Annotated in this window: 50 protein-coding genes, 5 tRNA genes and 1 riboswitch; of the genes, 43 read left to right on the forward strand and 12 right to left on the reverse strand. The window is 45.6% G+C overall.

What is annotated here, in order from left to right:
- The first annotated feature begins 124 nt into the window (after nucleotides 1–124).
- Complete coding sequence (locus D469_RS0117890) at nucleotides 125–1,846, forward strand: IS1182 family transposase (RefSeq protein ID WP_018924759.1); 1,722 nt, start codon at nucleotides 125–127, stop codon at nucleotides 1,844–1,846.
- Nucleotides 1,847–2,461: 615 nt separating this feature from the next.
- Nucleotides 2,462–2,562, forward strand: a riboswitch (purine riboswitch).
- 53 nt (nucleotides 2,563–2,615) lie between these two features.
- Nucleotides 2,616–3,887 (forward strand): NCS2 family permease, encoded by a 1,272-nt coding sequence (locus D469_RS0117895; protein ID WP_018924761.1) that lies wholly within the window; start codon nucleotides 2,616–2,618, stop codon nucleotides 3,885–3,887.
- Between the two features lie 77 nt (nucleotides 3,888–3,964).
- Here D469_RS0117895 and D469_RS0117900 read toward each other — a convergent pair whose 3' ends face one another.
- Nucleotides 3,965–5,104, reverse strand: a complete 1,140-nt coding sequence (locus tag D469_RS0117900) for an ABC transporter ATP-binding protein (protein WP_018924762.1) — start codon at nucleotides 5,102–5,104, stop codon at nucleotides 3,965–3,967.
- 122 nt (nucleotides 5,105–5,226) lie between these two features.
- Nucleotides 5,227–6,111, reverse strand: a complete 885-nt coding sequence (locus D469_RS0117905; protein WP_018924763.1) for a PucR family transcriptional regulator — start codon at nucleotides 6,109–6,111, stop codon at nucleotides 5,227–5,229.
- A gap of 299 nt (nucleotides 6,112–6,410) precedes the next feature.
- Between D469_RS0117905 and D469_RS0117910 the strand changes: the two genes are divergently transcribed.
- The gene (locus tag D469_RS0117910; RefSeq protein WP_018924764.1) at nucleotides 6,411–6,593 is read left to right on the forward strand and encodes a hypothetical protein; all 183 of its coding nucleotides are present in this window, start codon (nucleotides 6,411–6,413) and stop codon (nucleotides 6,591–6,593) included.
- Nucleotides 6,594–6,673: 80 nt separating this feature from the next.
- On the opposite strand, the gene D469_RS0117915 is transcribed toward D469_RS0117910, so the two are convergent.
- Entirely contained in the window at nucleotides 6,674–7,561 is an 888-nt protein-coding gene (locus tag D469_RS0117915) for a Cof-type HAD-IIB family hydrolase (protein WP_018924765.1), read from the reverse strand.
- 224 nt (nucleotides 7,562–7,785) lie between these two features.
- On the opposite strand from D469_RS0117915, the gene D469_RS0117920 reads away from it, so the two are divergent.
- Nucleotides 7,786–8,448 carry a TVP38/TMEM64 family protein gene (locus D469_RS0117920; RefSeq protein WP_018924766.1) on the forward strand — a complete coding sequence of 221 codons (663 nt, stop codon included), beginning with the start codon at nucleotides 7,786–7,788 and terminating at the stop codon, nucleotides 8,446–8,448.
- 300 nt (nucleotides 8,449–8,748) lie between these two features.
- Here D469_RS0117920 and D469_RS0117930 read toward each other — a convergent pair whose 3' ends face one another.
- The gene (locus D469_RS0117930; RefSeq protein ID WP_018924768.1) at nucleotides 8,749–9,627 is read right to left on the reverse strand and encodes an STAS domain-containing protein; all 879 of its coding nucleotides are present in this window, start codon (nucleotides 9,625–9,627) and stop codon (nucleotides 8,749–8,751) included.
- 182 nt (nucleotides 9,628–9,809) lie between these two features.
- On the opposite strand from D469_RS0117930, the gene D469_RS0117935 reads away from it, so the two are divergent.
- The 4 genes from D469_RS0117935 (at nucleotide 9,810) to D469_RS0117950 (ending at nucleotide 13,181) form a co-directional block, all read left to right on the forward strand.
- Complete coding sequence (locus D469_RS0117935) at nucleotides 9,810–10,883, forward strand: hypothetical protein (protein WP_018924769.1); 1,074 nt, start codon at nucleotides 9,810–9,812, stop codon at nucleotides 10,881–10,883.
- A 68-nt stretch (nucleotides 10,884–10,951) separates the two neighbouring features.
- On the forward strand, nucleotides 10,952–11,098 hold the full coding sequence (locus D469_RS22390) for a hypothetical protein (protein ID WP_018924770.1): 147 nt from the start codon (nucleotides 10,952–10,954) through the stop codon (nucleotides 11,096–11,098).
- A gap of 404 nt (nucleotides 11,099–11,502) precedes the next feature.
- Nucleotides 11,503–12,366 carry a CAP domain-containing protein gene (locus D469_RS0117945; protein ID WP_018924771.1) on the forward strand — a complete coding sequence of 288 codons (864 nt, stop codon included), beginning with the start codon at nucleotides 11,503–11,505 and terminating at the stop codon, nucleotides 12,364–12,366.
- Between the two features lie 203 nt (nucleotides 12,367–12,569).
- On the forward strand, nucleotides 12,570–13,181 hold the full coding sequence (locus D469_RS0117950; RefSeq protein ID WP_018924772.1) for a nitroreductase family protein: 612 nt from the start codon (nucleotides 12,570–12,572) through the stop codon (nucleotides 13,179–13,181).
- Between the two features lie 213 nt (nucleotides 13,182–13,394).
- Here D469_RS0117950 and trhA read toward each other — a convergent pair whose 3' ends face one another.
- Nucleotides 13,395–14,039, reverse strand: coding sequence for a PAQR family membrane homeostasis protein TrhA (gene trhA, locus D469_RS0117955; RefSeq protein ID WP_018924773.1), 645 nt, complete (start codon nucleotides 14,037–14,039; stop codon nucleotides 13,395–13,397).
- A gap of 169 nt (nucleotides 14,040–14,208) precedes the next feature.
- Here trhA and wrbA point away from each other — a divergent pair, with 169 nt between their 5' ends.
- Complete coding sequence (gene wrbA, locus D469_RS0117960; protein ID WP_018924774.1) at nucleotides 14,209–14,829, forward strand: NAD(P)H:quinone oxidoreductase; 621 nt, start codon at nucleotides 14,209–14,211, stop codon at nucleotides 14,827–14,829.
- 275 nt (nucleotides 14,830–15,104) lie between these two features.
- On the opposite strand, the gene D469_RS0117965 is transcribed toward wrbA, so the two are convergent.
- The 3 genes from D469_RS0117965 to D469_RS0117975 form a co-directional block, all read right to left on the reverse strand.
- Nucleotides 15,105–15,689: a cell wall hydrolase gene (locus D469_RS0117965; RefSeq protein ID WP_018924775.1), complete on the reverse strand. Its 585-nt coding sequence runs from the start codon at nucleotides 15,687–15,689 to the stop codon at nucleotides 15,105–15,107.
- 255 nt (nucleotides 15,690–15,944) lie between these two features.
- Nucleotides 15,945–17,216 (reverse strand): MFS transporter, encoded by a 1,272-nt coding sequence (locus tag D469_RS0117970; protein WP_018924776.1) that lies wholly within the window; start codon nucleotides 17,214–17,216, stop codon nucleotides 15,945–15,947.
- A complete protein-coding gene (locus tag D469_RS0117975) occupies nucleotides 17,216–18,127 on the reverse strand; it encodes an ArsR/SmtB family transcription factor (protein WP_018924777.1) in 912 nt (303 codons plus the stop codon). Before D469_RS0117975 ends, D469_RS0117970 begins: the two co-directional genes overlap by 1 nt.
- Before the next feature lie 228 nt (nucleotides 18,128–18,355).
- Between D469_RS0117975 and modA the strand changes: the two genes are divergently transcribed.
- From modA to D469_RS22205, 3 genes are all read left to right on the forward strand, one after another.
- Nucleotides 18,356–19,129 carry a molybdate ABC transporter substrate-binding protein gene (modA, locus tag D469_RS0117980; RefSeq protein WP_018924778.1) on the forward strand — a complete coding sequence of 258 codons (774 nt, stop codon included), beginning with the start codon at nucleotides 18,356–18,358 and terminating at the stop codon, nucleotides 19,127–19,129.
- Nucleotides 19,130–19,144: 15 nt separating this feature from the next.
- Nucleotides 19,145–19,804 carry a molybdate ABC transporter permease subunit gene (gene modB / locus D469_RS0117985; RefSeq protein ID WP_018924779.1) on the forward strand — a complete coding sequence of 220 codons (660 nt, stop codon included), beginning with the start codon at nucleotides 19,145–19,147 and terminating at the stop codon, nucleotides 19,802–19,804.
- 73 nt (nucleotides 19,805–19,877) lie between these two features.
- Nucleotides 19,878–20,024 (forward strand): hypothetical protein, encoded by a 147-nt coding sequence (locus D469_RS22205; RefSeq protein ID WP_018924780.1) that lies wholly within the window; start codon nucleotides 19,878–19,880, stop codon nucleotides 20,022–20,024.
- Between the two features lie 421 nt (nucleotides 20,025–20,445).
- On the opposite strand, the gene D469_RS20745 is transcribed toward D469_RS22205, so the two are convergent.
- Nucleotides 20,446–21,201 carry a GerMN domain-containing protein gene (locus D469_RS20745; RefSeq protein WP_018924782.1) on the reverse strand — a complete coding sequence of 252 codons (756 nt, stop codon included), beginning with the start codon at nucleotides 21,199–21,201 and terminating at the stop codon, nucleotides 20,446–20,448.
- 224 nt (nucleotides 21,202–21,425) lie between these two features.
- Between D469_RS20745 and D469_RS20750 the strand changes: the two genes are divergently transcribed.
- The 11 genes from D469_RS20750 to D469_RS0118070 all read left to right on the forward strand — a co-directional run bounded on the left by D469_RS20750 (nucleotide 21,426) and on the right by D469_RS0118070 (nucleotide 32,812).
- Entirely contained in the window at nucleotides 21,426–21,572 is a 147-nt protein-coding gene (locus D469_RS20750; RefSeq protein ID WP_018924783.1) for a BH0509 family protein, read from the forward strand.
- A gap of 220 nt (nucleotides 21,573–21,792) precedes the next feature.
- Complete coding sequence (locus tag D469_RS21830) at nucleotides 21,793–21,969, forward strand: transposase (protein ID WP_018924784.1); 177 nt, start codon at nucleotides 21,793–21,795, stop codon at nucleotides 21,967–21,969.
- Nucleotides 21,970–22,890: 921 nt separating this feature from the next.
- Nucleotides 22,891–23,439 (forward strand): RNA polymerase sigma factor SigX, encoded by a 549-nt coding sequence (locus tag D469_RS0118030; RefSeq protein ID WP_018924787.1) that lies wholly within the window; start codon nucleotides 22,891–22,893, stop codon nucleotides 23,437–23,439.
- On the forward strand, nucleotides 23,429–24,751 hold the full coding sequence (locus D469_RS21345) for a GerMN domain-containing protein (protein ID WP_020610683.1): 1,323 nt from the start codon (nucleotides 23,429–23,431) through the stop codon (nucleotides 24,749–24,751). The genes D469_RS0118030 and D469_RS21345 overlap by 11 nt, the downstream gene beginning before the upstream one ends.
- Nucleotides 24,752–24,860: 109 nt before the next feature.
- Nucleotides 24,861–25,757 (forward strand): metal-dependent hydrolase, encoded by an 897-nt coding sequence (locus D469_RS0118040; RefSeq protein WP_018924790.1) that lies wholly within the window; start codon nucleotides 24,861–24,863, stop codon nucleotides 25,755–25,757.
- A gap of 113 nt (nucleotides 25,758–25,870) precedes the next feature.
- Nucleotides 25,871–26,131 carry a metal-sensitive transcriptional regulator gene (locus tag D469_RS0118045; protein WP_018924791.1) on the forward strand — a complete coding sequence of 87 codons (261 nt, stop codon included), beginning with the start codon at nucleotides 25,871–25,873 and terminating at the stop codon, nucleotides 26,129–26,131.
- Between the two features lie 23 nt (nucleotides 26,132–26,154).
- The gene (locus D469_RS0118050; protein ID WP_018924792.1) at nucleotides 26,155–26,538 is read left to right on the forward strand and encodes a DUF302 domain-containing protein; all 384 of its coding nucleotides are present in this window, start codon (nucleotides 26,155–26,157) and stop codon (nucleotides 26,536–26,538) included.
- A gap of 577 nt (nucleotides 26,539–27,115) precedes the next feature.
- A complete protein-coding gene (locus D469_RS0118055; protein ID WP_018924793.1) occupies nucleotides 27,116–28,171 on the forward strand; it encodes an ABC transporter ATP-binding protein in 1,056 nt (351 codons plus the stop codon).
- A 387-nt stretch (nucleotides 28,172–28,558) separates the two neighbouring features.
- Nucleotides 28,559–29,650 carry an extracellular solute-binding protein gene (locus tag D469_RS0118060; RefSeq protein ID WP_018924794.1) on the forward strand — a complete coding sequence of 364 codons (1,092 nt, stop codon included), beginning with the start codon at nucleotides 28,559–28,561 and terminating at the stop codon, nucleotides 29,648–29,650.
- Nucleotides 29,651–29,763: 113 nt separating this feature from the next.
- Complete coding sequence (locus D469_RS0118065) at nucleotides 29,764–31,506, forward strand: ABC transporter permease (RefSeq protein ID WP_018924795.1); 1,743 nt, start codon at nucleotides 29,764–29,766, stop codon at nucleotides 31,504–31,506.
- Between the two features lie 379 nt (nucleotides 31,507–31,885).
- Complete coding sequence (locus tag D469_RS0118070) at nucleotides 31,886–32,812, forward strand: metal ABC transporter solute-binding protein, Zn/Mn family (protein ID WP_018924796.1); 927 nt, start codon at nucleotides 31,886–31,888, stop codon at nucleotides 32,810–32,812.
- Nucleotides 32,813–32,967: 155 nt separating this feature from the next.
- Here D469_RS0118070 and D469_RS0118075 read toward each other — a convergent pair whose 3' ends face one another.
- Entirely contained in the window at nucleotides 32,968–33,756 is a 789-nt protein-coding gene (locus D469_RS0118075) for a rhomboid family intramembrane serine protease (RefSeq protein ID WP_018924797.1), read from the reverse strand.
- Between the two features lie 661 nt (nucleotides 33,757–34,417).
- On the opposite strand from D469_RS0118075, the gene acpS reads away from it, so the two are divergent.
- From acpS to D469_RS0118090, 3 genes are all read left to right on the forward strand, one after another.
- Nucleotides 34,418–34,777: a holo-ACP synthase gene (gene acpS / locus D469_RS0118080; protein ID WP_018924798.1), complete on the forward strand. Its 360-nt coding sequence runs from the start codon at nucleotides 34,418–34,420 to the stop codon at nucleotides 34,775–34,777.
- Between the two features lie 63 nt (nucleotides 34,778–34,840).
- Nucleotides 34,841–36,373 carry a bifunctional ADP-dependent NAD(P)H-hydrate dehydratase/NAD(P)H-hydrate epimerase gene (locus D469_RS20765; protein WP_018924799.1) on the forward strand — a complete coding sequence of 511 codons (1,533 nt, stop codon included), beginning with the start codon at nucleotides 34,841–34,843 and terminating at the stop codon, nucleotides 36,371–36,373.
- A 54-nt stretch (nucleotides 36,374–36,427) separates the two neighbouring features.
- Entirely contained in the window at nucleotides 36,428–37,456 is a 1,029-nt protein-coding gene (locus D469_RS0118090; protein ID WP_018924800.1) for a LolA family protein, read from the forward strand.
- A gap of 815 nt (nucleotides 37,457–38,271) precedes the next feature.
- Here D469_RS0118090 and D469_RS22210 read toward each other — a convergent pair.
- Nucleotides 38,272–38,442 carry a hypothetical protein gene (locus D469_RS22210; protein ID WP_018924802.1) on the reverse strand — a complete coding sequence of 57 codons (171 nt, stop codon included), beginning with the start codon at nucleotides 38,440–38,442 and terminating at the stop codon, nucleotides 38,272–38,274.
- Between the two features lie 58 nt (nucleotides 38,443–38,500).
- Between D469_RS22210 and alr the strand changes: the two genes are divergently transcribed.
- The 11 genes from alr to D469_RS0118160 all read left to right on the forward strand — a co-directional run bounded on the left by alr (nucleotide 38,501) and on the right by D469_RS0118160 (nucleotide 48,787).
- Nucleotides 38,501–39,634 (forward strand): alanine racemase, encoded by a 1,134-nt coding sequence (gene alr / locus D469_RS0118105; protein ID WP_018924803.1) that lies wholly within the window; start codon nucleotides 38,501–38,503, stop codon nucleotides 39,632–39,634.
- Nucleotides 39,635–40,158: 524 nt separating this feature from the next.
- Nucleotides 40,159–40,440: a CopG family ribbon-helix-helix protein gene (locus tag D469_RS0118110; protein WP_018924804.1), complete on the forward strand. Its 282-nt coding sequence runs from the start codon at nucleotides 40,159–40,161 to the stop codon at nucleotides 40,438–40,440.
- Nucleotides 40,441–40,954: 514 nt separating this feature from the next.
- Entirely contained in the window at nucleotides 40,955–41,773 is an 819-nt protein-coding gene (locus D469_RS0118115) for an RsbT co-antagonist protein RsbRA (RefSeq protein ID WP_018924805.1), read from the forward strand.
- A gap of 24 nt (nucleotides 41,774–41,797) precedes the next feature.
- Entirely contained in the window at nucleotides 41,798–42,154 is a 357-nt protein-coding gene (locus D469_RS0118120) for an STAS domain-containing protein (RefSeq protein ID WP_018924806.1), read from the forward strand.
- Between the two features lies 1 nt (nucleotide 42,155).
- The gene (locus D469_RS0118125; RefSeq protein ID WP_018924807.1) at nucleotides 42,156–42,569 is read left to right on the forward strand and encodes an anti-sigma regulatory factor; all 414 of its coding nucleotides are present in this window, start codon (nucleotides 42,156–42,158) and stop codon (nucleotides 42,567–42,569) included.
- A gap of 13 nt (nucleotides 42,570–42,582) precedes the next feature.
- On the forward strand, nucleotides 42,583–43,596 hold the full coding sequence (locus tag D469_RS0118130; RefSeq protein WP_018924808.1) for a PP2C family protein-serine/threonine phosphatase: 1,014 nt from the start codon (nucleotides 42,583–42,585) through the stop codon (nucleotides 43,594–43,596).
- A 635-nt stretch (nucleotides 43,597–44,231) separates the two neighbouring features.
- A complete protein-coding gene (locus tag D469_RS0118140) occupies nucleotides 44,232–44,564 on the forward strand; it encodes an STAS domain-containing protein (RefSeq protein WP_018924810.1) in 333 nt (110 codons plus the stop codon).
- The gene (gene rsbW / locus D469_RS0118145; protein WP_018924811.1) at nucleotides 44,564–45,049 is read left to right on the forward strand and encodes an anti-sigma B factor RsbW; all 486 of its coding nucleotides are present in this window, start codon (nucleotides 44,564–44,566) and stop codon (nucleotides 45,047–45,049) included. The genes D469_RS0118140 and rsbW overlap by 1 nt, the downstream gene beginning before the upstream one ends.
- The gene (sigB, locus tag D469_RS0118150; RefSeq protein WP_018924812.1) at nucleotides 45,015–45,806 is read left to right on the forward strand and encodes an RNA polymerase sigma factor SigB; all 792 of its coding nucleotides are present in this window, start codon (nucleotides 45,015–45,017) and stop codon (nucleotides 45,804–45,806) included. Before rsbW ends, sigB begins: the two co-directional genes overlap by 35 nt.
- Before the next feature lies 1 nt (nucleotide 45,807).
- A complete protein-coding gene (locus D469_RS20770) occupies nucleotides 45,808–46,413 on the forward strand; it encodes a SpoIIE family protein phosphatase (protein WP_018924813.1) in 606 nt (201 codons plus the stop codon).
- A 211-nt stretch (nucleotides 46,414–46,624) separates the two neighbouring features.
- A complete protein-coding gene (locus D469_RS0118160; protein WP_018924814.1) occupies nucleotides 46,625–48,787 on the forward strand; it encodes a Tex family protein in 2,163 nt (720 codons plus the stop codon).
- 501 nt (nucleotides 48,788–49,288) lie between these two features.
- Here the strand turns inward: D469_RS0118160 and cmpA are convergent.
- Nucleotides 49,289–49,399, reverse strand: a complete 111-nt coding sequence (gene cmpA, locus D469_RS21835) for a cortex morphogenetic protein CmpA (RefSeq protein WP_018924817.1) — start codon at nucleotides 49,397–49,399, stop codon at nucleotides 49,289–49,291.
- A gap of 450 nt (nucleotides 49,400–49,849) precedes the next feature.
- On the opposite strand from cmpA, the gene D469_RS0118180 reads away from it, so the two are divergent.
- The 6 genes from D469_RS0118180 to D469_RS0118205 all read left to right on the forward strand — a co-directional run bounded on the left by D469_RS0118180 (nucleotide 49,850) and on the right by D469_RS0118205 (nucleotide 50,910).
- Nucleotides 49,850–50,302: a SprT family protein gene (locus tag D469_RS0118180; RefSeq protein ID WP_040607048.1), complete on the forward strand. Its 453-nt coding sequence runs from the start codon at nucleotides 49,850–49,852 to the stop codon at nucleotides 50,300–50,302.
- Between the two features lie 174 nt (nucleotides 50,303–50,476).
- Nucleotides 50,477–50,551, forward strand: a tRNA-Asn gene (locus D469_RS0118185).
- A gap of 3 nt (nucleotides 50,552–50,554) precedes the next feature.
- Nucleotides 50,555–50,645: transfer RNA gene (locus tag D469_RS0118190), tRNA-Ser, on the forward strand.
- Between the two features lie 13 nt (nucleotides 50,646–50,658).
- Nucleotides 50,659–50,733 (forward strand) — tRNA-Glu (locus D469_RS0118195).
- 8 nt (nucleotides 50,734–50,741) lie between these two features.
- Nucleotides 50,742–50,817 (forward strand) — tRNA-Val (locus tag D469_RS0118200).
- A gap of 17 nt (nucleotides 50,818–50,834) precedes the next feature.
- Nucleotides 50,835–50,910 (forward strand) — tRNA-Asp (locus tag D469_RS0118205).
- Nucleotides 50,911–50,928: the final 18 nt, after the last annotated feature.

The following is a 50,928-nucleotide window of genomic DNA, read 5'->3' on the forward strand; positions in this document are numbered from 1 at the left end:
GAAGGGGCTGTCCCAAAAGGGCAGCCCCTTACCTTTTTATTCCAATTTAAAATACTAAAAAAGAGATCATCCTTTTGCTAAAATGGAAAGTAACCACACCAACCACTAGAAAGGATGATCTCTTATGTTTAAAGATTATACCATGGGACAACTCGTTCTACCAATGGATTTTAGTGATTTGATTCCAGAAAATCATGTGTCACGTGTGGTGCATGACATGATTGAACAGGTGGATGAGCAGTTGTTCTATGCCGCTTATGAGGGCGGAGGCCGCCCTTCTTATCACCCAAAAATGATGACGAAAATTGTTTTGTATGCCTACACGCAAAAATGGTATTCCTGTCGTGACATTCAAAAAGCCCTTGAAGAAAACCTGCCGATGATGTGGTTAGCTGCCCAGCAAGTACCGAATTTTCGAACCATCAACCGCTTTCGTTCCGAACGCATGCAAGACTTGATTGAGCCCCTTTTCACCCAATTAATCCAACTTCTCTTAGACCAAGAGTATATCACTATGGAACATTATTTTCTCGATGGGACGAAAATCGAGGCGAATGCCAACCGGTATTCATTTGTATGGCGAAAGGCTTCTGAGCGTTATGAAGCAAAGCTCCAAGACAAACTAAAAACCCTTTTCGCTCATATTGAAGACACGATCCGTCAAGATGAAGCCACCTGTTCCCCTTCGGAAGAACCTTCGGCTCGCATAACCTCAGAACAACTTCAAGAGGCGGTCCATCAAGTGGAAGAGCAGTTAGGCAAAGCGGAACAGGCTGTTGAATCAGCTGCCGATCCTGAAGAGAAAAAAGTAAAGAAAGAAGAGCTTCGCACCTTACGGCGGATGCATAAATCCATGACATCAGATTATTTGCCGCGGCTCCAAAAGTACGAAGATCATTTTGCCACATTTGGAGACCGTAATAGTTTCTCAAAGACAGACCGTGATGCGACATTTATGCGCATGAAGGAAGATCATATGAAAAATGGGCAGCTCAAGCCGGGTTATAACGTTCAAGCTGGTACGGAAAATCAATTTATTCTGGGGTACTCGATTCACCAACGTCCAACGGACGCTCGCTGCTTTCAACCGCATATGAAAATGCTGAAAAACCGAGCACTGCCCTTCCCTGAGCAAGTTGTTGCGGACGCTGGTTATGGAAATGAGAGTAATTATGTATATGCCGATGATCAGGACATCGATCTCCTCGTTCCCTATAATATGTGGCGAAAAGAGAAGAAACGCAGTTTTAAGAAAAATCCTTATCATGTACAAAACTGGACCTATGATGATAAAGGAGATTACTTTATTTGCCCGAATAATCAAAAGGTAACCTTTCGATACAAAAAACATCGAACGGATACGTATGGCTACCGACGTCAATTTCGGATTTACGAGGCGGAAGATTGCAGTAATTGCCCGGTCAAGTCAGCTTGTACGAAAGCAAAAGGGAATCGGCAGATTCATTATAATCCGCTGTATGAAGCGAAAAAGAAAAAAGCGAGAGAAGCCCTTGGTACGGAAGAAGGCGCTGAGACCTATAAGTTGCGTAAAGTAGAGGTCGAAAGCGTGTTCGGCCATATCAAGGGCAATAGGTCGTTGCGCCGCTTTTCTCTTCGCGGCCTAGACAAGGTCAACGTAGAGTTTGGGTTGGCAGCCATAGCCCATAACCTCCTAAAACAAAAGGAGGTGGACAACCTCTATCATTATCATAAGGATAATACTAAAAAATCCGTTGTGATGAATAACCATCACAACGGATTTTTTAATACTTTTCAAAGGCTTTTGGGACAGCCCCAACATTGTAAAATAAGGGCGATTTGTGGAATTTGGGCGGTAAGCGCTTAAATTTGGACGTTTCGACAAGAAACTTGGACGTTTTTGGCTCAATTTGGACGTTTCGACAAATCTCTGTGACATTTCGACAAGATTCTCGTACGTTTCTCCACGTATGGCAGAATTGCTCCGTCCAAGCCCGCTCCGCTTTTCATGTCTAGCTGCGGCGCCTAGAGGCTCGAGGATTTTTCTGCCTCTGACTCCGCGCGGCAAGCCACGCTGCGCAGGTGCTGAAAAACTTGTCGCCTCTAAGCAAGGCGCCTCCGCTTTTCTGTCTAGCTTCGCGGGCTAACAACTTGAGATCCCTTTCTCCCACCCTGCGGCGGCAACAGCCTCCTCGGTGGGAGAGAAGGGCTCTGCGTCGTTTGGAAAGCCCGCTCCGCTTTTCATGTCTAGCTGCAAGCAGCAGGGGCTCGAGGTCATAAGCCGTTCGCCTTCAAAGTCAAAGAGCGACTTTGGAGCCGCCCGTCTTATGCTTGACGCCCCTGAACGCTGCTTTCCGCTTTTCTATTACCCTTGCGTTATTGCTAGAAATGTAGTATAAAAGAGTTTGTGTGAAAAAATCTTGCCAAGCGCATGCTGATGTTGGCATGTTTGCTTGATATGGTGGGCGTCCTGTTTGGCGTCGCCAGTTTTATATAAATCGCTCGTATAACCCAGGCAATAAGGGTCTGGGGTATCTATCAGGAACCGTAAATCACCTGGCTACGAGCTCTTAAGGTCCTAAAAAGGCAGCTTAAGAGCTTGTGGCCTTTTTTTATGTGCAGAAAGGAGGAGGACCATGTCGTTTTTTCATTTGGAAGAAAATCAAACTTCGGTGAAACAGGAAATCATCGCGGGGTTTACTGCTTTTCTAACGGTTGCTTATATTTTGGTCGTGAATCCTACGATTTTATCGGATGCGGGAATTCCTTACAGTTATGCGTTGCTTGCGACTGTAGCGGTGACTGCGTTTGGCTGTCTGGCGTTGGGAGTTTGGGGGAATACCCCTCTTATTTTGACGCCTGGGATGGGAATTAATGCTTTTTTTGCGTATACGATGGTGGAAGGGTTCGGGCTTACTTGGCAAGAAGGATTGGCTGTAGTGATAGTAGCGGGTATTTTATTTTTTATTATGGCAATTACACCCATGGCAGCTAAACTTGCGCAGGCTGTGCCCGAATCATTAAAAATTGGGATCACAGCGGGTGTTGGTATTTTTCTTACTTTTATCGGCTTGCAAATGGGTGAAGTGGTCGTTCCTCATCCCGATACATTTGTAGCCCTTGGTTCGCTCTCTAATCCTGTCGCTATCACGACACTCGTCGGGCTTGTTATTATGATGATGTTGTTCGTGCGTGCGGTTAAAGGAACATTTCTTATTGGAATGCTTATCACCGCTGGGTTGGCGTTTTTAATCATTCCTGGGGCTGATGAATCAAGGCAGAATATTTCGTTTGAAGGGTACTCGAGTATTTTAACGAGCGCAGAATTTTCAGGAGTATGGCAAGTGCCGTTTTGGACGGCGTTGTTTTCTTTGACGATGTTGATCGTATTTGAAACGCTCGGACTTTTGCACGGTCTGTTACCGGAAAACAAATCGTCCACGCGGGCGTATCAAGCGAGCTCCACCACAGCGTTAATGAGCGGAGTGTTTGGCACGTCACCAACTATTCCAGTCGTAGAAGGGGCGGCGGGGACAGCAGCAGGAGGCCGAACTGGGTTGACCGCTGTAACGGTAGCGGTGTTATTTTTGCTCTCGCTTTTATTCGCACCGTTTCTTGGCATGATTCCAAACGCTGCGATTGCGCCGATTCTGATTATTGTTGGTGGCTTGATGGCCCAGCAAGTTGTTCGTATACCACGTGACGACCCGACCGAATGGTTCCCTGCTTATTTCATCGTCGGTTTAATTCCTCTTACTTCTTCCATTGCAGATGGCATCGCATTTGGCTTTATTATGTATCCGTTATTGAAGATGCTGGTCGGACAATACCGAATGGTGTCGGCGTGGATGTATGTTATTGCGTTGTTATTTGTGATGAATTATGTATTGCTTTATACCACGGTATAACTATGAAAAAGCCTCTGCGCCAAATAGTAGGTACAGAGGCTTTCTTTATTTATAAAATAAATAATGGGGGAGCGGGGTTAACTAAGCTGCTTCTCGGCGTGCGTTTGTTTCTCCTCTTCTTTAATGCGCTGTTCAGTTTCAGGGTCAAAGAAATGTCCTTTATTTAAATCAAAGCCGAGTTCAATCGTGTCACCTTGTTGGATGTTGCTGCGCGGGTTAACAATCCCGACAATTTCCTGGTCTTCGATGGTGGTATAGAGCACCAGCTCGGAGCCAGTCAATTCGGCGAGCTGGATATTGACCTCACTTTTGGCCTCAGGCATCGTTTCAAGGAAGACAGCTTCATCATGAATGTCTTCTGGACGAATTCCTAGAATGAGTTCATCCCCAGTTTTATAACCCTGGCTGGTCAATACTTTCATCTTGCCATCTGGAATTTTTAACGATAACTCGCCCATGGTAAAGGTGTTGTTTTCAAGCTTCCCATTTAAAAAGTTCATGGACGGTGAACCGATGAAACCGCCGACAAACACATTTTCAGGGTATTGATAGACGTGGCGCGGCGCACCGATTTGCTGAATTACTCCGTCTTTCATAATGACAATGCGGGAAGCCATCGTCATCGCTTCAGTTTGGTCGTGCGTCACATAAATTGTTGTCGTTTTTAACTGCTGGTGCAGTTTAATAATCTCTGAGCGCATCTGTACGCGCAGCTTAGCATCGAGATTAGAAAGCGGCTCATCCATGAGAAACACTTTTGGATTTCGAACGATTGCCCGGCCGAGTGCCACCCGCTGCCGTTGTCCGCCGGATAAAGCTTTCGGCTTCCGGTCAAGCAGGTCGCGCAGGCCAAGAATGTCACTTGCTTCTTCTACCCGTTTTTTAATATCTTCTTTTTTAAATTTGCGAAGCTTCAGCCCAAAGGCCATATTATCAAACACGTTCATATGGGGATAAAGGGCGTAATTTTGGAAGACCATCGCAATATTGCGGTCCTTCGGGGAAATATCATTCATGCGCTGGGAATCAATATAAAAATCACCTTTTGAAATTTCTTCAAGGCCGGCAATCATACGTAGAGTGGTAGATTTCCCGCACCCAGACGGTCCGACAAAGACGATAAATTCTTGGTCTTCAATGTCGAGGTTAAAGTCTTCAACTGCTGTGACATCGCCATCAAAGGTCTTATAAATGTGGTCTAGTTTTAATTCTGCCATATGTAGCTCCTCCTCTGTCGTTTGCTAATGTAATTTCATTGTATCCGTTTTCATGAAATGGCACTATTGGCAAGGTGCACAAAAACATTGGAGACATTTTATACAATCTGCCACATAGCTATTTATAACTTTTTTATTAAAAATGCGGTGTGAAGCCCGGCTAAGTGCGAGAAAGAATGAAGGTTCAGGCCTGTTTGTTCTGAGAACTTGTCCAATCTATATTGCAAGGTATTGCGATGGACATGCAGTTCTTTTGCAGCAAGCGTACGGTTCATATGGCAGTTAAGGTACGTTTTTACTGTAAGCTGAAGCTCTCGGTCTGCATCGTTTAAAAACGCTTCGACAAATGCTTCACGTTCTCTGGAAGGAACTTGAGATAAAAGCGCATGCAAATGAGCGTCTTGATAAGTGAAGAGGGAGGTCTTGGGTTGAAGTTGCCTTGCTTTTTCAAAAAGGTGATGTTCCTCTTGAAAGGCCTCCGCTGCAGACTGGTTCGCGTTATGTAAAGGGCCGGCGAGAAGATACACGTCCGTTAAAAAATCAGTTCTAAGCGCATGTGAAAACAGTTCCAATCCATCTTTATCGATTTCTTCAGCTTCTTTATCCTCAGCAATGATGCTTCCAGTCGTCCGATTTTTCCAGACCACCGCGCCACTGTTAGGAAACAGAGAACGAAGCGTTTGGTGCAGCTCCCGTTGTTCCTCCGCAGCGTGCGTTAAGCTGAAATGAAAAAAACGATAATGTGCAACAGAAAGCGGAGCGTTTTCTACAGCGAAACAGCGATTGTACCAACTTTTTTCATAATCGGTCTGAAAGAGATTGCTTGGGGCCACAGCTTGTAAGAAGGTAAGCAGAAGCTTTTTTTCACGAGCATTCAATGTAGTCTTTTCAATGCCAAACAGTTCTTTGCGTTCGTTTTCGAACCATTCATAGCGTTGCCAATCTTCGACTGCGTTTGGGTCAAAAACCATTGAATCGCTGTACAACTCATACAAAGAGTGATCCATAATTTGTGCTCCTTTCCGGATAGAAGTCACCGAATGGGTTTGATACACTTTTAGAAGCATACGTAGTAGTGGTGACTTTAGTGACAGGCGAATTGGTATAAAAGTGAACCTATGGCATCAATAGCGCCGGAGAGGTGATAGGTGTTCGGCAGATAGACGAGGAGAGGACCGGTCAAACCTGCTAAAAAAGCAGGGCTGGATAAACGAAAGGGAAACTTCCATCACCTCCTAACTGAAAACGTGCGCTTGCTTCTATGAAACATGTAAAGTCAACAGCTCAGGAGAAAAGGAGGACCAGAATGAAAAAGAACTATCATTGTTGTGCCACCTGCATCCATTTTGCAGCAGACAAAACAGTGGACGGGATGACTTATCGGTGTGTGCGGCTTGGATACGAAACCAAACCTACGTACACGTTTAACTGTTGGGAGCCCAAGCCCGCTGTTCAGCGCTTAATGGAAAAAGAAAAGAAAGAGAAATAACCGCTCTCTCTGTTGAAAAAGCGGTTATACGTCGAACCATAACAGCCAGCAGGTGTCGTTCAGGCGCAGAATAGAACGAGTTACGGTGTAGGATGATTGCTTTGGTTAGGTGTTAAGATGTTCTCTAGCGCATAGGCGACGCCTGCTTCATCATGGTTCGTTGTTACATATGTTGCTTGCTCTTTTACTGCTTCTTCAGCATTTTCCATGGCTATGCTTGTGCCGGCTGCTTGAAACATCGATACATCATTAAAGTTATCGCCAATTGCGACTGTTTCACGCAGTGAAGAGCCAAGTTCAGTAACCATACGCTCGAGACCAAATCCTTTTTGTGCTTTAGGGTTCATCATTTCTATATTATCACGGCCGGAAGAGGTTAAGACAAATTCTGGCCGCTCTCCCCACGCCTCGTATACGTCTTGAAGTTTTTCTGGGAAAAAAGAGATGACTAGAAATTTATAAATAGGCTCAGCAAAGGTTTTCAGCTCACTGGCTGTGCCCAGCTCTTTTAAGCCGATGTGTTTAACATGGTGGTTTGCTTGCCTTGTGATCGAATCGCGTACGCGCTCAGGTTCTTCCTGGGTTTTGACAAATTCATCAAGCTCTTGCAAAAAGGAGTGGTTCGTTTCAGGAGTGGTCAAGGTAGCGTTCTCTGTTGAAATGTGAAAGTAAAAGGAGCGTTCATTCAGCCATTCGGCTAATTCAAAGGCTGTATCGTTTGAAAGCGTCACTTGCTCTAGAATTCGCTCTGGTGTCGCCACTACACTTCCATTTGCACAGACAAAGCCGTCCGCTTCTAACTCGACATCGCCAAGCAATCGCTTCGCATCGGCAATACCTCGTCCGGTTGCTATAATGAATCGGTTGCCGTTTTCTTGCCATCTCTTAACCGCACGGGCATTTTCTTTGGAAATGGTGCCGTCCCTGCTTAAAAGTGTACCGTCCATATCTACCGCAATATTTTGCATTTGCTTCACCCTCACTTTGTACGTCCGCGGCGTGTATTTGGCAGGTGATTATCGTTGTTTATCACCTGTACTTCTTGATAAACTAAAACTCAGCTCAGTTTTTATCGAAATAAGTCATTAGATGCGAAGTTACTCCCATTATACACAGTGGTGGCGCTTACAAGCCAGCATAATGTAGAAATGATTTACAGTTAAGCTGAAAGAAGGTTTCGTTGGAGGCTTTTATGAGAAAAATAACCGTTGTGCTGTGGCTTCTCTTACTTGTGGGAGCCGGCCTTTTTGTGTGGTTTAACCGCGATACAGTAGAATGGCAGCCAGAACTAATTCGCAATTGGCTGCTTTCCTTTGGCTGGTGGGCGCCGTTTCTATATATTCTTTTTTATACGCTCCGCCCCTTGATCTTTTTTCCTGCCTCGATTTACGCCATGGCTGGTGGACTGGCTTTTGGTCCATTTGGGGTCATTTTTGTGATCACTGGCTCTCTTCTCGGTTCAACCCTGGCCTTTTGGCTGGCACGTTATGGCGGTTACTCGATTGTAAAAAAACAGTGGAGTGGTTGGCGTGGCACTGTACAGAAGCAGCTAGAAGTAAACGGGTTTTATTATGTTTTGTTTTTGCGCATGATTCCGGTTCTTAACTTTGATATCGTCAGCTATATTAGTGGTATCTCAAGAATACGCTACCGGACATTTATTGGGGCAACTTCTATAGGCATTATTCCTGGTTCATTCGGTTATACCTTCTTAGGAGCGAGTGTTGTCGAAACAGACCCTTGGATTTTTAGCATCGGCGCGCTATTAATTCTTCTCTTGGTGTTGCTGCCTAATTTACTGCGTAAACGAATGAAACGAGCGGGGATCGACCTTCCGGAAGAAGAACAGAAATGACGTAAACAATCTCTTCTTAATAGAAAGAGGCTGACTCAGCACTCGTTCACACATCGAACGAATAAAAGAGTCAGCTTTTTTGATAGTGCTCGGTTAAACGTTGAACCCCGCCCGCGCCAGACAACAAGGATTCATAAAGCTCCGATAATGAGTTGGGGATGGCCTTTCCGTGACTTCCCTTTCTGCGGGCGATCCGCGAGATTTCCCGCTGAAGCTGCTGCCTTGCGCTTCTTAAAGGGCGGGCGAACAGTCATGAAAAAGAAGCCACCCGTAGTTCTAGTTGAATGGTTGCCGCATGGTTTACAAAAGGGGAGAGTTGTTCGTTGCTTCGCGTTGATGATAAACGTGATGTTTTTCTAATGCTTGCTCTAGCGTTAAGTGACTTTCAAGGTCTTGTAGCGAAATACCGAGTTGAACGATCGTCTGAGAAAGCTCAGGGCGCATGCCGGAAATGCTCACATGGATGCCCAAAAGGCGGAGGGCTTGGACAAGTCTTAGTAGGTGTTGGGCAAACTCGGTATTAATGCTGTTCATGCCGGATAGGTCAATAATAATATTCGACAATTCCATATCAGCGGCCCGTTCTAATGTTCTTTGCTGCAAATAGTTTGAACGGTCGCTGTCCATGTCCCCGATTAAGGGAAGGACGGCAATCTCGTGCTGGATTGGAACAAGCGGAACAGATAGTTCATGCATCGCTTGTTTTGCATGGTCCAAAGCTTTCACATGATAATTGACAAACGTCCGGCTAATCGTAGCTACCGATTCATCAATTAAATGGTCGATATAACCATGGACGTAAAAGGCCAGTTCAACATCTGCCTCTACAGCTTTTGCTTCTATTAAAACCACTTCCCGTAACACTTGGCGGTACAAAGGGATCGTATATAAGACAACTTCGAGGGAAAGTCCACGGCTCACTAAATACTCGGCTTGTGTTTTTAGCCATTCCTGTAATTGTTGTTGCATCTCTTCCTTTGAACTATGTACAAGCCCCTTGCCGATAATCGAAAAGTAATCCACAGCCGTGGCCTCTACAGCGGAAGAAGTAGATGTGTTCAGGGGTAGGTTTTTTGATTGGATTGTTTCCTGTCGTAACTCGTCCAAGCGGTTTTTTAGCTTCTCGTCATTGTTCAGGAGGTGGTTTCCAATTGCAGTGTATAATGTATGATCGTTCATCTGAGTACTCCTTTTATAGTATGAAATAACGCTTTAATGGTTGTTCTCAGCAATAATCTTTTTCTCAATACCCTTTTTAAACCTTTAGCAAACCACTTTTCTTTATCTTTTGAAAAAAAGTGTTGATTGAGGAAGATTGATGTAGGGAAAAGAAGGGTGATATCAGGGGAAGGAGGGTCGTTATGCCGTTTTTACGATTTTTACTTGTAGTATCTGCTAAAACGTTAAGCAAAATATTTAGCCTGGCCACTGCCACATTCTTTGGGAGGGTTCCTTCTAAAGATGATTCTAAAATTAGTTTAACCGCATTGCTTTCTGTATACTGGATTTTTGTTGGATTTGCTGTCATATTTCCTTCGTTTGCAGAAATGGTCATACCGTTTCTTCCTGATCATGAACCCTTGATCTTTATTATAGCGTTAACAATGTTTTTAATCATTCCATTAGTGGTCGGATTTTTGACGACATGTGTGGAAAATCAGCGTCATCTATCACCGTGGCGCCATATGTGGATGGGCTATCCTTACGCATTCATTCTTGGTGTCGTCGTGATTTTTCTTATTATCATTGTGCCGATCATCAAGTTTCCACAAATCATTAATCTGCGCGTATTAAAACATATGGCTGTAATGATTCGCAAAGGCTATTATGAAGAAGCGTTAAGCACTGTGCAATTGACACTTTATCAATTCGGGTTGGAACCAGAAATAAAAAAACCCCCCTTTTATCTTTGGCATCCATTTCTAATTCTTGTCTGGGTGCAAGAACGTATATTTAACCGAAAAATGGCGAAAAATATGCGCGTTATCCGAGGAGAAGTAGAGAGAGAGCCGTACGAAATAATACTCCATTCAACGGATATATCTGTTATAGGAACAGAGCAGGTGGTTATGAAGGTGTTAGGCATTCTTTCTGAAGGTGTCGACCACAACGTTCTTTATTTTTCCTGGGACGATTCATCACAAAAGATTGAAGATGAGATTTTTTCAATGCAGCGTAAGCTTGAAGATGGGGAAATGGTGACCGAAGAAGCAATCGATGATGTGGCAAAACGTTTGCGGGAAATCCCGCTTTCCATGAGCGAATGGAACAATATCCGCCGCCAGCTATACCGGGTAGAACGCGATCGTTACAAGTGTTTATATCAACGAAGTACTAACGAGACAAATGGAAGAAAAGCGCATAAACATGAGAAAAGTTCAAGGAATTATGATGAGAATTACAAAAAGTGTGAAAATCGGTTTATACAGGATTAAGTTACCAATATGATGTGGTATGTTAGTAATGAGAAAGAAAAGGTTAACTATTTTAAGGAGGCTTTCATATGAGCAAGAAAGTGCTTTATTCACTGCTAACAGGGGTTCTTACAATTGGTGTTCTTGCTGCCTGCGGCGATGCTGAAGACATGGATGATCCAGGTATGGAAGAGGATCCAGGCATGGAAGATGACGGCGGAGACATGGAAGGCTAATAATTAAGAAATCATAATGAATCATTTACAGGACCGGCTCATTTGTGGCCGGTCTTTTTTGAGTTGAAACTAAGTGGACCAAAAGCTGCCGTTAGAAGATGGAAGCGAAGACGTTGTTGGTTTTGAGACAATACGTTGCTGCTGCTTATCTTTACTGTATACATACGAACATCAAGCTTTAAGAAATGCGTTGAACAGAGTGCAAGTGCGATGAGAAGAACCTCAGCTGCTCCATAAACAATGTAGTTCAAGATGATAGCGGAAAAGGTTAATACGTGAAACAAACCAAACTAGCTCTATACATGGCGATAGCAGATTGGAAAATTTTAATGCCTTCCAATTCCTTCCCCTCCCCTTTTCATATACTCATAATCTGTCAAAATGAGTTGCGGAGGTGAAGCTAGATGAAAAAATATTTAGCAACAGGGCTCACATTGGCGCTAGTACTTGGCGTAGCTACTACAGGACAGGCAAAGGATGTGGATGTGCATAACGTACAACCAGGAGAAAACGCCTGGACTATTGTTGAGAAATTTGATCTCGACCTCAACAAACTAGATTCGTTGAATTCACACCTTGAAAATATGAATATCTTGCCTGTAGGCCAAGAGTTAATTGTCGATATTGAAGAGTCTGATAAAGAAGAAGTCCCTTCAGCACCTGAACAGGAAGCTGAAGAGAATCACACACCTGAATCGGACCAAGCTCCAGAGAATGGTGTAGAGGAAGAAGCACCTGCTCCGGCAGAAGAAGCTGAAGAGAACCACACTCCTGAGTGGGAGCAAACTCCAGAAGCTGGTGCCGAACAAGAACCAGCGACTGAAGAAGAAGCTGCTCCAGCAGAAGAGGAAGAAGCAGAAGAAACAGCTGACACTCAAGACTTAATCGAATTTCAAGCAGAAGTGATTGAGTTAACAAACCAAGAGCGTGAAGCTCAAGGCCTAGAGCCGCTTGAAACTCATGTCGAGCTTTCTGATGTAGCAACAGTGAAGTCAGAAGACATGCGCGACAACGATTACTTCTCTCATGACAGCCCAACGTACGGTAGCCCGTTTGATTTAATGGATCACTACGGCGTAAACTACCGTACAGCAGCTGAAAACATTGCCGCTGGCCAAATGTCTCCTGAGCAAGTAGTAGAAGGATGGATGAATTCTGACGGCCACCGTCAAAACATCATGAACGCTGAGTTCACCCACATTGGTGTAGGCTATGCTGAAGGTGGAAGCCAGAACCACTACTGGACTCAATTGTTCTTGGCAGAGTAATATAACTTTTACATGATCGATCCAGCCTTGCTCTAGAGCGGCTGGATCGTTTCTTATTTTACAGGCGTACCTAAAGGAAGAACTTGTACCAGCCGAATGGAATGTGAATAGACAGCTTTTTCCGCCAATAATTCATATCTGTTGAAAGTATGGAGGTCCTGTGGCAATATCATAACGGGAACTAATGAAAGGAGAGACAACGAATGAATACGATTGAAGCGATGCGAGAGCGTCATTCGATACGAAAGTTTGATACAGATCATGTCATGCCAGAAGAAGATTTACAAGAGATACTAGATGCTACCATTGAAGCTCCTTCTTCTTGGAACCTTCAACATTGGAAGTTTCTCGTTATTCAATCCGATGAAAAAAAAGAAGAGCTCCTTCCAATTGCTTATAACCAAAAGCAAGTCGTCGACGGCGATGTCACCATCGCTGTGTTAGGGGATGAACAAGCAAATCAAAACGCTGATACCGTTTTTGGAGAATCCGTTGAACTAGGTCACATGACAGAAGAAATAAAAGACAAAGTTGTAGCTACCATTCATGGCGCTTACGAAAATGAAAAATTTGGTCATGATGAGGCGTTGATTAATGCTTCGCTAGCAGCTATGCAGCTAATGCTCGCGGCCAAAGAAAAAGGCTACGACTCCGTCCCGATGGGCGGTTTTGATGCTTCTAAGCTGCGTGAGAACTTCAACATTCCGGAGCGCTATACCCCCGTAATGTTAGTAGCCATCGGAAAAGGCACAGGCGAAGCCCGCACATCTCCGCGCTTCCCACTCGAAGACGTTGTTATTAAAGATAGTTTTTAAGAATATGAAAAACCGTCTCCTTCTATTAATAAAAGGGACGGTTTTTTACATCGTTCAGGGGGAGTATGAGCTGTTCAGGCGCCTCCGCTTTTCTTTGTCCAGCTCCAAGCGGCAGGGGCTCGAGGTCATAAGTCGCGCCCTTTCAAAACCAAAAAGCGGTTTTGGCAGCGCTCGCCTTTTGCTTGACGCCCCTGACCGCCGCTCTCCGCTTTTCTACATTGGGATGACGTAGTGGAAGATGGTGAAGAAGTGGAGGAGGGAGCCTATTAACACGAATACGTGCCAAACGGCGTGGTGGTAAGGGAAGCTGCGCCATACATAAAAGATAGTGCCGAGGGTGTAAAATAGGCCGCCTGCTACCAATAAGGTTACGCCTCCTGTTGGCAATGCAGCGGTCAAAGGGCCCCAGGCGAAGACGATAATCCATCCCATCAAAATATAAAAGAGCGTGGAAAGGGCAAGGAACCGTTTGACGAAAAAGGCTTTGAAGACAACGCCTACCAGTGCAATGCCCCACACGATGCTAAACAGAGTCCAGCTTAGCGCCCCTTCTAATACGATAAAAAGCAAAGGGGTGTACGTACCGGCTATAAATACATAAATGGAAGCATGGTCCATTATTTCAAAGAAGTCCTTAATTTTCCCCTTGGGGAAGCTGTGTAATAAAGTCGAAGACATATATAGTAGCACCATTGACGCTCCGTAAACTGAAACCGTAACCACATGAAGTGGGGTGGCCAAGATGCTTGCGTAAACAATTAGAAGAACAAGGCCGGTAATGCTCAGTACACATCCAATACCATGGGTGATCGCATTTGCCAGTTCTTCTTTTTTCGAAAAGGTGTGTGTAGTCCCCATTCATTCCCTCCTTAATAAAGCCGGTGCACGGCTTTCGGGCTGTACATGCCCACAGCCTTAACACAATCTTATCATACGTCCTTACGTTTAAAGAAGTGAAAGCAGGGAATAATTCTAGAGGAGCAAAAAGTGTGGCGAAACGAAATTATTAAAGAGTGAGGTGAGCGAGTTGGCAAAAGTACTAGTGGTTTACTATAGCGCTTATGGACACATTTATGAAATGGCTAAGGCTGTATCGAAGGGTGCCGGCAAGCTGCAAAATACGGAAGTGAAAATGGTGAAGATCCCAGAATTCGACTCAGCTAAAGAGGCGATGTCTGGTCAAGAGGCTTATGTGGAGTCCCAAAAAGAACAAGAAGTGGTGCCAGAAGCTACACACGAGGACCTAAAGTGGGCAGACGGTGTGATATGGGGCATTCCAACTCGGTATGGGGCAATGCCAGCTCAGATGAAGCAATTTTTAGATTCAGCGGGTGCGCTTTGGTTAAACGGTGAATTAGAAGGCAAAGCTACCTCGATCTTTACAAGCACAGGCTCTATTCATGGTGGACAAGAAACGACGACGATTACGTCACTTGTACCGTTGTTGCATTTTGGGTTTATTTTTGTCGGTCTGCCATATGGAGAGAATCAGGAAATGCTAAGCACAGAAGCGATTGGCGGCTCGCCATATTCTGCTTCTACAGTAGCTGGTCCAGATGGCTCCCAACAGCCTGACCCGAAAGAATTGCTCATGGCAGAACGACTCGGCGAACGTTTGGCCAATGTGGCAGGGAAATTAGCTCAATAAAATGAATAATAGTATGTCCTTTCCTTTGTGAACATGTAAGTTGTAGTTAGTGAGGGTAAATAATCTTAATTCCTGTAGTGAAAGCGAAGGATCCGTAGAGAAGGAGTGGTCTCTCATCGAGATTGCTCTTTTCTTTTGCCTCAAGTGCTCTCTTCCACCTTTGTTTTCACATAGGTCGATGGGCCTGCTGGTGATAGTTGTTCGGTCGGCGCCGCATTTAAAAAAGCCAGCTCCTGAATGGAACTGGCTTTTCAATGTTTCATTGTTTTCCTTATTTAGCGTGCAAAAACATGGTTCCCGATGCGGATCGTTTCTTCTTGCGTAGCGATCCAGTGGTTGTCTGCTGTTTCTGGGTTATAGAAATAAACAGATCCTTGTCCCTGACCGCGGAATGCAAGTGCTTCATTTACAGCATCTCTTGATTCCTGGTCTGGTTGTTGGTTAATCGCTCCGTCCATTACCGGACTGAACGCGTACGTGCCGCCTTCTACCTCATTGATGACAGAAGTAATGTCATTAGGGAAGTCGTCGCTGTCCACGCGGTTTAATACAACCGTTGCTACTGCGACTTTTCCTGCATACGGTTCACCTTTTGCTTCAGCGTATACAAGGCTGGAGAAAAGATCATGCTCTTCTTGAGAGATGGAAGCAGGTACAGATAGAGTTTCTCCACCTTGGACCTCGCCATACTCTAAGTTGTTCGTTTCTAGTAGCTCGTCGACCGTTACGCCCTGGTCTACTGCCACATCCCATAAGCTTTCGCCTTCTTCAACCGTATAAGTATTTCCAGCTTCTGCATCTACGGAGAAAACAAACGCTAATGCTAACGCGAAACTGGAAACTAATAGTGATTTTTTCATTTAAAAGTCCCTCCTGTTAAGTTGTAAAAAGTCAACGTGTATAGAATAACAGCGGAGGGGAACTTTCGCGTTAGGGAGGTATTTCCATTCGCTGCTGAAGCCATGAAACCCCTGGTATGTTGAAGGGTTGCAATGGATATTACATTTTGTTTACATAGGTTATTTGTCATTATTTTTTGAAAGAAGTAGAATTTAATGGTAAAAGATGTATAGTAACTCCGGCGGCAAAAACCCTTTCTAGGAAAAAATCAGACCTTAAGGTTGGATCGCTTTAGACTCACGATTAGCGGCCACTTCTTTTTCCTCAGGTAAAGGGTCATTCAAATGATAGAAGACAGGAGAGCGCCAGGCAATCGCAAGAGTTGTTAAGGTAAGAAGACCAAGTGCTGTAAATAAGATTGGGATCCCCGTTCCTTCAGCAATTACTCCGCCCAGGCCTGCCCCAATCGGAATTCCTCCCTGGGCCATCATGGTACGCACCGCAAAGACACGGCCGCGAATTTGTTCTGGAACCCGCTCTTGATAAAAGGTCGTGTTGTTAATCGTAAAGACCATGGCGGCTATCCCATTAATCAACGTAATAATAACGGCTACCCAAAAAGCAGGGCTCCAACCAAGAAGTAAAATCATGGCTCCGCTCACAGTCAAAGACCCTAACATCACCCGGCGTAAATTGCGCGGACGTTCTATCGTCCCGGTAATGGTTGAAGCAATCACCATCCCAAAGGAGAAACTAGACATTAACAGGCCGTATTGAAATTCTGAACCTTGTAGCTCTTCAAGTACAAACGGTAGAAGCAACGGCTGTAGCGCGCCGGTGCCAAAGTTGGTAATAAGTAAGAGCATGCCGACCCAAAACAAAACCGGATAAAGTTTAAAAAACCGTAAGCCTTCGCGGAACTCTACCCCCCACGACTCTCGCGGCTTAGCAGCTGCATCAACATTCCCCGTGCGCGGTACTGTTGTAAGGAGCAACGCAGAGAGCCCTAACGCACAGACTAAGACAATTAGAACCGGCACCGGGCCGGAAAATGATAGAACTAGACCGCCTAGAGCCGGCCCGGTAAGCATCATTAACTGCATCGTCCCCTCTAAAAGGGAATTTGCTTTCATTAAAAGTTGTTTTTTTACAATATGTGCGACATAAGCCATGCTGACGGGCCTGAACAGGGGCTGGGCAATCCCGATCACGAGCACGACCGGATAGAGCTGCCAGATTGAAAGCGCTCCGCCCAAATACGTAAGCAGTAAATAAAGAAACACGAGAGAGCGCGCGCTTTCCGAAAAGATCATCAGCAATTTATGAGGCATGCGGTCAATAAAAGGCCCCGCTATTAAATTAGTACAAAAGGAAGCCACCATAAAAACCATCCAAATACTTCCCATCGCTGCCGTGGAACCGGTCATATCATACATCAGCCAAGAAATAAGAAAGAGTGCAAACGTGCTTCCGAGTCCTGAGGCAGCCTGAGCAATCCAGACAACGACATATGCAGGGTTTCGTAAAAGCTGCCGATACACATCCATTACTTTTCGCCTTCTTTCCGCAAATAACTAAGTAATTGCGCAGGATACTGCTGCAATTGATCAGTGCGCAAGCTGTACGTATCTTTTGCTCCAAGAGAAAGATGAACCCGTACCAGCCCGCTTGCCCGCAAAATAATCAAATGATGATGAACCGTAGATTTAGCCAAATGAGCTTCCTTGTACAGGTCAGTAAACGTAGCCTGCTCCTTTTCAGCAAGTACCTGCAATAACCGCAGCCTGCTTTCATCAGCAAGCGCAGCCGGAAGCCGCGTCAACGCCGGCTGAACCCCGCCATCCAAAGACGGAATCATTTCCACCGGCACTTGGTAGATCGTCCGCTGTTCATAGTGAGAGAACAAAATCACCGGCCGGCAGTGGAATTGCGGACTAATAATAAACTCATGCTCCTCCGGATAATTGTGATGACACAGCCCATTCGTCACTCGTTCGAGCTGCTCACCGGAGGGCTCAGCTTCTAACTGCTCTTTCATATGTTGAAAAGAAAAGCGGAGCCCTTCTTCAACAAAGGGAGGAAGATGCCGGACGTAATGCTCCTGCCACTGCAGCAAGAGTTGAGCGGCTTCCCTGATCTCTTCTGCGGAGGCTTCTTGGTGCAGCGAGTACTTATGTCTGATTTCTGTAAACGTTGCCTCCTCCCAATTTTTAATCTCCTCCAGCGGCGACTCTTCTGCTGCGGGAGGCTTAAAGTGAAGGTAACTTTCGAGCCAGGCTAAAGCGGGATTCAAGCTTTCATTTTCAAACAGCGGCCGAAGGCAAGAAGGCGCTTCTTCAAACTGTTTTTTGCGCCATTTGCCGCCAAGGTCCGTTTGTTTATGGAGCTTTTTGCTGTTCGCCAGCTGAGCGCTGACGATCGATTCATATACAGGGTGATAAACGATTTTAATATTCAAATGGTTCGACCTCCATCGAACTTTATTTAGTTCGATAATAATCGAACTAAAATAAATTGTCAATCTATGGATGATCGGGAGTGCGATTTTTATTCGCTGTTTTCGCGTCGCAGCAGAAAGTGGGTGATTGCAACCTTTCCCTGTCTTGAGGTATTCTTTTAACCAAGTTCAAAGAATGGAAGATATGAGAGACTAACGTCGAACCAAGACATACAGAGGAGCAGAACGATGAAGTGGAATAAAAGGAAAACAGCCAGCCTGGCAATCGGCTTAGCCGTTCTTGTGGCAGCTGGATGCGGAAATAATGAAGGAGCCGGGGAAGAAGCTGAACTTCATGTGGCCGCGGCAGCTGATTTGTACGACGCCTTTTCGGCGATGGAAGAGCCTTTCACGGAAGAAACAGGCATAGATGTCACCTTTAATTTTGGCTCAACCGGCCTGATGACGCAGCAGATTGAAGAAGGCGCGCCTGTTGATGTATTCGCGGCCGCGCATGAATCATATATTGACCGCTTGATTGAAGGCGGCCATATGGAAGAAGAGACTAAAGCGCACTACGCGAACGGCTTAATTGTCTATTTATACGATGAAGAAAAATACGGGGAAATGGATGCAGAAACACTGGTGGAAGAGGATGTGCAGACGATTGCGATCGCCAATCCTGAGCATGCCCCGTACGGACAAGCAGCCATGGAAAGCTTCGAAGCCCATGAAGTGGAAGAAGAGGTAGATGAAAAACTGGTGTATGCCGAAAACGTGCGCCAGGCCGTACAATATGTCGAAACGGGAGAGGCTGACGCCGGTGTAGTTGCCCTTGCGCTGGCAGAAGAAACCGGCCTTGGTTATACCTTGATTGAAGACGACAGCCATGAACCGATTGTGCAGGCTGTGGGGATTCCCGCCCAAGCGGAATATGAAGAGGAAGCTGAAAGATTTATCGATTTCGTTTTAAGTGAGGAAGGAAGAGAAATATTAGAAGAGTATGGTTTTGAACTACCATAGAGGAGCCGGCCCGAGATGAGTGATATTAGCTTTCCGCTCTATTTATCGTTAAAAGTATCCATCCTTGCTACCGTCATCGCCTTTGTGATTGGCGTTTTGCTGGCGGCCCTGTTTGCGTTTCGAAAAAATGGCTGGACACGGCTTTTATCTTTAATAACGACCTTGCCGCTCATACTGCCGCCCACCGTGCTGGGATATTACATTTTGGTCACGCTCGGCCGCAATTCCTGGCTTGGGCAGACATATGAGCAAATCGTCGGCCAACCGCTCGTTTTCACCTGGCAGGCAGCAGTCATAGCCGCTTCCATCGCCGCCCTGCCGTTATTGGTCCGACCGATACAGGCTTCCTTTGAAAGCATTGATGAAGAAGTGATTGAAGCCGCGAAGATAGACGGCGCCGCACGCAGAGAACTTTTTGTACACGTCATCCTACCGCTTTCCTATAAAGGTATCATCGGCGGAATTGTCATGGGCTTTGCCCGGGCGATGGGAGAATTCGGGGCGACGCTCATGGTGGCCGGCAACATCCCAGGCCGCACCCAGACCCTTTCCATTGCCATCTATGACGCCGTCCAGGCCAACCGCATGGAAGACGCCCACCTAATGGTCCTCATTCTCTCCATCATCACCATCTCTATTTTGCTGGTGTTTGAATTCGTGCTGAGGAAAAAGTAGGAAGAAAAGCGTAGGGCGCCTGAACATTGGCGAAGGGCCCTTCTTCACCGCCGAGGAGGCTGTCGCCGCCGCAGTGCGGGGAAAAGGGATCACAAGCCAATGGCGCCCGGAGCTGGACAAAGAAAAGCGTAGCGGGCTTGAAAACGACGCAGAGCTCTTCTCTTCCACCGAGGAGGCTGTTGCCGCCGCAGTGTGGGAGAAAGAGATCTCAAGTCGTTAGCCCGCGAAGCTGGACAGAGAAAAGCTGAAAGCGGCGGTCAGGGGCGACAAGCAAAAGGCGAGCGCTGCCCAAAGCCGCTTTTTGGCTTTGAAAGGGCACGACTTTTGACCTCGAGCCCCTGCCGCTTGAAGCTAGACAAGGAAAAGCTGAAAGCGGCGGGCGGTTTGCCGTGTAGAAAACCGCTGCCTTCAACGCAAAAATGGGAATTTACTGGGGCGATTTGGACGATTCGACAAGAAACTTGGACGCTTTGCTGCAAAATTTGGACGTTTCGACAAGATTCTCGTACGTTTTTGCGACACTGATTCGCCCCCTTCCTCCATCCCGCAAAAGAACTCAACCTGAATCTCGTCAGCTCCATAAATAAAAAGCCCCGGACCGGCTGTTCCAGCCAGTTCGGGGCTTTCCTGTTTTCGCTTTTCTATTCTTCTACTTCTTCCGCTTCTTCAACGGCTTCGTAGTCACTTGCATCTGGGGCAGGGAAGGCTTCGGTTCCTTCGAGGTGGCCAAAGAGAGATTCTTGTTCTTCGCCATCAATAAGAATTACTGTTTCGCTGTAACCGAATTGTTCCATGATGAGAGCGACTTGATTTACAATTTCCATTTCACCGCCGGAGCCGACATTTGCTTCTAAGAATGCTTCATCAAAGGAAACACGAGCTGTGTCATCTTCGCCTTCGATAGATTGAACGGTGGCTCCTTCAACTAACGGATAGAGTTCTTCGCTTTCTGGGCCGTCAAGCCATGCTTGCACAGCAGCTTCAGGCAAAGCGTCTTCCTCTTCAGCTGTAACTTCCCGCTCTTCATAGTAGGTATTCATTAATTGTTCATCTGGAAAGTAGAGGTTAACTACTTCTGTATATGTTGATTCTTCGTCTTCTTCTGTACCTTCTTCGACTTCATCTTCATCTGTTTCTTCTTCATCAGAAGAAGTGTCTACGTCAGCGTCTTCTTCTGCGTCGCCTTCGTCTTCTTCCGTGCCCTCTTCCGTGCCCTCTTCCTCTTCATCCAGGTCGTCTTCAGTATCTGTTTCTTCCTCTTCGTCTTCTGTTTCTTCTTCAACGGCAGCATCTTCTGTTTGATCTTCGCCGGCTGTCTCTTCTGGGTCTTCTCCTTCACCGCAGGCAGCTAAGACGAATGCAGTTGTGAATAGCGTTAGAAATAATGGTTTCTTCATTGATTTCTGTCCTTTCTTTCTAAAAATGTTTTCTGCTTACTTTGTCGTTGATTAACAGAAAACGTTACACAAATAGATTGTAGATAAATCATCGATAGCCTGTCAAAGGGCTTTCTACTTATTAAAAAATATTTTTAAAGAAAGGATTGACTTCCAAAAATGAACTGTTATATAATACATTTAAACAAATTAAATTGTACAATAACAGAAAGGGAGGCGGAAAGATGATTGAACGAAGAGAGCGCGAGAATATGGTGAGGTTTATTGCGAATGTACGGGGCATATCGGAAAAGCGTTTGATGATGATGACAGATGCAGAAGTGGAACACATTTATGAAACAGTTTACGCAAAGCATGAGATAACTGAATAAACGAAGCTGCCCCGCTATCTACTCAGATGGCGGTTTTTTTGTGGTTATAGGTTTATCGCTGGAGTTTTCATCCCAAAAACTAGGGTGAAAAGACCCACCCTTTTCCAGTTGCTTTACTAGTTGGACTGCATGTTCAATTGACGAAAAGGTTTAGGTATAAAACTTGACAAAACTGTTCAAGTTTTATAAAATTCAGATAATTTTAAAATGGAGGGGTTGAATGGCTCGTAATCGATATTCCACTGCATTCAAGCGTCAAGTCGTCAAAGAGGTTAAAGAAACAGGAAATACCTCATGGATTGCACGCAAATACGTGATTAGCGTAGGTTTAATTCACCGGTGGAAAGTCGAGCATGAGAAAGGCAAGCTTGACAACCGCTCGAAAACAAACGTATAAATGAAAAGTATTTTGAACGCTTAGGCGTTCTTTTTTTGTGGTTAAGGAGCGGTCCGGATCTGTTAACCTTTACTGGAGACGCTGCCGCCTCCAACTGATCGCAGTGGCATATAAAAGAGGTCAAAGCTCTGCAAACAAGTTGTCTTTAGATTGTTACAGGTTGGGAAAGTTGCGTCCGGCAAAAAGTGATATAATGCGTTGGAGAGTATTAAAGAGGGTGAGTAAATGAAACGTATATCAAATAAAGGCTTATTTATATTTATCTCCGTGCTCGTTGTCTTGTATGGTATTTTATATTGGGTATTTGCCTTTGCCTCCGAAATGTAGAAGGGGGCGTTAAGTGAAAGGCTCTCGAACACGTTGTTATGTTGATTTTTATCACAGGCTGCTCGCTTTCAACATAGGTACAAAGGTAACAGTGACTTCACCTTTATTACGCTTACTGTTGTCGAACATTCTTTGCCGCAGGTGCATTCAGAACCTCCTCGGCGTGAGCCAGCTGTTGGGTCTCTTTTAACCTGTGGCCCGCTTCCATCAACGCAGAGCCAAGTTAAAGGAAAGAAAAGCTCATAAGCGCAAGCTTTTGGGTTTTTTCTTTCCTGGGTGTTTTTGAGGAGTCCATAGTTGTAAGCGCAGGAATCAGTGAAACAACTAGTATGTTTTTCCTGTAAACAGAAAATCGGCCAGTTGTTATGCTGAATAGATCGAATGATAAAAAATAAGACAGAACAGATTACTTCCCATCACATAACGATTGACTTTGTCAGGCTTTTAGATGCTGCGGGAACGCGTTTTGGCAGTGCTGATCGTGTCGTGTTTAAAAAGCCGCCTGTGCTTTTCTTGGGAGATAGAATTTAAAAAAACATAAATAAATGTGTAACTTTTCGTAAAGAAGCACGACTAAAGAAGGGAGGGGGAATGATGAATGATGAATTTGATCGATTATATGAAGAACATCATCAAGCCCTGTTTCAGTTTTTGTTCTATATGGTAAAAGATCGGGGAACTGCGGAAGAACTTGTTCAGGATGTTTATATAAAAGTATTGCAGTCGTACGAGTCTTTTGAAGGAAAAAGTAGTGAAAAGACCTGGCTTTTTTCGATTGCCCGGCACGTGGGCATTGATTATATTCGCAAAGAAAACCGGCAAAAACGAAAATGGTTGGGGGTCTTTAGTTCTGTCCATAAAGAAGAAATAAAAGACCATTCTCCCTTGCCGGAGGAAATTGCCTCCACAAACGAAGAGATCCAGGAAGTATATAAATGCTTGAATCAATGTACACCTGACCAGCAACAAGTTATTATTTTACGCTATGTTGAAGGTCTTTCTGTAAAAGAAGCGGCCGCTGTATTGGGCTTTTCGGAAAGTAAAGTGAAAACGACACAGCACCGCGCTTTAAAAAAACTGCAAGAAGCTCTGGGTGAAGGGGAAGACGTTTTGAAAAAAGGAGGTGTAAAACGTGAGAAATAAGGATGAGCATACAAATGAAGAGTTGGAAACACGCCTGCAGAACCTTCCTCGTATTGAAGACCAACGTTCCAAAGAAGAGGTATATCACCAAATTGAACAACGAATGGCCAAGGAACCCAAGCGGTTTAGCGCGAATAAAAAACAACGACCGACTTGGCTGGTTCCTTTATTTACGACAACAGCTGCGGCCTTGCTTTTGCTAGTAATTGTGCCTGGGCTCCTCTTTGATGGTGGCGAGAATCAGCAAAGTGCTGACTATGATACAGAAAGTATGCCGCCGGGAGAGGAAGAAGGAGATGAAGCTGAAGACATGCCAGTCGAAGAAGACGCTGTGGAAGAAGAAGAATCAGAAGAGGAAGAGGCCCCAGAAGAAGATGAGGCTGTAACTGATGACGCTGAGACATTTGAAGCTGTTGAAGAAGATATGGAGGACAACGAAGCTGAAGAGGCGGTAGAAGAAGACGAAGAAGCTGAAACGTCTGTTATACCGGAAGAACCGGCAGACCATCTAGCTGCTTATAGTGCCGTCGAAGAAGAAGGTGAGCCGATTACACTGATGCTAACGGAACCGAACGCTCAGTTTGTTGTTCCGATTACTTATACACTGGCCAATGAAGAAAGTACGTGGGAAGCACTTGGAGCGTTGAATGCGCAAATGTCAGGTGAAGAATATGGCCTTTCCTCTTCTCCGCTGGCAAACGTTGAATTTATCGAAGAAAACGGCGAGGCAATATTACGGTTTGATGAGCAGCCAGTGGAGATGAGTAGTACTGAAACGACATTGTTTGTGGCGGCCGTGGAAGAGAGCTTGCGTTATGCTCATTACGACCGAGTGCAACTAGAAACGAGCGCTGGAGAACCGGTAGAACTCGGTGCCTTAGGCCTCACGGAAGAATTGGAATCCTCCCCGGAGCAAGCGACCTATACCGCCTATGAGACGCCGGACGGGTTTTGGTATTTATTGAATGAGCAGACATTGGCAGAGGGTAAGAGTGCACCAGAAAGTTTTTCTGACGCCCTCCAGGCGATGAGTGAACCAAAAGAAGAAGAGAGTCTTCAGAACCCGCTCCCCTCAGAGGTCACGTATGAATCAGAAGATATCGAAGAGAATGCCGTACGGGTAACGATAGAGGAAGAATTTGAAGAATTGGGAGAGAATCGTGAACAAGTTATGCGGGACGCCATCCTTTTAACCGCTTCAAGTTTTGGCTATCAAACTGTTGAATTTTCTGGCCAAGAAGAACATGAAGGCATAGAAGGGGAGCACGAGGTGAAAGAGGCACCTAGCTACGTGGGACCATTTGAATTTTAAATATGCTTGTGCTTGGAATTCAGGGTGTGATAAAAGGTAAGTAAGGGAAAGGGTTTTCGAAACTTTTCCTAAAATAGTTGATCCTCGATCTAGTGAAGGTGGCGTTAGCATGGACACGGTCACACACACCTTGTTTGGGCTCGTGCTATATGGAAGTGTAGACAAAACGAATATGGACCGGAGAACCAAGACGGTGTTTTTGACGACGGCCGTTGTAGGAAGCCAAATTCCTGACATCGACGTCGTCTCTTCTTTCTTTGATGATGAAGGACAATATCAATGGTGGCATAGAGGGATTACTCATTCTCTTTTTATGGTGCCTGTTTTTGCTTTTATTCTCTCCTGGCTCGCCCAAAAGATAGGGAAAATTCGTGATAAACGCCTGTTCTGGCTGGCTCTCTTAGCCGTCTTAATACACAATGTAAGCGATGCATTTAATACGTGGGGGACCGGTTTATTTGAGCCTTTTAGTTCACAGCGAATTGCTTTTGGCACTATCCCGATTGTTGACTTAACCATTTGGTCGATCATGTTAATTGGTTTTTTGTATCGTATGTTTAAAAAAGGGAGTACTCACCGTCTTTATCATGTGGTTTGGTTAGTGATTGCGGCTCATTTTTTAATTCAAACCGTGCAAGGATATGTCATTTATCAACAATATGAAGATGACTATGAGCAGCATGTAGTCTCGGCACGTTTTGCTCCTTGGCATTTTTCTATCATTGGCAATGAAGGAGCACATGTGGAAATAATCCATGATACGGTTTGGGGAGAGCCAGAGGTTGCTTATGAATTTGAGTCAGCCGAAGAGGCTGACCTGAGTCAACTCTTTGCAGACAGGCCAGAAGCAGAAGTAGTGATGGAATGGTCGCCATTTGTAGTAATTGTGGATGATGATGAAACGTTAGGGGTATTTGACCCGCGCTTCTATCGAAATGGCCAGTCTACCGTATTTGAATATATTGAGAAGAATGTGGAAGATATGTTCGATGTAGAAGAAGAGTGAAAGCTTACCTCATTTCCTGGGAAATAATTGTCGGATTGTGTTGTGAAAAGGTGACGACCTGTGTGGAAATGTTTATAATGAAAGCAAACGGGAATAGGTATAGGGGTGTATGTATGGAATACGATGACAAAATGAAAAATAGAATGAAGCGTATTGAAGGCCAAGTCCGGGGCGTAATTAATATGATGGAAGAAAATAAAGATTGCCGCGATTTGGTCGGGCAAATGTCTGCGGTTCGTAATGCCCTTGATAAAGCAATAGGCGTGATAGTCAGTGAGAACTTAGAACATTGTGTACGAGAGCAGATTGAAAATGGAGAGAATACGGATGAAACCATTCGGGAAGCTGTAGAGCTCTTAGTAAAAAGCCGCTGAGTTAAAATGAAAGGGGACGTTTCATGTTTGCTGAAATCAAAGAGACAGATCGCCCGCTCGAGGATGTAGCTGCAGATTTAGAACATGCTTTTACCGAAGAGAAATTCGGTGTACTGTGGCAGCTCGATATTCATGATAAGTTAGAGGAAAAAGGGGTCCCGGTGGATGAGGAATACCGGGTGTTGGAAGTGTGTAACCCGCAAGAAGCAAAAAGCCTGCTCGAACAGGATCCGAAAACGGTTTTATTCTTACCGTGCAAAGTTGTATTATATACGGAAAATGGCTCTACAAAAGTTGGGTTGGCAAAACCTACGCACTTGTTCGCGCCGCTGGACAATGAAGGGATACAGCAACAAGCGGAGGACTTAGAAGAGCGGTTGAAAAAATGCGTGCAGCAAGCTGTTTAAGTTTCCTCCTGGATAGATGTATGACAAGGGGCTGTCTCAAAAGGGCAGCCTCTTTGCTAGTCATCAAATGAAAACGGGGTGACTCCGTTTGCGCCACTGCCATATCGCAAATGCAGCACGGGAAAATCTCGACGTCGTACTTATTGAGTGACACGGCACTCAATACTCATGACACCGCACTCGAATAACGTGACTCCGCACTAATATAGAGTCACACGGCACTAATGAGCCGTGACACCGCACTCCATCACCACTACACAAAGGAAGGGGGGCGACTGCGAAATCGAAGCCCGTCACTGCGCAAAGGAAGGGCATGAAGCGCACCCCGCTCCCTTTTTTAATATTCTCAAAGATGTTGAGACAGCCCCTTATCGGTAGGCCGCAGCGCTATAATTCACTAAACGTTCACTATTGTCAGAAAATAAGTAACTATCATTCGGTTCCCGCGTTGACGTTAGGCTGGTGCCGTGCTATAATTCACCTGTATTGAAAATCATTCTCATCTAGATAATAATTATTCTAAATAAATAATGGTACGTTTATATATTGCCAACTTATCATTTGGAGGGTCGGTGTCATGAGTTTTGTTCAGCTAGAACAACTTACGAAGTCGTTTGAACGAGGTCAAGTCCCTGCTGTCAACCAATTGAATTTACAACTAGAAAAAGGCGAGATTATGACCCTGCTTGGACCAAGCGGGTGTGGGAAAACGACGACCCTTCGCATGATAGCCGGTTTTGAACAACCGACAAGCGGAACGATCAAGATCGGAGGGCAAACGGTTTATTCCTCTGATACTTCCGTGCCGCCGGAGAAGCGCGGAATCGGCATGGTCTTTCAAGATTATGCGCTTTTTCCGCATTTGAATATTGAAAAGAACGTGATGTTTGGGCTGAATAAATGGAAAGTGCGCGAACGTAAAAAACGCGCGCGCGAAGTGTTAGAACTAGTGGGGCTTGAAGACTACGCCACTCGTTTTCCAAATGAACTTTCTGGGGGTCAGCAACAGCGCATTGCCTTAGCTCGAGCGCTCGCACCTAGGCCACATGTGGTGTTAATGGACGAGCCATTTAGTAACCTTGACGCAGGACTTAGGGAGAAAATGCGTTATGACGTCACGACTATTCTCCGCAAAGCAGAGACAACCGGCGTGATCGTCACTCACGATCAGAAAGACGCTTTTGCTGTGTCTGACCGTGTTGTCGTCATGAATGAAGGCGTTATTCAGCAAGTAGCGGCGCCAAAGGAAATGTACAAATGCCCGAAGAACTGCTTTGTCGCTCAGTTTGTTGGCAAGACCAATCTATTAAGCGGTACAATGTGTTCGGATTTGAAACATGTGAATACACATATCGGGAAGATTTGCTTACCTGAACGCAAAGATAAAATGATTGAAGATGTTAAAGTTTCCATCCGCCCAGAAGGATGTATGTTGGCCGATGAAGGGCGTTATTCAGGAAATGTCGAGCACGTGACCTACAGCGGTGAATATCAGGAGTTGGCTGTGCGCTTAAAAGGTGCTGAAATGACAAATGAGCCCATGATTATTTATGCACCGATTGAACAGGATGTTGAAGTTGGTGCGGTGGTTTCATTTGATATTAAGCCGGAACTTGTGGCGCTTGTAGATTAAATGTAAGGGTATTTTATGAAACGATCATTTCCCCTCTACTGCCTAGAGGGGATTTTTTCGGGCCTTGAGCAAGATGGGGGCCAATTGGAAGAAAGCGTTTATTTAGCGGTTCTGTTAAAAAATAGTGTTGATATGTTCATGGTCTCCCTTTCAGCGAACGTCCGCGCTCCTTCAGTGGGGCTCGACAGGCTAGCTTTTTCTTGAAGAGTGTCGGCCGTTACTGCCGGGACTAAGAATGAACTTGGTCACCAACACCTTTTGACAGAGTCATTTTTTAAAAGATTAGTTGACAATGATTATCAATCCCATTAAAATAAGACATGTACTAATTGATAATCAATTTCATTGATGTTCATTTAAATACTTACTAAATAGGAGGCATCACCCGTGAAAAAACAACATATATGGCTGTCTGCAGCATTGTTTTCATTTATGGTAATTGGAGCAGGCTGTGGTGACGACAGTGAGAATGGTGAGGCAGAAGGGAACGGCGAAACAGCCGAAAATGGTGAGGAAGCTGAGCAGGAAGAGACCGATGAACTTGTCGTTTATTCCGCTCGAAATGAGACGTTTGTAGATCAATTTCTTGATAAATTTGAGGAAGATACCGGTATTGAAGTTCAGGCGCTGCATGCTGATGACACAGCAGTGAACCGCATTCAAGAAGAAGCGAACAATGTTCAGGCTGACATATTTATTTCCAATGATGTGGGAGCCATGGAACATTTGCGTCTGCAAGACCTTCTCGATGGCTATGAAGCCGAGAATATCGACAGTATTGATGAAGATTTCCGGGCCGAAGATGATTCCTGGGTAGCGTTATCTGCGCGTACACGTGTTTTGATGTACAATGAAGACTTAGTAGATGAAGAAGATGTACCGGATTCTATTGAGGACTTAGCAGATCCAGAATATGCTGATCAATTTGCCGTGACACGAGGCGCGAATGGTAGTATGATTGGACATGTCTCAGCGCTTCGTCAGGAATGGGGCGATGAGCAGACGGTAGAATGGTTAGCCGATGTAAGTGAAAATGCCGGAATTATTACCCAGGGTCACGGTGATATTCGTGAAGCTGTTGGTACAGGGGAAGTTGAATTCGGGCTTGTGAACAACTATTACTACCATCAGCAACTAGAAGAACCAGAAAACAATAATGTCGGTGTCGTGTACCCAGATCAAGGAGAAGACGAAATGGGAGCTGTCCTTAACGCAGCAGGCATTGCTATGATAAATGATGGACCGAACCGTGCAAGCGCTGAAGAATTCATGGACTGGGCGCTTGAAGAGGAAAATCAGCAAGAATTCTCGTATGAGTCCTTAGAGGTACCAATCAATCCAGACATCGAGCCAGTTGACGATGCAGCCTCAATTGATGAATACGAAACACATGATATGCCGCTAAGCGAACTTGGTGAAGTATGGGATGACACCCTTGATGTCATTGAAGAATCAGGTATGGACCTAGAAGTTCGCTAGCCCCGTTTAACTAGCGGTAGCAACTAAAGGAAATAATGTGCTAAGCACGTGGCAGATAAACTGCCAAGATCAGTGCTGTAACAGTTTTTTTAAGCATTCTGGGAGTTGTAATTATGAGTCGCCGAAGCGATAAGACTGAGGAATCCAACCAACAAAAACAACCAGATACTGAAATGAAAAAGGCTGAAGAGCAAGAGAGCTCTTCGGCCTTTGGTCGTGAAAAAGAACCTCAGCGAAGGCTTCCTGTTGGTCTAAAGGGCGTTAGAAAAGCGTGGCTTAAGCAATGGGGAGGGCGCCCGCCTGGACCGATCCTTCTGCTTTTGGGGATGCTCACAGCTCTTGTTATGGGACTTCCAATCCTGTATGTGGTCGTCCGTTCGTTTACGGCCGGGGCAGATCGTTGGATGACGATCTTGGACGACCGAATACCTGGACTTTTGTGGAATACGCTGACGCTAACGTTTATGGTAACATTGTTTGCTCTCATACTCGGGGTCAGCTTGGCTTGGATTGTCAACCGGACGGATATTCCGTTTAAACGTGGATGGCAATGGATGCTGGCACTGCCGCTTGTTATACCGCCTTATATTGGCGGTGCTGTCTATATTATGATTTTAGGACCTGTCGGTTGGCTGTCGCAGTTTTGGGAAGAAGGAAGAGTATTTGCAGGTTGGTTTGGCGGCTATCCGTTGGAGATTTATTCGTTTTGGGGCGTTGTTTTTGTCTTAACGTTATTCACGTTCCCTTATGTATTTTTAATTACAATGGCAAGCCTTCGAAAAATGAATCGTAACTTTGAAGAGGTCGCCCGCTCTCAAGGGTTGTCGACTTCCCACATTTTTTGGCGCGTCAATTTGCCATTTTTACGCCCGGCTATGGGGGCTGGTGCGATTCTCGTTATTTTGTACGTCCTGTCTGATTTTGGGGCAATTGCGATCTTAAGGTATACAACCTTTACTGCGGCTATCTATTATCAAATGGGAAGCTACGATAATTTATCAGCAACCGTATTAAGTGTTGTATTAATTGCAATTACATTGGTTGTTCTTTGGACGGAAGCGAAAACACGCAAGAAAAATGCCTATTATCAAACGTCCAATACGTTTAAAGAGCCGGATACCTTAAGACTTGGCAAATGGAAGATACCAGCGCTGCTTTACGTCTTTATCGTCTTTTCTTTCTCCGTTTTGGTGCCGATTGTCGTTCTTCTTTACTGGACCTATATTGGCATTGGCGAAGGTGTCATTGACAGTGATTTTTGGGAGTATACGTGGAATAGTATCCGCGTATCTGGTTATGCAGCACTCATCTGCATGTTATTGGCGATTCCGATTATTTACCTGAAGTCTCGCTACCCATCCCCAATCACTGCCTTTATTGACAAGCTAAGCTATGCCGGCTACGCCTTGCCAGGGGTGATTGTGGCACTTGGGATTATCTTTGTGTTTAACGAACACATTCCGTGGCTTTATAATACGTACTATTTGATTGCGCTGGCTTTTGTGCTTCGCTTTTTACCGCAAGCCATGCAATCAGGAGAAGCTTCACTCAGTTTGATCTCCCCTCGTATTGATGAAGCGGCTCGAAGCCTTGGTCATCCTCCGTGGAAAGTGATGTTCAAAGTCATTTTGCCGTCGATTATGCCTGGGGTGCTCGCCGGTGGAGCGCTCGTATTTGTGAGTGCGATCAAAGAATTGCCGGCGACGCTGTTACTTAGGCCGCCTGGATTTGATACACTTGCTGTGCGGATTTGGTATGAAACGAATGAATCGTTTTACCATTATGCTGCTCCTGCAGCACTGGTAATTATTTTGATTTCCTTGTTGCCGCTTCGTTATTTGTTGAAAAAATATTAAGACGGTCTGTTTGCATAGGGTTACCCCTTGTAGCAGATCGTTTTTTTATGCTCTTTTGTCGGTAGGGGGCGTACTGCCGGGATCTTTAGCTGCCTGTTTACCGCTGGAACTGTCGCTTTGCCCAGCTATATGGTGTTTCTCAAAAGGGATTAATAAAACGTAGCAGATTTTTTAATCGACCATGCACTAACAGAGCCTATATTAAATAGAAATATTAAGTACACACAATCTTATTTACAACACCATCAGCTTCTTATACAATTTAATTGTTGCATTAGGAAAAATTTTTTAAAGGTGGCAAAACCCTCTTTTTTTTACTAATTGTTTTGCCCTAGAGAAACTTTTTTAAACACATAAAACATTTAAAGGAGAGAGTTACATGAAAAAGGGTTTATTCACTGCTGGAGTTTTAGCACTTATTACGTTGAGCGCTTGTAACGAAAACACTGATGAAACAGAAGGGATCGCAGCTGAAAATGATGCAGACGAACAAACAATCTATGTAACGACTAGCTTTTCTGTATTAGCAGATTACATTGAGCAAGTAGTCGGGGACCGAGGTGAAGTGGATTATATTGTTCCACGTCATGAAGAGCCGCACGAGTACGAACCTGTTCCAAGCGATTTTGAAAAAGTAAGCGACTCTGAAGTCTTTTACATTAATGGTTTGAATCTTGAAGAATGGCTCGAAGGCTTGGTCGAAAACGTTGGAGACATTCCGGTAGTTGAGCTGGCTGCAGAAGCAGAGCCAATTGAGCTTAGAGAAGGGGGCGTGTATGACCCTCATGTATGGTTAAGCCCGGAAGAAGCTCCGCTCTATATCGAAGCTCTCGTTGAAGATCTAAGTGAGCGGGACCCAGACGGAGCGGATGAGTACCGCGAGAATGCCGATGCATATCTTGAAGAACTCGAAGACCTCCATGCCTGGACTGAAGAGCAAATGGAAGAAGTTGCAGAAGAGCATCGTCTGATCGTAACTTCAGAGAACGCCTTTGAATACTTCGGCCGCAGCTACGGCTTAGATACGGAAGGAGTGTGGGAGATCAACTCTCATGAAGAAGGGACTCCGGGACAGGTGGCTCGACTTGTAGATGTCATCAATGATCGAGAAGTGCCGGCGTTGTTTAAGGAGACGACAGTAAGCCCGGATTACATTGAAACAGTCTCTGAAAATACTGGCGTAGAGATCAGTGGAGAAGTATACACCGATTCTGTGGGTGAAGAAGGCAGTGGAGCAGAGGACTATATTAGCATGATTGAACACAACGTAGAAACATTCCGTGCTGGCTTGGCTGAATCGGAATAAAAGATACTAAAGGGGCTGCTCTTATCAAGCAGCCTTTTGAACTAAAGCATTTATGAAAATGGAAGGGGCCGGCTTAGCTCCATCAGGGGCCCGGCCGATAGTAGCAGAGCGTAAAAAAACCAGCTGAAATATTTCAGCTGGTGTCTAACATAGAGTTATAAAAAGTTTGAGATTACTCCAATGATCACAAGAATAATAAAGGCAAGGCCGAGTACATTCATCGCGGTCGAGCGGTTAATCCGAATTCGTGAACGCCGCTTATTCCAACGGTTCGGATCAAACGTCGGCTCCGCGTCTTCATCGGGACGCTGCCGCACTTCCATGTAGACCGGAGTGGCTTTCCGCAAAATAAGCGGTCCAAGCGCAGCACCGGCAATCGCCCCGAACAAGTGGGCAAAGATATTGATATTTGGCGTAATAAAGGTCATTATCATACCGATCGCCAAAATAATAACAATCATCTGTGAGCTCGCTTGATCAATTAAATCACGCCGGTACATGACCATATACAAATAAAGTCCAAGCAAACCGTAAATCGCGCCAGACGCACCGAGGTGAGGAGCATAATCCAGTCCGCCCAAATAGTAGGTAGCGATATTGGCAAGAATGCCTGTTGCTAAATAGAAGAAAATAAACTTAAATTTGCCTAGCATCCGTTCCAGTGCCGGGCCGAATAAAACTAAAGCAAACGAATTAAACAATACATGCCCGGTGTTAATATGCATAAAAATAGGAGTTACCAAGCGCCAGTATTGATTTTCCGCATATATTAAGAAGTTCAAACCAATCCCATATTCGTAAATCAAATCACCAAGCGGAAAGAAGGGAATAAAGCGGCTCAGATTCATTAATAAAAAAATAAGTAGATGAATCGCCACAAGCGTTGTAATAATCGGGTAATCCCGCCTGAACGTATAAAAAGATTCGTTACGTAAAAACATCATCGTGCTCCACCTCGCTTCCTCAAGATCAGGACCGTTGCAACAAAACTTCAAGTGTAACATTTTCTCACGGAGGGAACGCGCATATAAGGACAAGTTCACTTTACGCGCTCCCCTCTAAAGAAAGCAAGCGATAGTCTTGTGAACAAATAAAAAGCCGAACATTCCTTTCCTCTATCCTATCATATTGCCTAAGAAGCAGGGGAATGAGAAGATTGGAAAAAACATCCTATATAATTGAGCATCCCCACTCCCCACGTTTAGTCTAGGAGGAAAATTGCAAAGCAAAGACCCGAAAGAATGCTCTAATGGTGCGCTGCGGCCACAGCGCTTCCGTATTTACTTTTAAAAAATGGGGGTTTCGCGGTTGTGGTGGCGCGTCCTCCCGGTTGAGGCGTCTAGCATCTTGGTTGTTGCATCGCTCCCCTTCATTGTGACATGCTGATCCGATTGTGGCGTGCCGCTCCCCAGTTGAGGCGTCAAGTCTATAGGTTGTTGGGTCCCTGCAAGTTATCGTGGTGCTTTCCCACAGTTGTGGCTTACACCCTGCGCCCCCGCCCGTAGCCCTGTAATTTCATCCGCTTAGCACAATACCTTCCTTGTTAAATTGTGGTACACCTGATATACATAAAGTAGTCGAATTTGTTAGGAAGGCGGATCAATAATGATTCAAGGAATTGGCATGGACATGGTTGAAATCGAACGAATAAAAGAAGCGGTCGAACGCAATCCGCGTTTTATCTCACGGGTGCTTACCGAACGCGAAGTGAAGCGCTTCGAAGCGTTGCACGGCAAACGCAGCTATGAATATTTAGCAGGAAGATATGCTGTTAAAGAAGCGTACGGCAAAGCAAACGGGACCGGCCTAGGAAAAGATATTTCTTTTCAGGACCTGGAAGTGAACCAGGCTCCATCGGGTGCTCCTTTTCTTGAAGTAAATTCACTCGCTTTTAATAAACGTGTACACGTTTCAATTACGCATACTGATCAGTTTGCAGCAGCCTATGTCATTATAGAAGAATAGACTTGTCTGCATATGACTCGTTTTTTGCACATAAGTATTTATTGCGGTTAGGAGGGACCTGACATGCGTGTGGTAACTGGTGAAGAAATGGGAAGGGTTGATGCCTTTGCAATGGAGGAGATCGGCCTTCGCGGCGAGCTCTTGATGGAGACAGCTGGCCAGAAGCTAACCGAAGCTATTAAAGAGACAGGCTTGAAAAAGGAGAGCCAGGTTGTGATTTTAGCAGGCACTGGCAATAATGGCGGGGACGGCATTGTGATCTCCAGGCTGTTGAAAGAGGAAGGTTACAATGTGACGACCTACGTAATTCCTCCTTTTGAAAAAGTGAGAGGGGACGCTCGCAAGCATTTAGAGATCCATCAGCAAGCGGGGCACAGCGTTCATCAATATGACGCTTCGCCCGCCGAGTGTATCGATCAGCTTCAGACGAGTGATTGTGTCATTGATGCCTTGTTAGGGACGGGGATTCAGGGGGAAGTGAGAGAGCCTTACACGCGTCTCATTGAAGAGGTTAACCGATCTGCCGCCTTTATTGTTAGCATCGATGTTCCGAGCGGTCTTTCCGCCGCGGAAGCAGCGAATCCCAACGTAGCCGTACGAGCTGATCTAACGCTTACGGTTCAATGCCCGAAGCTTAGCTTTTATACGTACCCAGCCCGCACCTTTTGCGGAGAACTAAAAACGCTGGATATCGGCATTCCTGCTCGGGCATTGCAAACAGAAGGGGAGGCGCGGTTTACGTGGGACGAGAAAGATTTTCTGACAAGTTTTCCAGAAAGAAAGACTGAAGCTCACAAAGGGCAGCACGGCAAAGGTTGCTTAATTGCGGGAAGTTATTCGATGCCGGGAGCGGCTGTACTTGCGGGGAAAGGAGCGATCAATGGGGGTACAGGCTTATTGACAATGATTGCTCCTCCTTCCATACGCGAGATTGTCGCAACCCCGCTTCCGGTAGCGATGGTGGATGCCCCGTCAGGAAATGAAGCTTATCTTACTGCTGAAAGTCTTGAGCAGACGGGTGTTGATTCATTTGACGCGGTAGCGGTAGGGCCGGGCCTTGGCAGAAAAGGGGAAGAAACCGAAACACTCATGGGCAGGCTGCTTGAGCGGGTGCAAGGCCCTCTCATTGTCGACGCAGATGGACTGTTTGCCATAAGCTCAAAGCTGAATCAATTAAAAAGTCGACAAGCCCCTACGGTGTTAACGCCGCATCCTGGCGAAATGGCTCAATTGCTGAATTGTTCGATTGAAGAGGTAGAGAGCCACCGCTTTTCCAGGTCGCGAGAGTTTGCTGTTGAATATGGCGTTCACCTCGTCTTAAAGGGACCTTTTACGATTGTGACTACCCCTGAAGGCAGGCAATATGTCAATACGTCAGGAAACAGCGGTCTTGCAAAAGGGGGAAGCGGCGATGTCTTAACTGGGCTTCTTTTGGCTTTTTCCATGACCCATGCTCGTCTCCAAGAGGCAGTCTCAAATGCTGTATTTCTCCACGGGAAGACGGCAGAATATCTTGCTGAGTCGGTTCCGCTAATAGGCATCAATCCGGACCAGCTCGCTGAAACCACACCACATGCTTTTCAATCGCTGATATAAACGTCTTGGTTCCCTCCTTTGTCGTGATTTTAAGCGGACAAAGGAGTGTTGCACGTGCGTAGAGCAGGCTGGCTGACACTGCTGCTTGTTACATTGATTCTAGGATTAACAGCCTGTGGTGAAAAAACGCAGGAAGAAGTCGTTGAAGATTTGGACCATGTCTTGCAGGACTTGGAAGGGTACAAAGCAGAAGCGACGATGGTGCTTGAAACAGGCGAAGAGCCTAGAGAGTATGACGTAGGCATTTGGCACATGCAAACGGACAGTAACCAGTACTACCGGGTAGAATTGAACAACGAAGACGAAGAACAAAATCAACTCATTTTACGCAATGACGACGGCGTCTTTGTCTTAACTCCGGCGCTGAACAAACGCTTCCGTTTCCAAAGTGACTGGCCGAACAACAACAGCCAAGTTTACCTGTATGAATCTCTTATCTCGGACATTTTAATGGATGCCGACCGCACCTTTGCGATTGAAGAAGACCAATATGTCTTTGAAACAAAAACGCACTACCAGAACAAAAACTTACACAGTCAGGAAGTTATTCTCGACCGCCGTTCTTTGACACCAGAGACGGTCAAGATCTTTGACCCTGACTATGAACCTCTAGTAGAAGTGACCTTCCATTCCTTTGATACCGACGTCACCTTTGACGAAGATGACTTTGAAATGGACAAAAACATGACAGCCGCTCAACTCGATGTACCGGCCCATACTGATGAGTTTATTGAAGAAGAACACGAACAGGAAGTCTTTATGCCAAACCACGAACTTCAAGGCACCAGCCTCGCCGAACGAGAAACCGTTGAAGGCGAACGGGGCGACAAAACAATCTTAACCTACGAAGGGGAACGCCCATACACGATCATTCAACAACCAGCTGCAGTAATGGAAACAAGCACCTACACCGATGTTGGCGCAGGTGACCCTGTACAAGTAGGGGAAACGTATGGATATCAAACCGCAGACACCTTGCAATGGACGAGTGACGCCACCGAATTCATGATCGCATCAGACGCACTAACAGAAGATGAAATGCTGACCATTGCTGAATCCATGAACACCACAACAGAAAAATAAATGTAACCTTCCCAGTGACATCACCGTATGTTTCTGGGATTTTCTTTGAAAATTTTCGCAGCGCTGGAGCAAAACACGGGTGGGCGAGGAGCTAAGGGAGCGTCACGCGGCACTCGGTGGAGGGGACGCGGCACTGAGCGGATGTCACGCCACAAGACTACGGAGTCACACCACAAGACTACGGAGTCACACAACAACAAAAAGGACGGACGCCACAACCTGAGACCGTGACTCCACAACCCAAGTCCCCCACGCCACAACCTGAGGGCCTCACGCCACAACAAAGCATCGCCACGCCACACTTTCCCCCCTGCAGTGCGGCGTCCCCTCGTGGTTAGCATCACGCGCCCTTTATGAAAAAGACAAAAGGAAGCGCTGCGGCCGCAGCGCAACATTCTAGTGCCTTTGACAGGGGAAGATCGTGGGAAAATAGAGTGGTCACATTTATTTGGACAGTTCGACATGAAACTTGGACGTTTTCTGCTCAATTTGGACGTTTCGACAAATACCTGTGACAGTTCGACAAAATTATCTTACGCTTCGACAGGATTCTCGTACGTTTGGCCCGTGAATGCTCCGTGCAGCCCGCTCCGCTTTTCTCTGTCCAGCTTCAAGCGGCAGGGGCTCGAGGTCAAAAGTCGTGCCCTTTCAAAGCCAAAAAGCGGCTTTGGGCAGCGCTCGCCTTTTGCTTGACGCCCCAGACCGCCGCTTTCAGCTTTTCCTTGTCCAGCTCCGCGGGCTAACGACTTGAGATCTCTTTCTCCCACACTGCGGCGGCAACAGCCTCCTCGGTGGGAGAGAAGAGCTCTGCGTCGTTAAGCAAGCCCGCTACGCTTTTCCTTGTCCAGCTCCGGGGGCCATTGGCTTGTGATCCCTTTTCGCCCTGCTGCGGACGCTTCCTCCACAGCGGCTACGCCCGGGATCGTCGATAAGGAATGAGACGCGCCACTCGCAGCCCAAGCACCCTCCACTTTTCCAGTTGACATCTTGCTAGTTCCCTACAATAATCGAAAGAGATGATTAGTCGAGTGGGGAGGCACGCAAGTGGTACAGTCGAAACAGTTTTTTCGGGATACGTGGGCGGAAGTGGAGTTGGCCCATGTCAAATATAATGTGCAAGAGGTACGAAAGAATTTTCAACAAGACATGCATGTGATGGCAGTGGTTAAGGCGGATGGATACGGCCATGGTGCTGTCCCGGTGGCAGAAGCAGCGTTAGAGGCAGGAGCGAGCTTCCTTAGTGTCAATCTGCTCGATGAAGCCCTGCGGTTGCGAGAAGCGGGGATTGAGGCGCCGATTCTCGTGATGGGCCGAATTCGCCCGGAAGACGTAGGTATTGCTGTGCGTCATAATCTCTCCATCACTGTTTTTCAAATAGAATGGCTGCAAGAAGCCAAACAGTACATGAAGGAACAGGATTCGCTTAAGCTTCATGTTAAAATAGATTCAGGTATGGGACGAATTGGGACAGTCACCGCGGAAGAACTCAGCCAACTGCTTCAAGTCATAGAAACTGACCAGGCTTTTCAGCTAGAAGCTGTCTACACCCATTTTGCGACAGCGGATGAATTAGATAACAGTTATTGGGAAAAACAATATGGACGTTTCCTTTCTCGGTTAAAAGTGGTAGAAGAAATTTGCGGTATGCCGCCGTTTATTCATTGTGGAAATAGCGCGACTGGATTGCGCTTCCCTGAGCATTGTTTTAATATGTTCCGATTCGGCATTTCCATGTATGGGCTGCTTCCTTCCGACGATATTGAAGATGAATTGCCATTTGAGCTAAAGCGGGCTTTTTCTTTGCACAGCCAGCTAGTTCAAGTCAAACAGCTGCCTAAAGGAGAAGGCATTAGTTACGGAGCGACCTATACGACCTCCGGCGATGAATGGATTGGAACTGTGCCGATCGGTTACGCTGATGGGTGGTATCGTTATCACAGCAGCGAAGGCGGAACGGTGCTTGTAGACGGAGAACGAGCTCCAATCATCGGCAGAATTTGTATGGATCAGCTTATGGTACGCCTGCCGTATCAGCTTCCAGTAGGTACTAAGGTTACGTTAATTGGCAAGCAGGGAGAAGATGAAATTACGATTCAGGAAATAGCAAGCCGCCTTAAAACGATAAGTTATGAAATTCCTTGTATGATAAGCAGCCGTGTTCCGCGACTTTACGTGTAATAAGGGGAAGAAAAGTAGCCGGTAACCGGGAAATGCGAAGCCCTGCGAACAAAGCGGCAGAGTAATTCTCCGCAGTGAACATTTTTCATAAAGGGGCTGTCCCCTCGCCTACCTACGGCCAAAAGACAAGGAAACAGCAAATGTCGTCAATGTGCAGTCGATGTCGCACGTTGGGCTGTAGTAAAGCGCGATACTCCAGGGGTTTAGCCGGAAACTGACGTATCGACCAGCCTCTTTCCCTCTAAGTAGTATTTCTTTGCCTCAGCAGTTAGGCGGTTGCTCAACTACTGACTATTTGTTAAAATACGGACGGAAGATTTAGAGAAAAAACGTGATTTTTTTAAGGTTTTTTGCAGGATTTCATAAATTCTTGCCGAAAATGTGAACTGAGGGAATGCTCATCTTTACATTCGATGGATTCAAAGGATTTAATTTCCATTTTGCAAAACTCGAATACGAATGCTAAGATGGCAAAAGAGGATTTATTTGATAACGGTTATAGGTGTTCGTTGGAGGTGTGAATCTTGTCGCAAGGAACTACGAAGCAGATCGTGATTAACCTTCCCACTGATTTGCTATGCGAGGTGGATGGAATGATTCAGGGAGAAAATGTCGACCGAAGCGAATTCATTTATCAGGCTGCTGAAGGATATATTTCAGAGCGCAAGAAATCACGTATTCGTGAAGCAATGGAACAGGGTTACCGGGAGATGGCTAACATTAACCTAAACATTGCAGCCGAATCCTTTTTAGTTGAAGAAGAAGCTGGTTCAAAAGTAGATGGCCGTATTGCAAGCGGCGTATAATGCCCTGAATGGTTTTATAACCTCATTCTAAGAATGAAAGATTGCGGAGGGCATTGAATAACCGTCATTATTCGTAAAGTTCATACGGGTTCATTGCTTAAAAGTTGCTCCAACTATACTGGCAGCAACTTTTTTGTTTCTCTTTAACTAAAGCATTTCCGCAAATGATAATCTTTAAACCTCTCATAATTTAGTTATAAAATATGAAAAAGATAAAAGAATATTGAATTTTACCTTAAGATGTTTGCGCCTTATGACAACTCATGGAATAATAAAGATAGTGAGTTTTTACTATCATAAATTTCATATAGAGTGCCTGGAGTCATTATAGAAAGTCATTTACCAGTATTACTCTTTAATGATTGCGAATGATCGATTGGTCTCGCTGCGGGGTTCGGTCAACTTAGGTTTTAAGGCAGAGTGTCGAGGGTGAAATAAACTTCCCTCCATTCTTCATAACACCATTCGCAGTATCTTAATCATAGTATGATCACTTAGTATGGGGGAATTGATGATGCAACCATCTATAGTAGAGTTTATTCATAACCGAAGACAAAGTCTTACAGAGAAGTGGCTAGAAGAAATCCAGCGTGTCGCTCACGACGAGACAGTTGAGCGCATACCAGATGAAATATACACTCAAACAAACCGTGAATTTATCGATTTAATTGTCGATACACTTGACCTAAAGCAGGAAGACGCAAAGGAACGGATTAAACAATTCGTAGAACGATTGATTCACATTGGCTGGCCCCTCAGTTATTTTACTCGCGGGCTTCAGGCTTTCAGACGTGTCATATTAGATGCAATTCGTGAAGATCCTTCGCACGAAGAGACACCAATAGAGATTTTTTATGACATAGAGAACTGGATTGACGGGATTGTTAATCAGCTTGTCGATGAATATTCAGGTACGTGGGAAAGTACCCTGCACCTGCAAAAAATGGCGCTGAAAGAACTATCCGCTCCTTTAATTCCAGTCTTCGAAAATATTAGTGTCATGCCGCTTATCGGAACGATAGATACGGAGCGGGCCAAGCTCATCATGGAGAATTTGCTCGATGGTATTATTGAACACCGCTCCCAGGTCGTTTTGATTGATATCACCGGAGTCCCCGTTGTAGATACGATGGTGGCTCACCATATTATTCAAGCCTCGGAAGCTGTCCGGCTCGTAGGAGCGGAGTGTATTCTCGTCGGCATCCGTCCTGAGATTGCGCAAACGATTGTTAACTTAGGAATTGATCTAAGCAAATTTCCAACAAAGAGTACGCTTCGAAAAGGCATCGAATCTGGTATGGAATTGACCCAAAGAAAAATTGTAACCACATAAATGCGGACGGAGGGGTGTAAGGCGATGAGAATACCAATTCTAAAGTTACATGATTATTTATTAATATCAGTGCAAGTAGACCTTGATGACCAAACAGCCCTGCAGTTTCAAGAGGATCTACTCAACAAGATTCATCAGGAAGGGTCAAGCGGGGTTGTCATTGATCTAACCTCGGTGGAGATGATAGATTCATTTATCGCCAAAGTACTTGGGGACGTGGTGGAAATGTCAAACTTAATGGGAGCAAAGGTGGTTTTAACAGGTATTCAACCAGCTGTGGCCATTACGCTAATTGATATGGGAATTATGTTGGATGAAGTACCGACGGCTCTCGATCTTGAACAAGGTTTAGAGAAACTTCAACAGGAATTGGAGGGGTAATATGAGTATCCAATCCTGTGTTGAGGTCCATACAGAGTGGGGGATTGTCTCTGCGCGGCAGGCCGGTCGTAATTTAGCAAAAGATGTTGGATTTGGGAATGTAGACCAGGCACGCATCACCACAGCCATTTCAGAGCTTGCTAGAAACATTTACCTTTATGCGGATAAAGGTGAAATTTGTATTGAAGCCATTCAAGAACTGGACAAACACGGAGCAAAAAAGGGAATTAAAGTTACAGCGAGGGATAAAGGCCCGGGTATTAAAAATGTGCGCGAAGTCATGTCAGACGGTTTTACCACCTCAGGGGGGCTAGGGGCAGGACTTCCAGGAGTTAAACGATTAATGGATGAGTTTGATATAGATTCGGTCTCTGGAGAAGGAACGGTTATTACGACAATTAAATGGCTCCGTTGAAGGAGGATATTGAGTGGTCGATTCGTACCAAATATTACAAGAGCAATACGAGAAACTACTAGAAGAATATATTGGCCAAAAAGATGAACAAGGCCTGTACCAAGGTCAGCAATTCAGTAAAAAAGTGTTAGAAAACCAAATCTCACCTGAAGAAATGGTGAGCCTGCACCTCGATATTATCGAAGGGTGGTATCCTGACATTCCGAGTGGCCTGCGGGATTCCTTTGAATTTTTGTTAGAAGTCATGATTGGCTACGGTTTAGCTTATCAAGAACACCAAAGCTTAAAGGACCGCCAAAAGGAACTAGAATCAGAGATTGATGTGGCTGCGAACATGCAGCAAACCTTCCTGCCAGCGGCTAAGCCGGAAGTTCAGGGGCTTGATCTTGGCGTCCTCACGATGCCAGCTTCGAAAATGAGCGGTGATTATTATCATTTCGTTAAAGATGAAAATGATTGTATTGGACTAGCCATCGCAGACATTATTGGAAAAGGCGTGCCGGCAGCGCTTTGTATGTCGATGATCAAGTACGCGATGGAAAGCTTGCCAGAACAGCGGTTGCAGCCAGGCGGCCTGCTTGAGAACTTAAACCGCGTGGTAGAGCAGAACGTCGCTTCCAACATGTTTATTACCATGATGTACGGTTCCTATGATCCACGCTTCCACACCTTTCACTATTCCGGTGCTGGCCATGAACCTGGATTTTACTACAACGCCCAAACCGATGAGTTTGAAGAGTTGTATGCAAAAGGTATGGTGCTGGGAGTAACACGCGAAGCCTCATTTCGCGAATATAAAAAAGACGTGGCTCCTGGAGACATTATCGTCCTCTTATCTGATGGAGTAACGGAGTGCCGTACAGAAGAAGGGTTTATCGAACAAGAAGTGATTACTAGTCTTATTCGTGCCAACATGCATAAATCCGCCCAGGAAATTGTCGAGTGCGTTTTCTATGAATTGGAAAAACTCCAGGGCTTTCAGCTTCGGGATGATTTCACGTTAATGATTTTGCGAAGAGAAGTTTAATACAAAATAATAGTGGGTAATAAACTGATGTTACGGCCAATGGCCGTTTTCTTTTTATCCATAGCTCTGGAATATGAACTGGTTGAAACCGTCATAATGGAAAAACTGAAACAGAGGCAGAAGCAAGGTTCCTTCCGCCTCAAAGAAAGGCATCCGCGTGACCAACTTTTCATTAACAGGGTTAGTACAACCTTGCTGGTGATCGTTACGAAGATACAACACGGGTTAGCATAAAGGTAAATATAGGATTAATCATCTCACTAAGTAGACAAGCTATAAACTAACGATCGCTCAGGTTATCCGCACTCCTCCCCCCCGTTTTTTGAAACAAGGGGAGAGAAACAATTACTTATTACGTTATAGTGTGGAACTTTTCTAAGTGAACGCCGCTGTTAACAGACAGTGTTGAATTTTAAATGAAGGTGGATTGAAGCCGAAGGGCTAGATTCCTGCAGCGCAAGCGGGGCAAGTGCCGGGCTGCGTTTGATAAAGAAGACACGGCGGCAGCAAACGTAGTGGAACTGAAGCCGAACGCGCACCTAGACCTGCGGGGAAAGGGAGCAGCCTGAAGCGAAAATCAACACCAATGTTTAACAGAGCGAAGTGAAAAAATAACGCCAGGGAGGCATATTAGCATGAATTTAACCCTTCAGACGAAAGAAACGGAAGCAGGCACAAGAGTAATGGTAGAAGGTGAAATTGACGCCTACACTGCTCCAGAATTACGGGAGACGTTAATCCCGCTCACCGAAAAGCAAAATACAGAAGTTGTAGTAGATTTAGCGAATGTTGAATACATTGATAGTACAGGATTAGGGATTTTTATTGGCGCCTTGAAATCAGCACACTCGAATGGCTCTGAACTTGCCATTACAGGAGTTAATGAGCGTGTCCATCGTCTCTTTTCAATTACGGGCTTGGATGAAGTGATAGACATCGATGGTGAAAGAAGGGAGGGAGCAAAATAATGGTCAATACAGCAGATGTTGTTGAAATGACAGTACCTTCGAAAGCGGAATACGTCGGGGTGGTTCGGCTTACGGTCTCAGGAATTGCCAATCGGGCAGGATTCTCTTACGATGATATTGAAGATATGAAAATTGCGGTAGCTGAAGCTTGTACGAACGTAGTAGACCACGCTTATAGCAATGGGGGCACAATTAAGTTTTCATGCTCCATTGAAGAGGAAGGCTTAAAACTTGTTGTCTCGGATGATGGCCAAAGTGTAGATGTGGTTCAATTACGTGAAGAAATTGGGCCTGTGGATGGCCAAGATCCTGTTGGCGAGTTGAAAGAAGGGGGGCTCGGCCTCTTCCTCATCGAATCATTGATGGATGAAGTCGAAATCAGCAGTGAAGCTGGCGTCGCGATTGTAATGAAGAAGTTCCTTCAAAGAGATGGGGTGGAAGAGAATGCCGATGGGCCCAGATCAGCCGACAAACAAAAGCAATAAAGAAGAGTCAGAAGTATATGAATGGATAAAGGAATTTCAAGAAGAGCAAAATGAAGAAGTGCAAACCAAGCTTGTGAAAAAGTTTGAGCCACTCGTTCAATCGCTGGCCAGAAAGTTTTCGCGAGGTCAGGACCACGACGATGACTTGTACCAAGTCGGAATGATTGGTCTCCTGGCTGCTCTCAGAAGGTACGACCCTTCCTATAATCGAAGCTTTGAATCCTTCGCTGTACCAACGATTGTGGGAGAGATTAAACGGTTTATCCGTGATAAGACATGGAGCGTACACGTCCCGCGCCGTATAAAAGAACTAGGACCTCGCATTAAAAAAGCGGTGGAAGAATTAACTAGTGAATTGCAGCGATCTCCGGATGTCCACGAGATTGCGGCGTTTTTAGAAGTAAGTGAAGAAGAAGTTTTAGAGACGATGGAGATGGGTAAAAGTTACCAAGCGCTCTCCGTTGATCGTTCTATTGAAGCAGACCAGGAAGGAAGTGCGGTTACACTTCTTGACCTTGTTGGTTCTGCTGAAGAAGGGTACGAAAAGACAGACCAACAGATGCTCTTGGAGAAAGCATTTGCAGTGTTAACAGAAAGAGAAAAAGAAATTCTGCAGTGCACATATTTCGAGCATTTAAGCCAAAAGGAGACAGGGGAACGCCTCGGCATCTCGCAAATGCACGTTTCCCGTCTACAGCGCAGAGCGCTTCAAAAATTACGAGAATCCATACGCGTGGAGCCATCGGAGTGTTTATAACATGAAGCTAGAACATAAGGCGCACACAAATGTAGACGTCACCGCGTATCAACAGAAAAAGAACGGAAACGAACGATGTGGCGATGCTTATATTACGATTGAAACAGATCAGTATTTTCTTTGTGCTTTAGCAGATGGGCTGGGCAGCGGTGCAGAAGCTCACCGCTCTGCTCAGCTCGCTATGAATGTCATTACCGAGGCTCATGATCAATCCGTCTCTCAGCTGCTTGACCAATGCAACCAAGTGCTATTTCAAGAACGAGGCGTTGTGCTTACGATGTTGAAAGTTGATTTTGCCACGCAGGAAATCATGTATGGGAACATTGGAAATGTGGAATGCATATTAATGTTAGACAATGATCAAATAGTTCGACCTGTACCAGCCCCGGGCTATCTCTCCAGCAGAAAGTATAAATACCGCCTGGAGCGTTTCCAGTATGGGGAAAATGTCAGGTTTCTTCTGTATTCAGACGGCACGGTCTTTTCTCCAGAATGTAAAAACATGATGTCGGCTGCAAAATCGCCTGAGTGTGTCGTAAACCGCCTGGCTGAAGCAGCTCAGTCCGCTAATGATGACGTAACCATCGTCGGCGGAGATGTTTCTTGATCAGTCTTTATTCTAATTTTATGGTAAATATATATTACACGATAATCTGTTGTAGCTCGCCGTCGGCGAGTTTTTATTTTTATTGAGGCGGAGTTAGAGGAGCGGGCGGGACGGAGCTGTCATTAGAAGAGACCAGAGCCCCCGCCAGGTATTTTTCCTCAGGCTAGACATGGTATAGTAAAAGGGAGACATATTAAAGAGGTGAAACGAAGTGACAGAAGCTACATATGCGCCAGAGCAATTAGAACAAGTGGCTCACGAAACGAATGTACCGATACACATTGTTAAAAAAATGATAGAGTTACTAGAAGACGGCAACACGGTCCCTTTTATTGCCCGCTACAGAAAGGAAATGACAGGAGGGGCAGATGAAGTTCAACTCCGTCAGGTCTCCGAACGCTGGGAGTACGTGCGCCAGCTAGAAGCCCGTAAACAAGAAGTCATCCGTTTAATTGATGAGCAAGAAAAATTAACTGAAGAGCTGCAAGGCTCCATCAATGCTGCCGCCAAGCTGCAGGAAGTGGAAGATCTATACCGCCCGTATAAGCAGAAGCGGCGCACGCGCGCAACCAAAGCGAAAGAAAAAGGGCTCGAACCATTGGCAGAGTGGATATGGGCCCAGGCAGGTGCCGATATTCAAGCAGAAGCCATGCGCTATATAGATGAAGATAAAGAAGTACCTACGGCCGAAGCAGCCCTTGAAGGCGCACAAGATATAATGGCCGAATGGATGGCTGATGATGCCAGTGTACGCAAGCAGCTGCGCGCTTTTACAATGAAGCAAGGCTCTCTCCGTTCCACTGGCAAAAAGGCGGAAGAAGACGAACAAGACGTCTATGCTATGTATTACGACTATGAAGAGCCTGTCCGCCGTGTTCCTTCACACCGCGTGTTAGCCATGAACCGCGGCGAAAAAGAAGGCATCTTGGCTGTGCAAATTGCATTAGACGAAGAGCGGGCACTCGAAGACATTAACAAAGCCCTTCGTTTTCAAGAAAAACAGCCCGCCTGCGCCGAAGCCATCCGTGCAGCGGTCAAAGATGGTTATAAACGGCTGCTCGGTCCGTCGATTGAACGCGACATTCGCAAGGAATTGACCGAAACCGCAGAAGAACAAGCGATCCATGTCTTTTCTGAGAACTTGCGCAACCTGCTCTTGCAGCCACCATTGAAAGGGAAAATGGTCCTTGGAGTTGATCCAGCCTACCGGACAGGCTGTAAGCTTGCTGTTGTGAACACGACCGGCAAAGTCCAGCATGTCGAAACGATCTATCCAACTCCGCCTAAAAACCAAGTCGAAGAGAGTAAAAAAGTTGTGACGAACCTAGTTGAGAAATACGGCATCGAGTTAATTGCGATTGGTAACGGTACCGCTTCCCGGGAAACAGAAAGCTTCATCGCAGATACCATCAGCTCACTGCAGGATGACGTTTCGTACTTGATTATTAATGAAGCGGGCGCCAGCGTTTACTCCGCTTCTGAATTGGCGCGGCGTGAATTCCCGGATTTGCAGACCGAAGAGCGCAGTGCCGCTTCAATCGCACGCAGACTGCAGGATCCACTGGCCGAACTGGTGAAAATTGATCCACAGTCGATCGGCGTTGGCCAATACCAACACGACGTAAGCGCCAACCGCTTAAAAGATTCCCTTACATTCGTAGTTGAAACCGCCGTTAACCAAGTCGGCGTGAATTTAAATACAGCTTCGTCCAGCCTGTTGCAATATGTAGCTGGCTTGTCACGAACCGTAGCTGATAACATTGTCGTAAAACGCGACGAAGACGGGAAGTTCGAATCTCGTGCTCAACTAAAAAAAATACCGCGCCTCGGCGCTAAAACATATGAACAGGCCGTCGGCTTTTTGCGCATCCCGGAAAGTAAAGAACCACTCGATGAAACAGCAATTCACCCGGAAAGCTACAATATTGCTAAAGCTCTTTTAAAGCAAGTCGAGCTAACACCGGGCGAGATCGGAAGCGAAGAAGCACAAGAAAAATTAAACCAGCTTAACGTCAAAGCAGAAGCCGAACGCCTCGACGTCGGCCAGCCGACATTAGAAGACATTATTTCAGCGTTAAAACAACCAAATCGCGACGTCCGCGATGACTTGCCAAAGCCTATGTTAAAAACCGGTGTCATGAACCTAGAAGACTTATATGAAGGGATGGAACTCCAGGGCACCGTCCGCAATGTCGTCGACTTCGGCGCCTTTATCGACATTGGCGTTAAACAAGATGGTCTCGTCCATATCTCAAAACTCGCCAATAACTATGTGCGTCATCCAATGGAAGTAGTAGCTGTCGGAGATATCGTCACCGTCTGGGTTGAAAGCGTCGATGAAAAGAAAGGCCGTATCGCGCTAACGATGGTTTAATGCGTTTTTAAGCGTGAGTTGAGGGTGCCGAGACAGAACGGTGCTCGCAAACCTTGCTGAAAAGAAAAAGCAGGCTTGCTCTTAAGGGAGAGCGAGCCTGCTTTTCTTTATAAAATCAAGGTAAGGGGCACGGGTGAAACGGAAGAAAAAGGCGTGTTTGCACGCGCCCTACGAGGCGGGAGTGCCGCAAGCCGTGTTGCTTACGGAGATGAATTCCGTTAGTTCACCCGAAATGGAGCATTTTCAAGACCGCATGGACACTGGTTCATTTATTGGGACACATACGAATGAATTAAGGAGATGGAGCTAAAATAGTGGAACAGAGGTCTGCGAACGACACTAAGAAAAACCCCCGAATTCAAGGGAATAACGAAATTGATGACCATTAAAATTCAGAGTAAGGCTATCATTGAGATAGTAAGGGGCGGCCTCATCGGCACGAACGAACAGTCCAGCAAAAGTGACAAATTAACCCTTGAAATAGTAGAAAGACGACCTCCCTCATGAATCCTCTATATAAGAAAACCACAATTGATTAAGCATTCGAATTTCACTAGCCCGCTTCGTATAATAAGCCTTCTGCATTTGTCGCTGAAGCCAGGTAGGCATCATCAATTGACCCCCCTTTGCAAAGTAATAACTAAAAATATAAATGAAGCCAGGGAAATCAAAGCAGTCAGGTCAATCTGCGGAAACAAAATAGCGACTTTCCTAAAAGAGTGCAGTGGCAATATACTGAACAGTTCTGATTCACGAGGGCAGGATTTAACCTCCTATGGCTGTGCCGCGCTGCCCGCCAACCCCCTTTCCATATTCGAGCAATGAGTAGGAAAAAGTTATCTGTTCAAAAGAACTTGTCGCATCTATACTCGGCGGTTTCGCTTTATACTCAGCTACCAGCTCAGGTCATAAGCGTCTTGCACTCACCTTTTGGAACCGGCGCGGCGCATCCCTTATTTTCAGTAGGAGACGTGTTCTACCTTAGCGGTCACACGCATACCGCTGTTCGCTTTTCCACACCCTATTATATGTTAGAATGGATAAGGTGTGAGGTGAGTGGTTGTGAATAATGAAGAATTGCAACGATTAACAGAAGACATATCAACAGAATATTTTGGCCGCATCTTTCACCATGAAGCGTACTTTAATGCAAGATTACGGACAACTGGCGGAAGGTATATGTTGAATACTCACGCCATAGAGATTAATCCGAAGCATTATCAGGAGTTTGGCAAAGAAGAAATATGCGATATTTTAAAACATGAATTATGTCATTATCACTTGCATTTAGAAGGAAGAGGATACCGCCATCGAGATAAAGAATTTAAGGAATGGCTTGCAGCTGTTGGTGGTAAAAGACATTGCCAATCACTATCAACCAGCCAAAGCCGATCCACAAAAAGGCATACATATGAATGCATGAAGTGCCAACTAAAATATGTCAGAAAGCGTCAAATGAACACGGCAAAGTTCGTATGCGGAGCGTGCAGCGGCGCCCTTAAAAAAATTAACTGAATGCATTGACGCTAAAAAATCCGTGTGATACATTATATAAGTCGCCGAGAGAGATTATGAAATTCCGACAAAAAAGATTAATACATTCCATGAAAAATTATTTAAAACAAGCGTTGACAACAAAAAACACATCATGTATTATAATTTTTGTCGCAAACGAACGAACACATACATTCCACAGTAGCTCAGTGGTAGAGCAATCGGCTGTTAACCGATCGGTCGCAGGTTCGAATCCTGCCTGTGGAGCCATTAGGAGAAGTACCCAAGTGGCTGAAGGGGCTCCCCTGCTAAGGGAGTAGGTCGCGCAAGCGGCGCGAGGGTTCGAATCCCTCCTTCTCCGCCATTTGAAAATAATTGGCCCGTTGGTCAAGGGGTTAAGACACCGCCCTTTCACGGCGGTAACGCGGGTTCGAATCCCGCACGGGTCACCATTTTAATTGGAGGATTAGCTCAGCTGGGAGAGCACCTGCCTTACAAGCAGGGGGTCGGCAGTTCGATCCTGTCATCCTCCACCATGAACTCAATTTAAGCTGGGCCTGTGGTGTAGCGGTTAACATGCCTGCCTGTCACGCAGGAGATCGCGGGTTCGATTCCCGTCAGGCCCGCCATTTTATTTTACAGTAATT

The sequence above is a fragment of the Salsuginibacillus kocurii DSM 18087 genome (genome assembly GCF_000377705.1).
Taxonomy (GTDB): domain Bacteria; phylum Bacillota; class Bacilli; order Bacillales; family Marinococcaceae; genus Salsuginibacillus; species Salsuginibacillus kocurii.

Coding starts and splice junctions, on each gene's coding strand:
- D469_RS0117890 (WP_018924759.1), top strand. CDS start 125: ATGTTTAAAGATTATACCATGGGACAACTCGTTCTACCAATGGATTTT.
- D469_RS0117895 (WP_018924761.1), top strand. CDS start 2,616: ATGTCGTTTTTTCATTTGGAAGAAAATCAAACTTCGGTGAAACAGGAA.
- D469_RS0117900 (WP_018924762.1), bottom strand. CDS start 5,104: ATGGCAGAATTAAAACTAGACCACATTTATAAGACCTTTGATGGCGAT.
- D469_RS0117905 (WP_018924763.1), bottom strand. CDS start 6,111: ATGGATCACTCTTTGTATGAGTTGTACAGCGATTCAATGGTTTTTGAC.
- D469_RS0117910 (WP_018924764.1), top strand. CDS start 6,411: ATGAAAAAGAACTATCATTGTTGTGCCACCTGCATCCATTTTGCAGCA.
- D469_RS0117915 (WP_018924765.1), bottom strand. CDS start 7,561: ATGCAAAATATTGCGGTAGATATGGACGGTACACTTTTAAGCAGGGAC.
- D469_RS0117920 (WP_018924766.1), top strand. CDS start 7,786: ATGAGAAAAATAACCGTTGTGCTGTGGCTTCTCTTACTTGTGGGAGCC.
- D469_RS0117930 (WP_018924768.1), bottom strand. CDS start 9,627: ATGAACGATCATACATTATACACTGCAATTGGAAACCACCTCCTGAAC.
- D469_RS0117935 (WP_018924769.1), top strand. CDS start 9,810: ATGCCGTTTTTACGATTTTTACTTGTAGTATCTGCTAAAACGTTAAGC.
- D469_RS22390 (WP_018924770.1), top strand. CDS start 10,952: ATGAGCAAGAAAGTGCTTTATTCACTGCTAACAGGGGTTCTTACAATT.
- D469_RS0117945 (WP_018924771.1), top strand. CDS start 11,503: ATGAAAAAATATTTAGCAACAGGGCTCACATTGGCGCTAGTACTTGGC.
- D469_RS0117950 (WP_018924772.1), top strand. CDS start 12,570: ATGAATACGATTGAAGCGATGCGAGAGCGTCATTCGATACGAAAGTTT.
- trhA (WP_018924773.1), bottom strand. CDS start 14,039: ATGGGGACTACACACACCTTTTCGAAAAAAGAAGAACTGGCAAATGCG.
- D469_RS0117965 (WP_018924775.1), bottom strand. CDS start 15,689: ATGAAAAAATCACTATTAGTTTCCAGTTTCGCGTTAGCATTAGCGTTT.
- D469_RS0117970 (WP_018924776.1), bottom strand. CDS start 17,216: ATGGATGTGTATCGGCAGCTTTTACGAAACCCTGCATATGTCGTTGTC.
- modA (WP_018924778.1), top strand. CDS start 18,356: ATGAAGTGGAATAAAAGGAAAACAGCCAGCCTGGCAATCGGCTTAGCC.
- modB (WP_018924779.1), top strand. CDS start 19,145: ATGAGTGATATTAGCTTTCCGCTCTATTTATCGTTAAAAGTATCCATC.
- D469_RS20745 (WP_018924782.1), bottom strand. CDS start 21,201: ATGAAGAAACCATTATTTCTAACGCTATTCACAACTGCATTCGTCTTA.
- D469_RS20750 (WP_018924783.1), top strand. CDS start 21,426: ATGATTGAACGAAGAGAGCGCGAGAATATGGTGAGGTTTATTGCGAAT.
- D469_RS21830 (WP_018924784.1), top strand. CDS start 21,793: ATGGCTCGTAATCGATATTCCACTGCATTCAAGCGTCAAGTCGTCAAA.
- D469_RS0118030 (WP_018924787.1), top strand. CDS start 22,891: ATGAATGATGAATTTGATCGATTATATGAAGAACATCATCAAGCCCTG.
- D469_RS0118040 (WP_018924790.1), top strand. CDS start 24,861: ATGGACACGGTCACACACACCTTGTTTGGGCTCGTGCTATATGGAAGT.
- D469_RS0118045 (WP_018924791.1), top strand. CDS start 25,871: ATGGAATACGATGACAAAATGAAAAATAGAATGAAGCGTATTGAAGGC.
- D469_RS0118050 (WP_018924792.1), top strand. CDS start 26,155: ATGTTTGCTGAAATCAAAGAGACAGATCGCCCGCTCGAGGATGTAGCT.
- D469_RS0118055 (WP_018924793.1), top strand. CDS start 27,116: ATGAGTTTTGTTCAGCTAGAACAACTTACGAAGTCGTTTGAACGAGGT.
- D469_RS0118065 (WP_018924795.1), top strand. CDS start 29,764: ATGAGTCGCCGAAGCGATAAGACTGAGGAATCCAACCAACAAAAACAA.
- D469_RS0118070 (WP_018924796.1), top strand. CDS start 31,886: ATGAAAAAGGGTTTATTCACTGCTGGAGTTTTAGCACTTATTACGTTG.
- D469_RS0118075 (WP_018924797.1), bottom strand. CDS start 33,756: ATGATGTTTTTACGTAACGAATCTTTTTATACGTTCAGGCGGGATTAC.
- acpS (WP_018924798.1), top strand. CDS start 34,418: ATGATTCAAGGAATTGGCATGGACATGGTTGAAATCGAACGAATAAAA.
- D469_RS20765 (WP_018924799.1), top strand. CDS start 34,841: ATGCGTGTGGTAACTGGTGAAGAAATGGGAAGGGTTGATGCCTTTGCA.
- D469_RS22210 (WP_018924802.1), bottom strand. CDS start 38,442: ATGTCAACTGGAAAAGTGGAGGGTGCTTGGGCTGCGAGTGGCGCGTCT.
- D469_RS0118115 (WP_018924805.1), top strand. CDS start 40,955: ATGCAACCATCTATAGTAGAGTTTATTCATAACCGAAGACAAAGTCTT.
- D469_RS0118120 (WP_018924806.1), top strand. CDS start 41,798: ATGAGAATACCAATTCTAAAGTTACATGATTATTTATTAATATCAGTG.
- D469_RS0118125 (WP_018924807.1), top strand. CDS start 42,156: ATGAGTATCCAATCCTGTGTTGAGGTCCATACAGAGTGGGGGATTGTC.
- D469_RS0118140 (WP_018924810.1), top strand. CDS start 44,232: ATGAATTTAACCCTTCAGACGAAAGAAACGGAAGCAGGCACAAGAGTA.
- rsbW (WP_018924811.1), top strand. CDS start 44,564: ATGGTCAATACAGCAGATGTTGTTGAAATGACAGTACCTTCGAAAGCG.
- sigB (WP_018924812.1), top strand. CDS start 45,015: ATGGGCCCAGATCAGCCGACAAACAAAAGCAATAAAGAAGAGTCAGAA.
- D469_RS20770 (WP_018924813.1), top strand. CDS start 45,808: ATGAAGCTAGAACATAAGGCGCACACAAATGTAGACGTCACCGCGTAT.
- cmpA (WP_018924817.1), bottom strand. CDS start 49,399: ATGATGCCTACCTGGCTTCAGCGACAAATGCAGAAGGCTTATTATACG.